Source organism: Rothia mucilaginosa (assembly GCF_001061665.1).
In the GTDB taxonomy this organism is placed as follows: Bacteria; Actinomycetota; Actinomycetes; order Actinomycetales; family Micrococcaceae; genus Rothia; species Rothia mucilaginosa_A.
The window spans coordinates 57,672-115,342 of record NZ_JVSP01000007.1 but is presented as its reverse complement, the minus strand read 5'-3'; the positions used below and the strand labels follow the sequence as shown (position 1 = coordinate 115,342).

The 57,671-nt window shown below is 62.1% G+C and carries 42 protein-coding genes and 3 tRNA genes (1 of these 45 only partly in view); 24 read left to right on the top strand and 21 right to left on the bottom strand.

Translation table 11 applies throughout. The annotated features are described in order from the left end of the window. The first annotated feature begins 69 nt into the window (after positions 1-69). From ADJ95_RS05280 to ADJ95_RS05270, 3 genes are read left to right on the top strand one after another with little or no spacing between them, the layout of a single operon-like run. Positions 70-1,071, top strand: a complete 1,002-nt coding sequence (locus ADJ95_RS05280; protein ID WP_049333279.1) for a metal ABC transporter solute-binding protein, Zn/Mn family — start codon at positions 70-72, stop codon at positions 1,069-1,071. Continuing rightward, positions 1,072-1,977, top strand: coding sequence for a metal ABC transporter ATP-binding protein (locus tag ADJ95_RS05275; protein ID WP_049333278.1), 906 nt, complete (start codon positions 1,072-1,074; stop codon positions 1,975-1,977). Further along, positions 1,974-2,897, top strand: coding sequence for a metal ABC transporter permease (locus ADJ95_RS05270; RefSeq protein WP_049333275.1), 924 nt, complete (start codon positions 1,974-1,976; stop codon positions 2,895-2,897). Before ADJ95_RS05275 ends, ADJ95_RS05270 begins: the two co-directional genes overlap by 4 nt. Positions 2,898-3,088: 191 nt before the next feature. On the opposite strand, the gene ADJ95_RS05265 is transcribed toward ADJ95_RS05270, so the two are convergent. Continuing rightward, positions 3,089-3,553, bottom strand: a complete 465-nt coding sequence (locus ADJ95_RS05265; protein ID WP_049333273.1) for a Fur family transcriptional regulator — start codon at positions 3,551-3,553, stop codon at positions 3,089-3,091. A 162-nt stretch (positions 3,554-3,715) separates the two neighbouring features. Between ADJ95_RS05265 and ADJ95_RS05260 the strand changes: the two genes are divergently transcribed. Next, on the top strand, positions 3,716-4,393 hold the full coding sequence (locus tag ADJ95_RS05260) for an MBL fold metallo-hydrolase (protein ID WP_049333272.1): 678 nt from the start codon (positions 3,716-3,718) through the stop codon (positions 4,391-4,393). 86 nt (positions 4,394-4,479) lie between these two features. Continuing rightward, positions 4,480-4,908: an HIT family protein gene (locus ADJ95_RS05255; RefSeq protein ID WP_049333270.1), complete on the top strand. Its 429-nt coding sequence runs from the start codon at positions 4,480-4,482 to the stop codon at positions 4,906-4,908. Between the two features lie 108 nt (positions 4,909-5,016). Here ADJ95_RS05255 and budA read toward each other — a convergent pair whose 3' ends face one another. From budA to lipB, 5 genes are all read right to left on the bottom strand, one after another. Beyond that, entirely contained in the window at positions 5,017-5,766 is a 750-nt protein-coding gene (gene budA / locus ADJ95_RS05250) for an acetolactate decarboxylase (protein ID WP_049333268.1), read from the bottom strand. 549 nt (positions 5,767-6,315) lie between these two features. Further along, on the bottom strand, positions 6,316-7,740 hold the full coding sequence (gene glnA, locus ADJ95_RS05245) for a type I glutamate--ammonia ligase (protein WP_049333266.1): 1,425 nt from the start codon (positions 7,738-7,740) through the stop codon (positions 6,316-6,318). A gap of 313 nt (positions 7,741-8,053) precedes the next feature. Next, entirely contained in the window at positions 8,054-8,770 is a 717-nt protein-coding gene (locus ADJ95_RS05240; protein ID WP_049333265.1) for a DUF4191 domain-containing protein, read from the bottom strand. Between the two features lie 202 nt (positions 8,771-8,972). Beyond that, positions 8,973-9,980, bottom strand: a complete 1,008-nt coding sequence (gene lipA, locus ADJ95_RS05235; RefSeq protein ID WP_049333262.1) for a lipoyl synthase — start codon at positions 9,978-9,980, stop codon at positions 8,973-8,975. A 120-nt stretch (positions 9,981-10,100) separates the two neighbouring features. Then, a complete protein-coding gene (lipB, locus tag ADJ95_RS05230) occupies positions 10,101-10,772 on the bottom strand; it encodes a lipoyl(octanoyl) transferase LipB (protein WP_049333260.1) in 672 nt (223 codons plus the stop codon). 392 nt (positions 10,773-11,164) lie between these two features. Here lipB and ADJ95_RS05225 point away from each other — a divergent pair, with 392 nt between their 5' ends. Then, positions 11,165-12,457 carry a peptidase gene (locus tag ADJ95_RS05225; RefSeq protein WP_152691707.1) on the top strand — a complete coding sequence of 431 codons (1,293 nt, stop codon included), beginning with the start codon at positions 11,165-11,167 and terminating at the stop codon, positions 12,455-12,457. Between the two features lie 154 nt (positions 12,458-12,611). Here the strand turns inward: ADJ95_RS05225 and sucB are convergent, their stop codons facing one another. The 3 genes from sucB to ADJ95_RS05210 form a co-directional block, all read right to left on the bottom strand. Next, the gene (sucB, locus tag ADJ95_RS05220) at positions 12,612-14,270 is read right to left on the bottom strand and encodes a 2-oxoglutarate dehydrogenase, E2 component, dihydrolipoamide succinyltransferase (RefSeq protein ID WP_049333257.1); all 1,659 of its coding nucleotides are present in this window, start codon (positions 14,268-14,270) and stop codon (positions 12,612-12,614) included. A 205-nt stretch (positions 14,271-14,475) separates the two neighbouring features. Continuing rightward, on the bottom strand, positions 14,476-15,861 hold the full coding sequence (lpdA, locus tag ADJ95_RS05215) for a dihydrolipoyl dehydrogenase (protein ID WP_049333255.1): 1,386 nt from the start codon (positions 15,859-15,861) through the stop codon (positions 14,476-14,478). A gap of 456 nt (positions 15,862-16,317) precedes the next feature. Beyond that, the gene (locus tag ADJ95_RS05210; RefSeq protein WP_049333253.1) at positions 16,318-17,814 is read right to left on the bottom strand and encodes a leucyl aminopeptidase; all 1,497 of its coding nucleotides are present in this window, start codon (positions 17,812-17,814) and stop codon (positions 16,318-16,320) included. 370 nt (positions 17,815-18,184) lie between these two features. On the opposite strand from ADJ95_RS05210, the gene ADJ95_RS05205 reads away from it, so the two are divergent. The 3 genes from ADJ95_RS05205 to ADJ95_RS05195 all read left to right on the top strand — a co-directional run bounded on the left by ADJ95_RS05205 (position 18,185) and on the right by ADJ95_RS05195 (position 22,890). Continuing rightward, a complete protein-coding gene (locus ADJ95_RS05205) occupies positions 18,185-19,090 on the top strand; it encodes a proteasome assembly chaperone family protein (protein WP_049333251.1) in 906 nt (301 codons plus the stop codon). Positions 19,091-19,347: 257 nt separating this feature from the next. Next, positions 19,348-21,276, top strand: coding sequence for a hypothetical protein (locus ADJ95_RS05200; protein WP_049333250.1), 1,929 nt, complete (start codon positions 19,348-19,350; stop codon positions 21,274-21,276). 252 nt (positions 21,277-21,528) lie between these two features. Next, complete coding sequence (locus ADJ95_RS05195) at positions 21,529-22,890, top strand: RNA polymerase sigma factor (RefSeq protein WP_049333249.1); 1,362 nt, start codon at positions 21,529-21,531, stop codon at positions 22,888-22,890. A 282-nt stretch (positions 22,891-23,172) separates the two neighbouring features. Here the strand turns inward: ADJ95_RS05195 and ADJ95_RS05190 are convergent, their stop codons facing one another. Further along, positions 23,173-24,315 carry an ADP-ribosylglycohydrolase family protein gene (locus ADJ95_RS05190; protein WP_049333247.1) on the bottom strand — a complete coding sequence of 381 codons (1,143 nt, stop codon included), beginning with the start codon at positions 24,313-24,315 and terminating at the stop codon, positions 23,173-23,175. Positions 24,316-24,500: 185 nt separating this feature from the next. Here ADJ95_RS05190 and ADJ95_RS05185 point away from each other — a divergent pair, with 185 nt between their 5' ends. From ADJ95_RS05185 to ADJ95_RS05175, 3 genes are all read left to right on the top strand, one after another. Continuing rightward, a complete protein-coding gene (locus tag ADJ95_RS05185; protein WP_239662794.1) occupies positions 24,501-25,706 on the top strand; it encodes an exonuclease SbcCD subunit D in 1,206 nt (401 codons plus the stop codon). After that, positions 25,703-28,990 (top strand): AAA family ATPase, encoded by a 3,288-nt coding sequence (locus ADJ95_RS05180; protein ID WP_049333243.1) that lies wholly within the window; start codon positions 25,703-25,705, stop codon positions 28,988-28,990. The genes ADJ95_RS05185 and ADJ95_RS05180 overlap by 4 nt, the downstream gene beginning before the upstream one ends. 173 nt (positions 28,991-29,163) lie before the next feature. Further along, the gene (locus ADJ95_RS05175) at positions 29,164-30,636 is read left to right on the top strand and encodes a hypothetical protein (protein WP_049333241.1); all 1,473 of its coding nucleotides are present in this window, start codon (positions 29,164-29,166) and stop codon (positions 30,634-30,636) included. 138 nt (positions 30,637-30,774) lie between these two features. Here the strand turns inward: ADJ95_RS05175 and ADJ95_RS05170 are convergent, their stop codons facing one another. The 8 genes from ADJ95_RS05170 to bcp form a co-directional block, all read right to left on the bottom strand. Next, entirely contained in the window at positions 30,775-31,422 is a 648-nt protein-coding gene (locus ADJ95_RS05170; RefSeq protein WP_049333239.1) for an MBL fold metallo-hydrolase, read from the bottom strand. Positions 31,423-31,433: 11 nt separating this feature from the next. Beyond that, positions 31,434-32,525 (bottom strand): S-(hydroxymethyl)mycothiol dehydrogenase, encoded by a 1,092-nt coding sequence (locus ADJ95_RS05165; protein ID WP_049333238.1) that lies wholly within the window; start codon positions 32,523-32,525, stop codon positions 31,434-31,436. 212 nt (positions 32,526-32,737) lie between these two features. Continuing rightward, entirely contained in the window at positions 32,738-33,790 is a 1,053-nt protein-coding gene (locus ADJ95_RS05160) for an alpha/beta hydrolase (RefSeq protein WP_049333236.1), read from the bottom strand. A 73-nt stretch (positions 33,791-33,863) separates the two neighbouring features. Continuing rightward, positions 33,864-35,327: a YihY/virulence factor BrkB family protein gene (locus ADJ95_RS05155; RefSeq protein WP_065423986.1), complete on the bottom strand. Its 1,464-nt coding sequence runs from the start codon at positions 35,325-35,327 to the stop codon at positions 33,864-33,866. A gap of 296 nt (positions 35,328-35,623) precedes the next feature. After that, the gene (locus ADJ95_RS05150) at positions 35,624-37,105 is read right to left on the bottom strand and encodes a malate:quinone oxidoreductase (protein WP_049333235.1); all 1,482 of its coding nucleotides are present in this window, start codon (positions 37,103-37,105) and stop codon (positions 35,624-35,626) included. Positions 37,106-37,377: 272 nt separating this feature from the next. Then, positions 37,378-39,492 carry an ABC transporter substrate-binding protein gene (locus tag ADJ95_RS05145; protein WP_080974953.1) on the bottom strand — a complete coding sequence of 705 codons (2,115 nt, stop codon included), beginning with the start codon at positions 39,490-39,492 and terminating at the stop codon, positions 37,378-37,380. A gap of 194 nt (positions 39,493-39,686) precedes the next feature. Further along, a tRNA-Leu gene (locus ADJ95_RS05140) sits at positions 39,687-39,768 on the bottom strand. Between the two features lie 136 nt (positions 39,769-39,904). Next, positions 39,905-40,381: a thioredoxin-dependent thiol peroxidase gene (gene bcp / locus ADJ95_RS05135; protein ID WP_049333233.1), complete on the bottom strand. Its 477-nt coding sequence runs from the start codon at positions 40,379-40,381 to the stop codon at positions 39,905-39,907. Between the two features lie 231 nt (positions 40,382-40,612). On the opposite strand from bcp, the gene ADJ95_RS05130 reads away from it, so the two are divergent. Further along, positions 40,613-40,685 (top strand) — tRNA-Lys (locus ADJ95_RS05130). 464 nt (positions 40,686-41,149) lie between these two features. Here the strand turns inward: ADJ95_RS05130 and ADJ95_RS05125 are convergent. Beyond that, the gene (locus ADJ95_RS05125) at positions 41,150-41,689 is read right to left on the bottom strand and encodes a hypothetical protein (RefSeq protein WP_049333230.1); all 540 of its coding nucleotides are present in this window, start codon (positions 41,687-41,689) and stop codon (positions 41,150-41,152) included. Positions 41,690-42,152: 463 nt separating this feature from the next. On the opposite strand from ADJ95_RS05125, the gene ADJ95_RS05120 reads away from it, so the two are divergent. The 9 genes from ADJ95_RS05120 to ADJ95_RS05080 all read left to right on the top strand — a co-directional run bounded on the left by ADJ95_RS05120 (position 42,153) and on the right by ADJ95_RS05080 (position 52,929). Continuing rightward, the gene (locus tag ADJ95_RS05120) at positions 42,153-43,958 is read left to right on the top strand and encodes an acetolactate synthase large subunit (protein WP_049333228.1); all 1,806 of its coding nucleotides are present in this window, start codon (positions 42,153-42,155) and stop codon (positions 43,956-43,958) included. Next, on the top strand, positions 43,958-44,458 hold the full coding sequence (ilvN, locus tag ADJ95_RS05115) for an acetolactate synthase small subunit (protein WP_049333225.1): 501 nt from the start codon (positions 43,958-43,960) through the stop codon (positions 44,456-44,458). The genes ADJ95_RS05120 and ilvN overlap by 1 nt, the downstream gene beginning before the upstream one ends. A gap of 241 nt (positions 44,459-44,699) precedes the next feature. Beyond that, positions 44,700-45,728 (top strand): ketol-acid reductoisomerase, encoded by a 1,029-nt coding sequence (gene ilvC / locus ADJ95_RS05110; protein WP_049333223.1) that lies wholly within the window; start codon positions 44,700-44,702, stop codon positions 45,726-45,728. Between the two features lie 212 nt (positions 45,729-45,940). Next, positions 45,941-46,013, top strand: a tRNA-Lys gene (locus tag ADJ95_RS05105). Positions 46,014-46,640: 627 nt separating this feature from the next. Then, a complete protein-coding gene (metG, locus tag ADJ95_RS05100) occupies positions 46,641-48,185 on the top strand; it encodes a methionine--tRNA ligase (protein WP_049333222.1) in 1,545 nt (514 codons plus the stop codon). 347 nt (positions 48,186-48,532) lie between these two features. Next, positions 48,533-49,300 (top strand): ABC transporter ATP-binding protein, encoded by a 768-nt coding sequence (locus ADJ95_RS05095; RefSeq protein WP_049333221.1) that lies wholly within the window; start codon positions 48,533-48,535, stop codon positions 49,298-49,300. A gap of 3 nt (positions 49,301-49,303) precedes the next feature. After that, positions 49,304-52,057 carry an ABC transporter permease gene (locus ADJ95_RS05090; RefSeq protein WP_049333219.1) on the top strand — a complete coding sequence of 918 codons (2,754 nt, stop codon included), beginning with the start codon at positions 49,304-49,306 and terminating at the stop codon, positions 52,055-52,057. A 198-nt stretch (positions 52,058-52,255) separates the two neighbouring features. Further along, positions 52,256-52,573, top strand: a complete 318-nt coding sequence (locus tag ADJ95_RS05085; RefSeq protein ID WP_049333217.1) for a nucleotidyltransferase family protein — start codon at positions 52,256-52,258, stop codon at positions 52,571-52,573. After that, positions 52,570-52,929 carry a DUF86 domain-containing protein gene (locus ADJ95_RS05080; RefSeq protein WP_049333215.1) on the top strand — a complete coding sequence of 120 codons (360 nt, stop codon included), beginning with the start codon at positions 52,570-52,572 and terminating at the stop codon, positions 52,927-52,929. The genes ADJ95_RS05085 and ADJ95_RS05080 overlap by 4 nt, the downstream gene beginning before the upstream one ends. Before the next feature lie 74 nt (positions 52,930-53,003). Here the strand turns inward: ADJ95_RS05080 and ADJ95_RS05075 are convergent, their stop codons facing one another. Both ADJ95_RS05075 and ADJ95_RS05070 read right to left on the bottom strand, forming a co-directional pair. Then, positions 53,004-53,870 carry a response regulator gene (locus ADJ95_RS05075; protein WP_049333213.1) on the bottom strand — a complete coding sequence of 289 codons (867 nt, stop codon included), beginning with the start codon at positions 53,868-53,870 and terminating at the stop codon, positions 53,004-53,006. Positions 53,871-53,911: 41 nt separating this feature from the next. After that, a complete protein-coding gene (locus ADJ95_RS05070; protein WP_152691706.1) occupies positions 53,912-55,345 on the bottom strand; it encodes a histidine kinase in 1,434 nt (477 codons plus the stop codon). Positions 55,346-55,930: 585 nt separating this feature from the next. Between ADJ95_RS05070 and ADJ95_RS05065 the strand changes: the two genes are divergently transcribed. After that, positions 55,931-57,295 carry a hypothetical protein gene (locus ADJ95_RS05065; protein ID WP_049333211.1) on the top strand — a complete coding sequence of 455 codons (1,365 nt, stop codon included), beginning with the start codon at positions 55,931-55,933 and terminating at the stop codon, positions 57,293-57,295. Between the two features lie 221 nt (positions 57,296-57,516). Further along, on the top strand, positions 57,517-57,671 hold the start of the coding sequence (locus ADJ95_RS05060; RefSeq protein ID WP_049333209.1) for a 3-isopropylmalate dehydrogenase. Its footprint extends 901 nt past the window's final position; the window shows 155 of its 1,056 coding nt (coding positions 1-155); the start codon lies at positions 57,517-57,519; its stop codon lies off the right edge, out of view.

Genomic DNA, 57,671 nt, shown 5'->3' with positions numbered 1-57,671 from the left:
ACGGGTATGCGCGTGGTGTAGTTAAGAAACGGAAGAAACACATCAGCAGACGAACAGAAAGAGAACGATATGTCGCATCGCCCCATCACCCGCAAGCACTTCCTCACCGCGCTGGGATCCCTCGCGGCGACCTCCCTCTTTCTGACCGGCTGCGCCACCGAGAACAGCTCCTCCGGTTCGAGCGCCTCCGCTAACTCGAACGGCAAGGTTAAGGTGCTCGCCTCCACCGACGTGTACGCCGACATCGTTAAGCAGGTCGGTGGCGACAACGTTGAGGTCAGCGCGCTGATTTCCTCCACCGGCACCGACCCCCACTCCTACGAAGCCACCAGCTCCGACCGACTCAAGGCCAAGGACGCATCCCTGATCGTCATCAACGGCGCGGGCTACGATCTGTTCCTTGAAGACCTGGCCGGCAAGGATAATGCCTCCCAGAAGGTCGTGAACGCGGTCAAGGTCAGCGGCAAGCTCACCGACGCAGAGTACAACCACCTGGTCGAGGACCACCGCGGCGGCGAACACCACGAGGACGGCGGCGATCACGCCCACGCTCACGAGTTCAACGAGCACCTCTGGTACGACTTCGAAACCGTCAAGAAGGTTGCCCAGCAGATTGCCGAGGACCTCGCCACCCTGGACTCCGCGCACGCTGAGGCCTACCGCTCGAACGCCGCCAACTTCGTCAAGGAGCTGGACGGCCTCGAAGCCTCCGCAAAGGCCATCTCCGGTGCGGGCAAGAAGTATCTCTCCACCGAGCCCGTACCCGATTACCTGATCTCCTCCACCGGCGCCGAGAACGCAACCCCCAGCGAGTTCGCCGAGGCTGTCGAAGCGGGTAACGACGTTCCCGCCCTCGTGCTGAAGGAAACCAAGGACCTTATCAGCGAGAAGAAGGTGCAGCTGCTGGCCTACAACGAGCAGACCGCCACCTCCCAGACGAACGAGGTGCTGCAGACCGCGAAGGACGCTTCTGTAAACTACGTATCCTTCACCGAAACCCTGCCCGAGAACACCGACTACCTGGCATGGATGAAGACCAACGTCAGCAACCTCGAAAAGGCGCTCTCCTAAGTGACTGATAACAATAACGGTGCCACCCCCGCGATTTCGATTCGCGGGGGTAGCCTCGCTTTCGGGGCCCGCACCCTCTGGAAAAATCTCACCCTCGATATTGGGGCCGGGGAGTACTTCGCGGTGCTCGGCCCGAACGGCTCCGGCAAATCAACCTTCCTCAAGGTCATCCTCGGGCTGACCGGTCTTAACTCCGGCGAAATTTCGGTGCTCGGCAAGCCCGCCCGCCTGGGCAACCCCGGTGTTGGGTACGTGCCCCAGCAGAAGGCAATCGACCCCTCCACCCCGATGCGCGCTCGCGACCTCGTGGGCCTGGGCGTGGACGGGCACCGCTGGGGTATCCGCCTGCACGGCCGCAAGTACCGTGCCAAGGTCGACGAGCTGCTGGAGGCGGTGGGCGCCACCGAGTACGCCAACGTTCCGGTGGGTCTGCTCTCCGGCGGTGAGCAGCAGCGCCTGCGCATTGCCCAGGCCCTCGCGAACGACCCAAAGATTCTGCTGGCCGATGAGGCGCTCCTCTCCCTAGACCTAAACCATCAGTACGCCGTGGCGGAGCTGATTCACCGGTTCAACCGCGAGCACGGAGTCTCGGTAATTTTCGTGACGCACGAGATCAACCCGATTATCGAGCACGTGGATCGCGTGCTCTACCTGGCCAACGGCCGCTTTACGGTTGGTTCGGTCGAAGAGGTTATGACGAGCGAGACCCTCACCTCCCTGTACGGAACTCCGGTGAGCGTGCTCAAGTCCAACGGCCGCTACGTGGTGGTGGGGGAGACCCACGCCAGCGATCACTGCCACATTGAAGGCGGCGACCAGAATATCCACGGTGCCCACCTGCGAGTCGAGGCACAGCCCGGCGGCGCGTCCGGCACCCTGCACCTACCGGGAGGAACCGCTCGATGACCATTCTCTCTTCCCTCCCCGCGTTGGCCGCCGCTGCATCCAGCACGCAGGGTGATTTGCTCTCGCGCATCTTCGTGTTTGACCGTTACGGCGAGCTGTTGCATATGCTGCAGAACTCCATTTTTGCGGGTGCTGTGCTGGGCCTCATCGGTGGCTTCGTCGGCATCTTCGTGATGATGCGCGATCACGCCTTCGCGGTGCACGGCATTTCTGAGATGTCCTTCGCGGGAGCGGCCCTGGCCCTGCTTCTGGGCTACGACGTGGTCACCGGCTCCATGGTTGGCTCGATTGCCTCGGCCCTGCTGATTGCGATGATTGGGTCCAAGGCGAGCGAGTCGAACTCGGTGATTGGCACGCTCATGCCCTTCGGCCTGGGGCTGGGTATTCTGTTCCTTTCGCTGTATCAGGGTCGTAGTGCGAATAAGTTTGGCCTGCTCACCGGTCAGATCGTGTCCGTGGATGCCGACCAGCTGAACGCCATGATTATTGGTGCGGTGGTCATTATTGCCCTGCTGATTATTGTGTGGAGGCCCCTGAGCTTCGCCTCCCTCGACCCGGATGTGGCTCGGGCGAAGGGCGTTCCGATGCGCTTCCTCTCGCTGGTTTTCATGGTTGTGCTGGGTATCGCGGTGGCGCTGTCGGTGCAGGTGGTCGGTTCGCTGCTGGTGCTGGCCCTGCTGATTACCCCGGCGGCGGCGGCGATGCAGGTGACGGCTTCTCCGCTGCGCACGCTGCTGCTTTCAGTGCTTTTCGCTGAGGCCTCCATCGTGGGCGGCATTATGCTGGCGCTGGCCGGCTCACTGCCGATTAGCCCGTACGTGACGAGCATTTCCTTCCTGATTTACCTGGTGTGCCGTGTGATTGGTTCCGTGAAGCGCCGCCACAGCGCCTCGGGCCGTCAGCTGGCGGCAAAGAACTAGCTTACGTCCGCAGACGTGAAAGAGCCCCCGCTCGAGTTGAGCGGGGGCTCTTTCACATCGTGCTACGGGGTTGGGTTCTCAACGCCCTGTGTGTTGTCGTGCTGCGTCGTGCTGATATGTTGTCGTGCTATTGGTGGGATTCGTCGGTATTTGGCCGGAATCCCAACCGCCTCTAGGACGGTGTGCCGACCCTAGCGGGCCGATTCGTTCTGCGTTTCTTCTTCTCGCAGGGCCAGGGTGCAATCGGGGCAGTAGCCGGTCACCTCGACCACGTGCTCGAGCTCCGAGAAGCCGTACTTCTTGCCCATGGTCAGTGCCCAATCCTCGAAATCGGGAGCTTCCAGCTCGATGGCGGTGCCGCATCGGCGGCAGAGCAGGTGGTGGTGGTGCTCCTTGGCCCGGCAGTGGCGGTACAGGGTTTCGCCATCAACGCCCTTGACCGAGTCGAGCTCCCCGGCGTTGGCCAGCGACTGCAGCACACGGTAAGTGGTTGCGAGAGAGACCTGTTCCTTGCGGTTTGCGAGAGTGAGGTGCAGATCCTGTGCCGAAATAAAATCGCCGAGCTCTTCCATCGTGGCCTTGATGATGCGGCGCTGACGTGTGTTGCGAGCTTCGGCGGGCTTCGTAATTCTCCGAACGGGAATATGAGTGTCCATTGATGAACCTTTCGGAGCGGATAACCGCCCCCAATAGTCACGGTCGATCTTGTGTAAAGAACTGTACACTAAAGCCACATAGAAAGCCTCTGATTTGCACTTTGTCTCAAAAAGTGAAGTTTTTTGGGATAAGGAGAGAAACACAAGAGTAAACTGAAACACATGAAGCTAACGAAGTATACCCACTCCAGCGTCCGCATCGAGCACGACGGACACGTCCTGGTGATTGACCCCGGTAACTTTTCCCCCGATGGCGAGCACGCCGAGGCCCTGCAGAGCGCGGAGTACCTGTTCATTACCCACGCCCACCCCGACCACTTTCACGCTCCCTCGGTACTGCCGATTATTGCCCAGCGCATCGCAGAGGGTAACCCTCTGAAGATTTGGACCGTTCCCGAGGTCGCCAAGGTCATTCTGGAGGCCTCGCCCGAGGCTGAGGTGACCGTCGTGGAGGCGGACACCGAGTTCGCCATCCCCGGCTTCGATGTGAAGACCTTCGGCGGTCAGCACGCCCTGATTCACCCGCTGATTCAGACCATCGCCAATGTCGGTTACTTGATTAACGGTGCCGTGTACCACCCGGGTGACTCGCTGGTGGTTCCGCACCGCGTGCGTGCGAATACCGTTCTGGTACCGATTCACGCCCCCTGGTCGAAGGTTCAGGAAGTCATTGATTTTGTGATCGCAACCGGCGCGCAGCGCGTGGTCCCGATTCACAACGGCATGATTAACGCTAACGGTACCGGCATTATCGAGGGTCTGGTGACGAACTTCGGTGGCAAGTACGGTACCGAGCTGAAGCACCTGAACCCCGGCGAGAGCATTGAGGTTGAGGACTAACCCTCATCCCCGTACTACCCGTACTACCCGTTCTGCCGCCCACACGTTCACCGCGTGGGCGGCGGAATATCATCAAAGGAGATAGCATGAGCACGATTTTTACCAAGATTATTGACGGCGAGATTCCCGGCCGATTCGTCTGGAAGGACGACCAGTGCGTGGCGTTCATGGACATCATGCCCCTGTCGGAAGGTCACCTGCTACTCGTCCCCCGCGCCGAGATTGACCGCTGGCCCGACCTGCCCGAAGACCTGGCCGCGCACCTGTTCTCCGTGGCGCACAAGATTTCTGGTGCCCTGGATCAGGCGTTTGATAAGGACCGTGTGGCTCTGATGATTGCGGGCTTCGACGTTCCGCACACCCACATCCACCTGTTCCCTGCTGACGGCATGGCTGATTACGATCCCGCCAACGCGAAGAAGGACGCCACCGCCGAAGAGCTGGATGCGGCCGCTGAGAAGGTGCGTGCCGCCCTGCGCGAGCGCGGCCACGGCGAGTTCGTGCCGGAGGCGTAAGCGCCGTTTACAGCACGTAGGAACACGAAGGAGCCGCCCTCTACAGAACAGTAGAGGGCGGCTCCTTCGTTAATATAGCCCGTTGCTATATCCCGGCGGGAAAGAAGGCTAGTGCTTTTCAGCCTTGGAGATCTGTTCAGCCAGGTCCTCGGGGGAGAGGTTAGCGGAGGAGAATTCGGGGGTTAGCGGCAGGTGCAGCTGCAGGCCGGTACCGGGGCAAATCTCGACCTTTGCGGAGCGCAGCTTGAAGTCGACCACGTGGCCGCCCTGAACGTGCTCATCATCGATAAAGTGGGCGTGGCAGCCGGGCACCGAGATACCCTGCTCGTAGATCGGGGTGCGGAAGCCAACAATCGTGCCGGTCACGTTATCGAACTGGACAATGTCCTCATTCTCGGTGGCCGCAACCATCTTCGGGTAGGGCTTCTCCTGCTTGATGACGGTGCGGGTGCGGACCCATTCGAACTCGCCGTAAATCTTGATGGCGTACATGTAGTTCTTGGAGACGGTGAAGTCATCCAGGATCTGGGAAGCAGACTTACGGAGCAGGTTCTGCGGCAGTTCGCGCTTAATCATGGGCACGAAGTTGGTGACCACGGCGTAGGGGGTCTGCTGGCGCAGGTCGGGCAGGGATACGGAGCCGTCGTGACGCACCTGGTAGCAGACGCCGTCGAGGACGACCATTTCGCCGTCGAGGCCGTTGAAGGTACCCACACCGAAGTTGCCGTGGCTCAGGAGCTCACCGATGGTCATCTCGCCATCGTAGATACCGTCCAGCAGCTGGGACATGAGGCCGGTCTGAAAAACTTCGTTACGGAAAACAGTTTCACCGTTTAGGATGGTCGGCTGATATGCCATGGTATTTCTCCTCGTTACAGTGGATGCGGCGTCAGACGGGTCGGTCGGTCATCGGCGATGCTCGCCCAGGGATGCGTGAGAGTGCTTCGGGAGGGCGGCGCTGAGAACACGGCGTATGGTGTCGTTTCTCGAGAAATTCGTAGGTGACGCAGGCCGGGCGCGCGCACCTTCTATTTTACTCCTCTTCGCTTTTTTCGTTCAGGAAGGGGGCTCTAACATACATCGTTCGTGCCCGAGTGGACAGAAGTGAGCATAGAAAATGCTGGCGCCCCTCCCGGTTGCACGACGTAAGTAGGAGGAGCGCCAGCACCTTTAGGTTAATCCTTAGAGTCGCTCTAAGCGCAAGTCACAGGCTTGAACCAGGGATAACGATTCAGCGCGCGGGGCCTCGCGAATTCCCAAAACCTTATAACCTGAACGGGTGACAGATGCCGCGGCGCACGCGAATCGCATCAGGGCCGGTAGGGGGTGGGTTAAACGGCTGTTCCCCGCGCACCTCACGGGTGTGCGGGGAACAGCTACAGGCTAGCTACTGAAATAGGGTAGCTCTTAGACGCCGTAGTACAGCTGGTACTCGAGCGGGTGCGGAATCAGCGAGAGGGGCTCCAGCTCGTTCTTACGCTTGTAATCAATCCAAGCCTGAATCAGATCCTCGGTGAACACGCCACCCTCGAGCAGGAAGTCGTGGTCAGCCTCGAGAGCTTCCAGAGCGGCCTCCAGGTTAGCGGGAGCCTTCTTGATGTCCTTGGCTTCCTCGGCGGGTAGCTCGTACAGGTCCTTGTCAATCGGGGCGGGCGGCTCGATGCGGTTGCGGATACCGTCCAGACCAGCCATCAGCTGAGCTGCAAACGCGAAGTAGGGGTTAGCCGAGGGGTCGGGTGCACGGAACTCGAGGCGCTTAGCCTTCGGGTTGGTACCGGTAATCGGGATACGGATACCTGCCGAACGGTTACCCTGCGAGTACACCATGTTCACGGGAGCCTCGTAGCCGGGAACCAGACGCTTGTAGGAGTTCACGGTCGGGTTGGTGAAGGCCAGAACAGCGGAGGAGTGCTCAATCAGACCGCCGATGTACCAGCGAGCGATGTCGGAGAGGTTGGCGTAGCCGCGCTCGTCGTAGAAGAGGGGCTCACCGTTCTGCCACAGCGACTGGTGGCAGTGCATACCCGAACCGTTATCGCCGAAGACGGGCTTGGGCATGAAGGTCACGGACTTGCCCCAGGCATCTGCGGTGCCCTTGATAACGTACTTGAACTTCAGCAGATCGTCAGCGGCCTTGGTCAGGGTGTCGAACTTGTAGTTAATCTCTGCCTGGCCGGCTGCGCCCACCTCGTGGTGGCTACGCTCGACCTCGAGGCCAACCTCGTCCAGAGCCACGCACATTGCGTCACGCAGGTCAGCCTGCTTGTCGACGGGGGAGACGGGGAAGTAACCGCCCTTGACGGGGGTCTTGTTGCCCAGGTTGCCGCCCTCTTCCTTACGGCCGGTGTTCCAGGGAGCCTCGTCAGAGTCAATCTTGTAGAACACGGAGTTCGGCTCGACCTGGTAGCGCACATCCTCGAAGACGAAGAACTCAGCCTCGGAGGCGAAGAACGCGGTGTCTGCAATGCCGGTGGACTGCAGGTATGCCTCGGCGCGCTCGGCAACGCCGCGGGGATCGCGGTGGTAGGGCTCGCCGGTACGGGGGTTCACGATGGAGCAGATGATGACCAGGGTCTTCTCAATGCGGAAGGGGTCAACGTATGCGGACTGAACGTCGGGAATCAGCTGCATATCGGACTCTGCAATGCCCTGGAAGCCGCGAATGGAGGAGCCATCAAAAAGCTGGCCGTTGACGAAGAAATCGTCATCAATCGCCTTGGCGGGCAGGTTGAAGTGCTGCTGCACGCCGGGCATGTCGGTAAATCGAATGTCGACGAAGACGACGTCTTCGTTCTTAATGAAATCGAGGACTTCCTGGGGGCTGGTAAACATGAGGACTGCTCCTTGTTTGATTGAGTGCGGAGGAGGAATAGTAACCCGCCGCGACACCTCAACCTGTTTGTCTAGTGTCGGTTTCGGGCGAATCACGAATCACCCGGACATATCCAGCATAGTAGGTATTTTTTTCGGGTGCATGACTAACGTGTTTCGTCAATGTTACAAATTTGGGAAACAGGTAACATCTCTGTTTTTTCTGTGTCTCATCTTTCGCGCCCGGTGGCAGCGGAACGCCACCGGCAATAACGACCCCGGGTACAACGAAGGCCCCGACCCTCCGCGGGGAGAGGTCGGGGCCTAGTATTGCCTAGCGGCCGCGCATCGCGCGACGATCGGGGCGCGCACGCATCGGGTCGACGCCCTTGGGCAGACCGTTCATCGGGTTGCGCATGTGGTTCAGGGTCTTCAAACGACCGCCCACCGCCTGCACCTCCTGCTGGGTCAGAGCCTTGGGCAGCTTGTTCATGGTCTTCACGACGTCCTTGAGCTCCACCTGGCCCTCATCGTGGCCGGTCTCAATCACGTGCACGGGCACGCCGGGAGCCACACGGTTCAGGTGCTTCTTCTCGGTGTTCACCAGGACATTCACGCGGCTGTGGGGACCTTCGGTCACCAGTACGATGCCGGGGCGGCCCAGCGCACGGAACACCATATCCTGGTTGCGGTTAGCGGCCACCGGCTGCTCCTCAACCTGCCAGCCGCGACGCACCGAGTTCATAGCTGCACCGCTTCGGCCGGGCTGACCCTCAATCTGCGAGAAGGCGGCGGCCTCCGCGCGACGGCTCAGAATCAGCATGGCCACAACGGCGGCGGCACCCAGACCCAGAATAAGGAAGGTAATCCAGTTACCCAGGGCAACGCCGATGAGGATAAAGACCAGGAGAGTGCCCAGGGCGGCCAGGCTCAGAATCCAACCGATATTCGGGTCGGACTTCTTGGTCATCTGGTAGACCTGCTTCATCTGGGCAAAGGTGCCCGGAGTGCGTTCCTTCTTCTTTTTCTTCTCTTCGCGCTTATCTGCCACGATTCTTCCTCGGTGGTTCTTCCGCGATCCCGAAGCGCCTCAAACGCTCACGGAACCATAGTGACGTAACGATGCAGTGTGCCTGCAATTTATCTAGTTTACCCTACCCGCACAATGGCCGGGGCATAAGGGAAGGCTCCCCGAATACCAGCTGAATACCGGTTTGGGGAGCCTCCACGCTTCAGACGGAATCTGAAACGGCTTAGTAGCCCGCAGCCACCAGAGAGGAGGCTTCCTGCAGGGCAGCGCCCTCACTCTCGATGTGAGCCAGGTTCTCGGGGATGGGGTAGCCGTTCTTGCGCATCGCGCGAGCCCACAGGCGACCCGCGCGGTAGGAAGAACGAACCATCGGGCCGGCCATAACGCCGGCGAAGCCAATCTCCTCAGCCATGTTTGCGAAGTCCACGAACTGCTGCGGCTTCACCCAACGCTCGATGGGGTGGAAGAGCGGGCCGGGGCGCAGGTATTGGGTGAGGGTAATGATGTCACAGCCGGCATCGTGCAGGTCGCACAGCGCCTCGTAAATCTCGTCGTCGGTCTCGCCCATGCCCAGAATCAGGTTGGACTTGGTGACCATGCCGCCTTCCTTAGCTTGGGTGATGACATCCAGGGAACGCTCGTAACGGAACGCCGGGCGAATCTGGCGGAAGATACGGGGAACGGTCTCCAGGTTGTGGGCGAACACCTCGGGCTTCGCGTCAATCACCTTCTGGACGTGCTCGGGAACACCCTTGAAGTCGGGGACGAGCATCTCGACGCCGGTGTTCGGGCACATCTTGTGAATCTGGCGGGTGGTCTCTGCGTACAGCCACGCACCGCCGTCTTCCAGATCGTCACGGGCCACGCCGGTCACGGTAGCGTAGCGCAGACCCATGACCTTCACGTTCTTTGCCACCTTGAAAGGCTCAGCGTAGTCCACAGCGACGGGCTTACCCGTCGCAATGTTGCAGAAGTCGCAACGACGGGTGCACTCGGAGCCGCCAATCAGGTAGGTTGCCTCACGGTCCTCCCAGCACTCGTAGATGTTGGGGCAACCGGCCTCTTCACACACGGTGTGCAGACCCTGGCCACGAGCCAGCTCGCGCATCTCGTTGTACTCGGGGCCGACAATGGCCTTGGTCTTAATCCAGTGAGGCTTCTTCTCGATGGGAGTCTCGGCGTTGCGAGCCTCCACGCGCAGCAGCTTGCGTCCGTCAGGCTTGGTGCTCAAAGGTCTTCTCCTTGGGTTCGACGTGCCCTCTGCTCAATCGGGCCACGTCCTATTCTACGCCCGGTGCGGCGTAAGTGTAAGTGAGTTTAATATATGACGTATAGGTGACGAACCGGCCGCTTAGGTGCTGACCGGCTCGAAGGATTCGGCCAGGCGGTCCTGGTACTTCACCAGCTCGGCCTCCAGCGGCTCCAGGATTTCGGCGGGGGTAACGGTGCGACCCAGCTGCTCAGAAATCGAGGTGACGCCCGCATCGCTAATGCCGCAGGGGATGAACTGAGCGAAGGGCTCAAGATCGTTGCAGCAGTTGATGGCGAAGCCGTGCATGGTGGTGTTACGCGAAACGCGCATGCCCAGGGCGGCGATCTTCTTATCCTGGGTCTTGCCATCGCCCAGAATCCATACACCGCTGCGGCCCTCGACGCGCTCACCCTTGATACCCAGGCCCGCCAGGACGTTGATGATAATCTCCTCGACAATGCGCACGTAGGCCACCACGTCGATGGGTTCGGGTAGGCGAAGGATGGGGTAGGCGGTCAGCTGGCCCGGACCGTGCCAGGTGAGCTTGCCGCCGCGGTCAATCTTGACGACCGGGGTGGATTTGTCTGCGGGGTACTCGTGGTCTTCGGTGCGCTTTCCGGCCGTGATGACGGGCTCGTGCTCCAGTAGAAGAATGGTGTTCTGGCGGGTGCGGTTGGCCACCTCATCATGGATGCGGTACTGGTCCTCGAGGCACTCGACATAGTTCACATAGTTCGGGGCGAAGCCCACTCGTTCAATAGTCACAGACATACCTCTACCTTAGACCCGCGGATGAGCTGATGAAAATTAGGTCGCCCTGAATTATATGATGAGCGAACACGGGGCGACACAATACCTTGTGTACTGGTAGGTGAGCGGTGCTGAAGACTAGGGCTTAGAGGTTTAATTTTATCTTTGGGTATTTAATGAAATTATTTAATGTAATTTGATAGTATTAAGCCATGAATAACGATGAAGTATTCCTGCTCGAAACCATCGGAAACCCCGCCGTGGGCACCCTGAACATTGTCGATTGCCCCTTAGAGATGCGCGTCGAACCGGCTCTGCGCCCGGGGCGCTACACCCGGCGCATCTTCAAGATCCCGGGGAAATCGATAACCCCGAGGCCCGCAAACGGTCCAGGACTCGCGCGGCTCTGCGGGATGAGCGGCCCCTCGGGCGAGAACAACACGGTGAGCCTCTACTACGAACCGCTTGATGCGGGAACCCTGGACCGGCTGCTGGCCCTGCGCCCGCTAGAAATCGAAGAGCTCGTGACCCTGGCCCGCTCTCTGCACGAGGCCATCGAGACCCTGCGCGAAGCGGGGGAGCGGTACGGAGTAATCTCTGCCGAGTACGTGGGACTCACGGCCGGAGGCAAGCCCCGACTGCTGCTCCCGGAGAGCTCCTATATTGCCGCGGAACCCGCTCCCCAAAAGAACGCAGAACCCACAAGCTACGCGTGGGCGGGCGAGTACGTGCGCTCCGCCGCAGCCCTGCTATGGCGCGCCGCCTGCGGGCACGACCCCGAACCGGCCGAGGCCCGCGTGCCCCTCAGCCTGCGCCTCGGCCCCGGAACAAAAACCGAAGCCGACCGGGGCGCCGATTGGAGCACCGACCGGGCTCGAAACCTCGGCCGTGCCCTCGAGTACCTGCTGGATGCCCCGGCCGCCCGGCTGGCCCGCATCGGTCTGAACCCCGTGCTTGATCTTGACCTCGACTCCAGGCCCATTAACGTGTACCTCAGCTGCTCCGAACGGGCCCGGATGCTGATTCCCGCCGCTCCGGAACGAGAGGATAGCGCGCGGGACACCCCGCTCGAGAAGACCCGAGAAAAGGTCCGCAAATTCTTAGAAACCCGCGGGATGGTGACACAACGCGGAAAGTCGGGGAGGCACACCCCCGGGAGAGCCCGCCCACCCGCTACCCACCTCGCCCGACGGCTCGTAAACGCCGACACAGGAGCTGACAAGAAAATCGCCAAAGGCTTGCGGCTTAACACCCCGATGCGGCTCGGGGCCACCGCGCTGACCCTGGCCGCGCTCGCGACCTCTGCCGGCATGCTGACTCTCAACGGGGGAGAGGTAGAAGCCTCGGCTCAGGTGCACGCCGCCTCCGGTGAATCCCCCACGGCACGCGATGCTCCCGACGTATCGGCGGCGGGGGAACGCGAAAACCCAGAGGCGGTGCTGAGGGCCCTTCTCGACCAGCGCAACCGTGAACGCCGCGCCCGAGGCGGCGCCGAGCTCATTCTCGAAAGCATCGAAGATTCCGCCGGAGGCGGGGAAGACCTGCGCATCGTCGCGGTGGTTTCGGCATCGGGATACCGGCCCAGCGCTGAGGAGAAGCAGGCCCGCAAACTCAGCGAAGAAAATGGGATCACCCGCCAAAAAGTTATTTTCGAGCTGCACCGTGGAGAGCAAGGCTGGGAAATCGTCCGCGCCGAACCCGTATAACCGCGGCTTTGCGGGAACACAAAAGCGGCGGTCCCACCCACCGAAGTGGATGGGACCGCCGCTTTTACACGCCCACCGGAAAAACCGGCGGAGCTACGCTCGGTTACCCGTCAGGGTACCGCCACAAGGAAACTTCCTTGAGTCTGTGCAGGTCTTAGAGACCCAGCTCGGACTCGAAGTTTGCCTCCTCCAGGCGGGTCTTGACGGTGCGCAGGAAGCGACCTGCGTCTGCACCGTCGACCACGCGGTGGTCGTAGGTGAGGGACAGGTAGCACATGGAGCGGATAGCGATAACGTCGTTACCGTCTGCATCCTGGATAACCATGGGGCGCTTCACAATCGAACCGGTACCGAGGATTGCAACGTTCGGCTGGTTGATGATCGGGGTGTCGAACAGTGCACCGAAGGAACCAATGTTGGTGATGGTGAAGGTCGAACCCGACAGCTCCTCGGGGGAGATGTCGCCGGTACGTGCGCGGCCACCCAGGTCGGCGATAGCCTTTGCCAGGCCAGCAATGCCCAGGTCGGAAGCGTTCTTGATGACGGGAACCAGCAGACCCTTGGGGGTGTCCACAGCAATAGCGATGTTCTCGGAGCCGTGGTAGGTAATCTGCTTGTAGTCCTCGGTCATGGAAGCGTTCAGAGCGGGGTGCTGCTGCAGAGCCTCAGCGGTTGCCTGGACGAAGAAGGGCAGGAAGGTCAGCTTTGCGCCCTCGCGAGCAACGAAGCCGTCCTTAGCCTTTGCACGCAGCTGGACAACGCGGGTCACGTCAACCTCGGTGACCTGGGTCAGCTGGGTGGAGATGTCCAGAGACTCGCGCATACGCTTTGCGATGACCTGGCGGATGCGTGCGGTCTTCTCGACGGTGCCACGCTTGGGGGAAACCTCGAAGGTGTGCGGTGCCTTTGCGGAACCAGCAGCCGGAGCAGCAGCTGCAGCGGGTGCAGCAGCGGCGGGAGCAGCGGAACCCTTAGCGGCGATAGCAGCCTGAACATCCTGCTTGCGGATGCGGCCACCAACACCGGTGCCCTTCACGGTGGACAGGTCGATGCCGTTGTCCTTAGCGAGCTTACGGACCAGCGGGGTCACGTATGCCTCACCCTCAGCAGCTGCCGGAGCGGCAGGTGCGGCGGGAGCAGCAGCCGGTGCGGCAGGTGCGGCGGGAGCTGCGGGAGCGGCCGGAGCAGCTGCGGGAGCCGGAGCGGCGGGAGCAGCAGCAGCGGAAGCGTCACCGATGATAGCCAGGACCTGGCCAACCTCTGCGTCCTCATCCTCGGGGATGCGGATCTCGAGCAGGGTACCTGCAACGGGGGAGGGAACCTCGGTGTCAACCTTGTCGGTGGAAACCTCAACCAGGGGCTCGTCAACCTCAACCTGCTCGCCAACTTCCTTCAGCCAGCGGGTCACGGTGCCCTCGGTCACGGACTCGCCCAGTGCGGGCAGCAGGACCTCGGTGCCGGAAGCGGAGCCAGCGGCGGGAGCAGCCGGAGCGGGTGCTGCGGGAGCCTCAGCAGCCGGAGCGGGAGCTGCGGGTGCAGCGGCAGCGGCGGGAGCAACCGGAGCAGCAGCGCCGGAACCGTCGCCAATGATAGCCAGAGCAGCGCCGACCTCGACGTCCTCGTCCTCGGGGACGAGAATCTGCTCGACAACGCCTGCTACGGGGGAGGGAACCTCGGTGTCAACCTTGTCGGTGGAAACCTCAACCAGGGGAGCGTCAACCTCAATGGTGTCGCCGACCTCTACGAGCCAGCGGGTGACGGTACCCTCGGTCACGGACTCGCCCAGTGCGGGCAGTACTACGGTGTGGGACATAATCTTTCCCGTTCTCCTTGGTGAATGCTTGAACTAGAAAAATGTGGGGCGGCAACCCGGACGCGCGCGCCCGGTTCAGAACCGGGGAGCACGCATCCGGGTGCGGGGCGTTGTTCAGCGGATACGCCCGTCACCGCCTTGACCTGAAAGGTCGTAACTAAGCCGACGCGAAAAACATCAGCCAGTAAAAATATGTGCGCCTGGATTATGCGCTGTGCAGCGGGGTGCCGTTCAGGAGCATTGCTGCCTCACCCAGAGACTCGTTCTGAGTCGGGTGTGCGTGGACGAACTTAGCGACGTCCTCGGGGAATGCTTCCCAAGCAACCCACATCTGAGCCTCACCAATCTGCTCACCCATGCGCTTACCAATAGCGTGAACACCAACGATGGGGCCGTCCTTCTGGCGGACAACCTTCACGATACCGGTAGCACCGAGGATAGAGGACTTACCGTTACCAGCCAGGTTGTACTCAGCGGTCTCAACGTTCTCAGCGCCGAACTTCTCCTTAGCCTTGGGCTCGGAGTAACCGACGGATGCAATCTCGGGATCGCAGAAGGTGACCTTGGGGATGTTGATGTCTTCAACGATGGTGGGGTTCAGGCCAGCGATTTCCTCAGCAACGAAGATACCCTGCTGGTAACCGCGGTGAGCCAGCTGAACGCCGGGGACGATGTCACCAATAGCGTAGATGTTGCCAACGCCGGTGTGCAGGCGCTCGTTAGCCAGGACGAAGCCGCGATCCATGGGGATGCCCTGCTCCTCGTAGCCCATGTTTGCGGTGTTCGGGCCACGACCAACAGCGACCAGAACGATCTCTGCCTCGAAGACCTTGCCGTCAGCCAGGGTGACCTTAGCACCGTTAGCGTCCTGCTCAACCTTCTCGAAGAGGGTGCCGGTGTTGAACTTGATGCCGCGCTTCTTGAACGCACGCTCCAGAACCTTGATGATTGCCGGGTCCTCGTTGGGAACCAGGTTCGGCAGGCCCTCGATGATGGTGACGTCAACGCCCATAGCGTTCCACATGGATGCGAACTCGCAACCAATCACGCCGCCACCGAGCACGATAGCGCTCTTGGGCAGGTAGTCCATCTCCAGTGCCTCAGTGGAGGTCAGAACGCGACCTTCAATGGGCAGACCGAAGGTCTTGGAGACCGAGCCGGATGCCAGGATAATGTTCTTACCCTTGTACTCAACACCACCGACGGTGATGGTGTCCTGAGCGGTCAGCTTACCCTCGCCGGGGATAACCTCTACGCCCTTCATCTTCAGCAGGCCTGCAAGACCCTTGAACTTACCGGAGACGATTCCGTCCTTGTAATCGCGAACCTTGCCCATCTCGATGGACTGCAGAACAGCGTTGACACCGACCTTGGATGCCTCGCGTGCGTCCTCGGCCAGCTCAGCAGCGTGCAGGTAGGCCTTGGTGGGGATGCAGCCGGTGTGCAGGCAGGTGCCGCCGACCTTTTCCTTCTCAATCAGACCGACGGTGAAGCCCAGCTGGCGTGCGCGAATAGCTGCAGAGTAACCAGCGGAACCGCCGCCGAGGATGAGGATATCGAATTCTTGAGCCACGATATTGCTCCCTTGCATAGTTGGTGGGGTACGACCCCGTGCAATGAGTTCTTACCTTATTGGTAGGTTCCCCGGCACACACAGCAGGCCCGCATCAAAAAGACGCGCGCCCATCCGCGTACGCAGAAAAACACTTAATACAAGAATACCCCCGATACCGCCCCTTTAAGTTCACTCAGGGTGGTTTTTAGCCAAATAATCCCGCAAAGAGGCCAAAAAATTCGAGGCATATAGCATGCTGGACACCCCGCCCGGGCCGTTCTCGCACGGGGATGCCGAAAGGCCCGGGCGGGAGAAGAAAAGCTCCCTCTCCGACGAACCGAGAAAAGGCGGAAATGACCTCAACGCAACGCGCGAGGCGCCCCGGCCTGTTCGGCCAAAGCGCCTCGCGCATCCCTATATAACCGTTCAGCAATCAGCGGAAACACTGCAGAGAGGAAGCCCTCTGCAAGAGTCCCGGCGCAGCCGAACCCTCTACTTGGCGTAGGACTGGATGAAGTTCACCAGGGTTGCGGTACCGAAGCCGGTACCCTCCTTCGGGGTGTAACCGTAGGGTGCCTCCTCGTTGAACGCGGGACCCGCGATGTCCAGGTGTGCCCACGGAATACCCTCGCCCACGAACTCCTTCAGGAACAGGCCCGCGGTCAGGGCACCGCCGAAACGCGAACCGATGTTCTTAATATCGGCAACCTGCGAGTCCAGGCTCTTGCGCAGGTAAGACTCCAGCGGCATGGGCCAGTAAGCTTCACCGGCGGATGCGCCGGCAGCCTGCACGCGCTCACGAATCTCCTCGTCACCCAGCAGAGCCGCGGTGCGCAGGCCCAGGGCGGCCATAGCGGCACCGGTCAGGGTGGCGATATCCAGAATGACGTCCGGCTTAGCCTCGGAAGCCAGCGCGATACCGTCCGCCATAACCAGGCGACCCTCGGCATCGGTGTTCAGCACCTCAACGGTGTGGCCGTCGCGCATGGTGATGACATCCTCGGGGCGCAGGGCGTGGCCGCCGGGCATGTTCTCGGCCAGGCACAGGTAACCGGTCACGGCCACCGGAACCTCCAGCTCAGCGGAGGCCACCACGGCGTTCAGCACGGCTGCGGCACCGGCCATATCGCACTTCATGGTCATCATCGAAGCGGCGGGCTTCAGCGAGTTACCGCCGGAGTCAAAGGTGATACCCTTACCCACCAGAGCCACGTGAGCCTTCGGGTTCTCGGGGACGTACTTCACCACGGCAAGAACAGGCTTGCGGGGAGAACCCTGGCCAACGCCGGCAATACCGCCGAAGCCCTCCTCGACCAGGCGGTCGTAGTGGAAGAGCTCAATCTCAACGTTTGCGTAATCCTCGGCCAGCTCAGCCGCAAACTCACCGAAGGTCTCGGGGTACAGGTGCGACGGGGGCAGGTTCACCAGACGGCGTGCGTCCTTGGTGGTCTCACCCAGGACCAAGGCCTGCACCAGTGCGGGCTCCGCCTCATCGGGATCAATCGAGGAAATAATCAGGACGGACTCAATCTCTTCCTTGATCGAATCCTGGGTCTTGCCGCGCATACCCTCCTCGATGAAGTTACCCAGCACGGCGCCGTGCGCGACGGCCTCAATCTCATCCACGGAGGACAGGCCGAAATCGAAGGCAATCTCCTCGGCGGAACCGGCCAGCTGGCGGCTTGCCGAACCGGCGGCGTAGCGCAGGGCATCCAGACGCTCCTGACCGGTAGCCTGATCGGAACCCAGACCAGCCAGGGCCACGATGCCGGCACCCGAATCCTCAAGGCCCGGCAGGCGTAGCAGCTGATCGGGGGCACCCGAGGCACCCAGCGCCTCCAGCAGCTCGTTGATACCCTCGGCGGAATCCTCAGACAGCGAGTTCGGGGCCAGGTACGGGCCCTCGGAACCCTTCAGAACACCCAGGATCAGAACGTCGGCCTCCAGCGCCTCAAGGTCGGTGCTGTGAATCGATAGGGAAAGAGACATCGTTACTCCTTTGCGTATGTCTTCTTGAAACCATCCCACCCGAAGCTGGCGAACCGTGCGAAACGGTGCCCGTAGAGGCGGGATGCGCCGCGCAAAAGTACGCGGACTACCCGTTTCTACTCTACCGGATGGGGCGGGGGTGTGCGGCGCGTACGCTCGCAAGCCGTCCGCGGGGGTCCCCAGCATTTTGGCTCATGCGGGGCAGACCGTTCACCCGCCGCGAGAAAACGCCGAGATAGAAGCCAACACAATCTTCTTGGCCTAGAATGAAAGACTACGGAAAGCGTCTGATGACAGAAAGGCGCGTCGGCCAGCCCCGCGACGAAACACGGTGTGGCGGGCCGAACGGATTCATAGTGAGGAGGCTGTCATGCTCAATCCCGAAGACCTCTACTTAGCTAACACCAAAATCCTCGACGATCCGCGGATGCACGGGCTGACCCTCGTCATCGCACTCTCCAGCCCGCAGGACGCCGGATCCACCGCCGGACAGCTCGGGCAGGTGCTCCTCAGCGAGCTGAAGAACATTGAAATCGTCGAGTTCGACAGCGACCAGCTGCACAACTACCGCGCCCGCCGCCCCTTCGTGCACTACGAGAAGGACCACTTCGAGAACCCGCAGTACCCGCAGCTCAAGCTCTACGCCGTCGAGGATAGCCTCGATCAGCCCTTCCTGCTGCTCACCGGCGCCGAACCGGACCTGCAGTGGCAGCGTTTTCAGAAGGCCCTGCTCAGCATTGTGCGACGCCTGCAGCCTTCGCTCATCGTGCTGGTTTCGGCCTACCCCATGCCCGTGCCGCACACCCGGCCCTTCCCCGTCACCGCGCATGGTTCCCGCAAGGACCTGATTCGCGGCATCTCGCCGTGGAAGCCTACCGCGGATATGCACGCGACCATCACCAACCTGCTCGAGGTGCTCTTTACCGACAACGGCTACGACACCGTGGGATTCGGCGTGAATATTCCGCAGTACATCTCCGAGGCCGACCTGCCGCAGGGCACCCTCACCGCCCTCGAGCACGTGGGCATGGCCGCGCATCTCTCGCTACCCACCGACGATTTGCGCGAGGCCGCCCGCCACGTGCACGGGCAGATTAACGACCAGGTCAAGCAGAACCCCGAAATTGGGCGCATGATCACGACCATGGAAGAGAACTACGACGAGAACTACCGCACCTCGGATATCGCCATTCCGCTTTCGCGACGGGACGCCAACAACATTCCGAGCCGCGACGAGATTGGTGCCCTCTTCGAACGCTTCCTGGACGAGCACTAGGGGAACGCTAGGCAGACGCTAACCGATTCGTCGAGGTGCATGGCCGAGCGGAGGGGAGAGGCGCCTTCATCTGCGGCTCTCCTGCCGACCGTACAGCGGGGCGTTCGTGACCGAATGTGACGGAACCGCCGCGGTGCGGTACCCGAAAAACCGAACAAAACGAATAAATCTGTGGATTTTCTTCTCTTCACAGGGGAGATATCCACAGATTTTTTCTTTACCGGATGCCAAGGCGGCGCACCTGACATTGTGGAACCATGAACAAGCACCGCAAGACCCAGAAGCCCAGCCCCCAGAACCCTAACACCCGAGATGGCCTCCAGAGCGCAGCCGTCCGGACGGATAGTCTTCCGAACGGCGCCCCGAGCCCCGCGCCTCCCTCAATCTCCACCGAGTACGACGTTCTCAGCCACGCCCTCCACCACAACGGCTACTGGCCCGAACGCTCCCTCATCATCCTCACCGCCCACAACTCCGTCCTCGGCCCCAGCCTGCGCGTCAACCTGCCTGAAGAACCGCTCCCCGAAAGCCACCGCGCCGTGTACCTCACCGGCCTCTTCACCATGATTCCCGCCGAATACGACGGGGCGCCCCTCAACCGCTTCTACGCCATCATCGTCGATGGCGATAACGCCGTACGCCAACGCCAACTCGACCCAGCCACCCGAACCGCCGCGACCCTGCACGAAGTCGGCGCAGACATCACCGCGCAGAGCCGCATCAGCTCCTGGGCACACATGCTCTTCGACCCGCGCATCGTCGGCGAACGACGCTGCGAAGACATCATCTACGCCGGCGCCGCCACCGTGTGGGCTCTCAACGACCGCATGGAAGCGCTCACCCTTCTCGGACCCATCGAAGACCTTCACGCCAGCCGCTACCAGGCATGGCGAACCAGTCTCGGCGACAGCATCGCGCCCGACGCAACCGGCAACTTCGCCCGGAGCCCCTGGGATACCGACACGACCAACAACCCCTCTGCCCGCGATGACTGGGAATCCGCCACCGAGCTCTGGAGCGCAACCCGCGCTCAACGCGTCCCGGTCACCACCACCGACCGAGCCTACCGCCAGGCCCAGCTCGACCTCTGCTACTGGGAGACCGCCATCAGCGCTGTCGAACCCTACCTGAACACCCCGCCCGAGCTCAGCAAACGCACCATCGGCGACACCCTCCGCGAGCTCATCCCCGCCGAGGTCGCTGGGCACCTGCGTGCATCCCTGCAGCCCAGCACCCTCACCAACGCCTTCGAGGAGCACAGCACCCTCGAAATTCTCAGCCCGGAGACCCTGGCGTACCTCGCCGGGTACGGCCTCGACCGAACCCAGCAGGTACTCGCCATCCAGCGGTACACCACCGATTACATTTACTATGCCCTCGGCGGCGCCGCACCCCTCGGTGAGCCTCGCGAAGAGCCCATCGAACCGCCCCATTACGGCACGCGCATCACCCGAAAGGCCCGGATGCCTCGCAGTTTCACCGCCGCCTTGGCAGGCGAGGGGCCCGCCGTGCGCACCGTCCCCGCCAAGTGCAATCAGTGGCAAGACTGGATTCGCCGAACCCATCGCACCATCCAAGCCGCCGATCTCGAGCGCTGGGCCTTCACCGAGCTCGACGGAATCGACCTCGCCGAAAGCTCCCTGCTTCACGAAGAAACCCTCCACGAGTACAGAGGCGGTCGGGTTTCTCCCTACGCCGCAGAAACGGACGGGGAAGCACCCGCAACCGATGAAGAAAACCGCGACCAACACATCATCCAACAGCTCAACAACAGCACCTATATGAGCGAACCCCGCCGCCTCGCGGCCCTCAACCACTACCGCGCCGCGCTCGCCGGGTCTGCCGACGTCGAGGCACCCGACTACCGCCGTCTCAACGCCCTCGAGCTTCTCTCCAGCCTTCTCGTTCCGGGCTCCAACACCGCGGAGTACAGCGCCCTACGCACCCTTCAATCCTGGAGCAACTGGCTCAAGGGACACAGCACCTACGCCAACCTGTTGCGCCACGAAGCACAGCTCCACGACCTCCGCCTCAGCCCCAACATCATCGATGCGCGACTCGCCACCGGAACCTGCCCCGCCTGGCTCACCGCTCGGCGTGCAAATACCGACGCGCTTACTGAAGGGACCACCATCAGCACCCTCAAGCCCCGCAAAAACACCCCGACCTACGGCCAGTCAAGTTGAAAGCCCCCGAAAATCTGCAATACTTATGTATTGACCCCGTACAGTCGATGCGCTATAGCGCGCCCTCAAACAGCTCAGTACAACGAGCCGCGGCACCACGTAAACGACCAACGCGAGCGGAATAAAAACCCGTCCCGCAGCGTTAATCGGTTCAGAGTCGCAAACACACCAAAGAGGACGCCAGCACAGACTTGACAGGGTCTTAGGTGTTTTGCAGACAAAGCACCCCAACACAAGCCAGAAAGGGTACTAGTGGCACCTGCACCCAGCAAGAAGACTGCAACCGGCGACGCAACCGAAGAAACCGCCGCCAAGACCACCCGCGCCACCAAGGCAACCAAGACTACTAAGGCTACTAAGGCAGCCAAGACCACCTCCGAGGCAGCCAAGGAAACCACCGCAGAAGATACTGCCACCGCAACCACCGCGGAAAAGCCCAAGCGCACCCGCAAGACCACCGCTAAGGCAACCACCAAGCGCAAAACCGGCGGACGACGCAAGAAGACCGGCGACGACTTCGACCTCGAACTCGACGACGATCTCGAAACCACCGACGCCGACGAAGAGCCTGAAGAAGACGAAGCCACCGTCGCCAAGAAGGAAGAAAAGAAGGCCGCCGAGGCTGTAGCAGCCAAGGGCTCCGGCTTTGTTCTCACTGCCAGCGACGACGACGATGCCCCCGCTCAGCGCGTCGTCACCCCCGGCGCAACCGCCGACCCCGTCAAGGACTACCTCAAGCAGATCGGTAAGGTCTCCCTGCTCAACGCACAGCAGGAAGTCGACCTCGCCATGCGCATCGAGGCCGGCCTCTACGCAGAACACAAGCTCGCCGAAAACCCCGACATGGACAAGGACCTCAAGAAGGCCATGCGCTGGGTCGTCCACGACGGCAAGCGAGCCAAGAACCACCTGCTCGAAGCCAACCTGCGACTCGTCGTCTCCCTCGCCAAGCGCTACACCGGCCGCGGCATGCTCTTCCTCGACCTCATCCAGGAAGGTAACCTCGGCCTCATCCGCGCCGTCGAGAAGTTCGACTACTCGAAGGGCTTCAAGTTCTCCACCTACGCAACCTGGTGGATCCGCCAGGCCATCACCCGCGCCATGGCAGACCAGGCCCGCACCATCCGCATCCCCGTGCACATGGTCGAGGTCATCAACAAGCTCGCCCGCGTGCAGCGCCAGATGCTTCAGGACCTCGGTCGCGAACCCACCCCCGAGGAGCTCGGTAAGGAACTCGACATGACCCCCGAAAAGGTCATCGAGGTTCAGAAGTACGGCCGCGAGCCCATCTCCCTGCACACCCCCCTCGGCGAAGACGGCGACTCCGAATTCGGTGACCTCATAGAGGACTCCGAGGCAGTCGTCCCTGCAGACGCGGTGTCCTTCACCCTTCTGCAGGAGCAGCTCCACTCCGTCCTCGACACCCTCTCCGAGCGTGAAGCCGGTGTCGTCGCAATGCGCTTCGGCATGACCGACGGTCAGCCCAAGACCCTAGACGAAATCGGCAAGGTTTACGGCGTGACCCGCGAACGAATCCGCCAGATCGAGTCGAAGACCATGTCTAAGCTCCGTCACCCGTCGCGTTCGCAGGTTCTGCGCGATTACCTGGACTAAAAGTTCATATCTAGCGGTTCTAACGTGCTGGCGGATGCTCGTGCAGCTGGTCTGCTGTCCGGCACGCAGAGGATGCTCGCGTAAGTTCTGCACAGCCGGCTTGCGGACAATGCTCGCGGTACAGTTCCGCACGACCGGCACGCGGACGATGCTCGCGGCACTGTTCCGCACGACCGGCACGCGGACGATGCTCGCGGGGGAGTGCCCCCTCTGCGGCGCTGAGCGCCTTGAGGACGGAGCCCCCGCTCCGCATCGCCGCTATGCCGTCTAGGTTCAGCGCTACTACAGGCCCAGCTGGCGCAGATAGCGTTCCGCAACCGCCTCCACCTGATCCAAGCCCCGCACACGACCCAGCGCCTGTGCCCAGGCATCACCCGCAGGTTCCGAACCCACCGGCAGACCGGCCGCCGCCCACAGCATACCGACCATCGCGCCCACCGAATCCGAATCAGAATCCACTGACACCGCGCGGCACAGCCCCTCAAACAGGGTGCCACGCACCGTCGCATCATCAGCATCGGCGGGCAGATTCCTCAGCGCATCCGCCGCGCACCACAGCGCCGTGCCCAGCAGCTCCGGGGCGGTCCACCCCGTACCAAAATGCTCAGCCACCGCCTGCGGCACCGGCACCACACCGCGCTCCAAAAGCTCGAAGGCACGGTTCAGCGTCTCCACGGTGCGGGCACCATCACCCGGAATCGCATCATCCCCGGCAACCGAACCGCACCACGACACCACACGACGCACCGCCTCCAGCAACGCGTCAAACGAGCCGGACGGGGATGCCAACAAATCGCGGATGAGCAGCGCGTACGCCGCCGCTGACACTAAAGCCTCCGGGTGGCCGTGCGTCAATGCCGCACCGCGCACCGCCAACATGACCACCGTGCGCTCCTGAGCCACCGGCAACAGCCCCAGAGCCGCCGAACGCACCAGCGCGCCGCTACCCAGAGCATCAGGGTTCACCGACTTCGACACCAGCTGCATCTCACCGGTACCCAACGCCCGCAACGTCGCAGCACCCGGACCGCGACGAGCCGTCAACTCGTTCGACCCATCAATTTCACGATCCAACGAAAACGGGGCGGTCTCCGGCGGAGCCTCGCCAATACCGCGGAACCACCGCAAATACGCCAGCCACAGGCACGCCAACTCATCTGCCGCCGCGCCCTCGTTATTCCACTCCAGAACCTCCGTCAGGCCGTCTAGGGTGTAGCAGGTCAGCTGCGTATCATCGCTGATTAGCAGCTCGCCGTACGCGGCCTCCCAGGGCTTCGGGTTGCGCTCCGCGATCTGCTCCGCCGACAGCAGCTCAAGGGGATAGCCCAGCGCGTCACCCAGCGCAGACGCATACAACAGGCCGCGCACCCGGCCCGCAAACTCAGCAGAAACCTCGGGTGCGCGCGTGAACTCAGAAAAACTCATAGGGCGATTATCCCACGGGTGGTTAGGATGCGCGGGGGAAGTACCAGGCGGCTTCGTGCTCATGCTCGCGGGGGAGTGCCCCCTCTGCGGCGCTGGGGCGCCTTGAGGACGGAGCCCCCGCGAGCGTGAGTGCCTGCGCCGCTGTGGGGTCCGAGCCGCAAATGACGAACTGTGAGGCGCAAAACATGACGCAGTGCCATACTGAAACCATGAAGATTCTGCACACCTCCGACTGGCACCTCGGCCGCACCTTTCACCGCAGCCCTCTCACCGACAAGCACCGGCAGTTCATCGACGAACTGCTCGACTACGTTCGGGCCGAGGGCGTTGACGCCCTCCTCATTAGCGGGGACGTTTACGATAGCAGCATCCCCAACGCCGAAAGCACCACCCTGCTCGACCGGGCTCTCACCCGCCTCGTCCAGGCCGGCGTGCAGGTTATCCTCAGCTCCGGCAACCATGATTCCTTCCGCCGCCTCAGCTACGGATCAGCACTCTTCGAAACCTCGGGCGTGCACATCCGAACCACTTTCGAGGACGCCACCCGCCCCGTCGAACTCGTCGAGGGGGCCCAACGCGTGCACGTCTACGCCATTCCCTACCTTGCGCCGCGCCTGCACGCCACCGCACTCGGGGTTGAGCCCACTCACCGCGCCGTCCTCGGCGCCGTCACCGATGCCATTCGCGCGGACATCGCCGACCGTCGAGCCCGCGGCGAAGGTGCCGACCGCGTCATCGTCATGAGCCACGCAACTGTCAGCAACACCGCAGGCAACGCCGACACCACGCCCCGCAGCGACTCCGAACGCGACATCAGCGTCGGCGGCATCGACTGGGTACCCGCCTCCCTCTTCGAGGGCTTCGACTACGTAGCCCTCGGGCACATTCATAAGCGGTACCCCGTCACCGCGACCATTCGCTACAGCGGCTCACCCCTCGGCTTCTCCTTTAGCGAAGAAACCAACCGCAACGGCGCCTACCTCATCGAGCTCACACCCGGCGAAGAGCCCGTCGTCACCGGGCATGAATGGGCGACCCGCGTTCCCATGAAAACCCTCCGCGGCACCATGGACGACCTGCTCAACAACCCCGAATACACCCCCTACGAGCGCGGCTACTACTGCCGCATCGAGCTCACCGACGAGACCCTTCCCGTCGGCGCGGTCGACACGCTCCGCAAGCGGTACGAAACCATCTCGCACTTCAGCTACCGCAGCACCCGCGAAGCCATCGAAAAACCCGCCGCTCCGCCGCTCAGCCAGAAGATTAACCCCGTGGACCTCTTCGACCAATTCCACCGTTACGTTCGCGAGCGTCCCCTCACCGACCCCGAACGCGCCGTCATCACCGATATCGCCGACCGAGTCACCGCTCAGAAAGACCACGCATGATTCTGCACCGCCTCGAATTTGAAGCCTTCATGGCATACCCCGACCGGCAGACCATCGACTTCGGCGACCTCAACGCTGCCGGAGTCTTCCTGCTCAACGGTCCCACCGGCGCCGGTAAGACCACCATCCTGGACGCTATCTGCTACGCCCTCTACGGCGGCACCACCGGCGACCGCGACCCCGCGCAGCTCTACTCCACCTACGCGGCACGCAGCAACACCCCGCCCCGCGTCTTCCTCGACCTCACCCTGCAGGGCCGCCGCCTGCGCATTAACCGCACCCCCGTGTACAGCCACCCCATCACCCGCGGCAAGCGCGCCGGACAGATGACCGTCAAGGCCGCCACCGCCACCGTGGAGGAGCTGCTTCCCGGAGGCAACCCGGAGGACGATAAGGCCTGGAAGCCCATCGCCTCCCAGGTCAAAGAGGTCAACGCCGTCATCGCGGAGCGTATTCACCTCAACCGCGAACAATTCCTCAAGGTCGTGCTCCTCGCACAGGGGCAGTTCGCGCAATTCCTCAAGTCCAAGCCGGTAGAGCGTAAAGAACTGCTCAAGAAGATGTTCCCCGTAGATCACATCGAGGCCATGTACGCCGAGCTTCTCGAGGAGGCAAAGCAGGCCCGGCAGGACGTTGCCAACGATGAACAGGCCCTCGACGGCTATCTCAATCGTGCCCGGAGTGGTATGGAGGCTCTTCGCGAAAGCCTCGCCCCGCTCACCCCCGAGGGGGAGGCGGCCGAAGCATCCCCCGCCGACGGTGGGCCGGAGACCGCAGAAGCTACGGATACGATCACCCCCGAAACCGTCGCCGCCGAAACCCTTGACGCGTGGCTCGCCTCCGGTGTCGAGGAGGCGCGCACCGCCTCCGCGCGGGACGACCTGGAACAGTCCCGCCTCGCCGGCGAAGCTGACCGTCACGCCCAGACCCTCAACGAGCGCCTTCAGCTTCGCAAGGACTGGGGCGAGTACGAACAGCTCATCGCGCGCCGTGAACGTCTCGTTGAGGAACGGGAACCGCACGAAGCACGCGTGAAGGAGCTTGCGGATGCCCGCGCCGCCGCCCCGCTCACCGCGCGTTACACCCAGCTGCGCGTTGAGGAACAGGACATCGAGGAACAGCGCGCCCGGCAGGCCGAGTACGCCGGCGCCCTGAAGACCGCCCGCGAGAGCCTGCTCCGTGCCCTGCGCGCGGGGGAGGACCCCGCGGAAGACGCCGTGCCCTACCCCGAGGAGGAGCTCTTCGCCACGCGTACGGCTGAAGAGCCCGCGGAGGCCCGCAGCCGGCATCTCGACGCGACCCTCGCCTCCCTGCGCGCCCTGCACAAGCGCGACGATCAGCTGGCCCAGGAGGAGCGCACTGTCCGACAGGCCCAAACCCGGAGCGAGCAGCTGGCCCAGAAGGTCGAAAGCGCCGCCCAGAACCTCGAAACCTTGGGTGCCAGGGCACGGGAAATTCAGGAGAACCTGAAGGCCTACGAGAAGGCCGAGGAAGAGCACGCTCTTGCCCTCCGCGGGGCCGAGGACACCGAGAAGGCGCACCGCGAAGCCCAGCAGGCCCAGCAGAATATTGACGCCGCGCGGCGGGCCGTCACCGAGGCCGAGAAGGAAGCGGAACGAGCCCTCGGCACCCGGCAGAAGGCTCAGGAACGCTGGGAGGAAGCCGCCCGAGCCGCTATCGAGGCGACCGACGCCTTCAGGAGCCTGCAGGCGCAGCGACTGGCCCAGGCGTCCTCCCTGCTCGCCCGCGAGCTGGCCGAGGGGGAACCCTGCCCGGTGTGCGGTTCCGCGGAGCATCCCAACCCCGCCCGTGCCCGCGAGGGCGAGAGCCTCGTCGAGCAGACCGATCTGGACGCAGCCAAGACCCGTGAAGACCGCGCCCACGAGGCCTCCCGCGCTCGCGAGGAGGAGAAGGAAAAGGCCACCCTCGCGTATCACCGGGCTTCTGAGGCGCTGGCCCGCGCCCGTAGCCAGAGCGAAACCCTCGCGGCCCAGGAACGCACGGATCCCGAGCAGAGCGCCCGGCAGCTGGCCCAGGCCCGCGAACGGGTTCAGCAGACGACGACCCGTCTCGCCGAGCGCGACGCCCTGCGCAAGCGCCAGGCTCAGGCGGAGGACGAACAGAAGGCCGCCGAAGAGACCCGGAGCACCCTGCACGATGCCCTCACCGAGGCCCAGGCCCTCCACCGCGAAAGCCTCGAAGGCCGTGACGCCCTGGCTCGAGAGCTGGCGCCTTCCAAGGCTCACATCCCGTTTGCCCAGCGTATTGAGGCACTTGAGAACTACCGCGCCCTCGCCCAGCGCGAGGAACAGGGCTCTCTGCTGCTGAACCGCGCGGCGGAGGAGCACTCTAAGCACCTCGTCGAGGTTCAGGGGTTGCTCCAGGAGTCGCCCTTTGCCGATTCCGCCGGGGTCATTGCGGCCGAGCGAACGGAGGCTCAGATTCTGGCCCTCGAGAAGGCCGTGAACGACTACGAGCTGGAGTCCGCCCGCGTGAACGAAAGCCTGGGCCGCAAAGCCCTGGTCGAGGTCGCGGCTCGCGTGGCCGCGGGCGAACAGGCCCCGGATGATCAGCAGGAACTCAGGGGACGCATCGAGGAACTGCGCCAGCGGGTGCAGCACCTCGTTCGCCGAGAGGGCGAGAGGGAAGGCATCGTGCGTTCCCTGCGGGCCCTGCGGAGTGAGTTTGTCGCCTTCCGCGAACGGACGGCCGAACGCTACGATCGGGCCGAGATGCTGGGGGCCCTCGCCGCCGCGGCCCGAGGCGACACCCTCGGCGGGTACACGCACCAGGTGGACCTGGTGAGCTACGTGCTCGGCGGTGAATTCGAGCGGATCCTGGACGTCGCGGATAAGCACCTGCAGCGCATGAGCGACGGTCGCTACGGTATGAAGCTCAGCGACCACCGCGCTAAGGGAAGCCGTAGCGGCGGGGGCCTGAACCTGAACATCACGGACACCTGGACGGGAGAACCGCGCGACGCCGCGTCCTTGTCCGGCGGTGAGTCCTTCTTGGCCTCCCTGGCCCTGGCCCTGGGACTGGCCGAGGTGGTGCAGTCGAACAACGGCGGAATCGAGCTGGACACCCTCTTCATCGATGAGGGCTTCGGTACGCTCGACTCCGAAACCCTGGATACGGTGATGAACACCATCGAGTCTCTGCGTGAGAACGGTCGCACCATCGGCCTTATTTCGCACGTTGAAGAGATGAAGAACCGTATTCCGACCCAGATTGTGGTGGAAAAGGGACAGCGTGGCTCCTCGGTGAGGGTAAACTCCTATTAGGCATACCCCCGCCCTCGAACGCTGACGCGTCGAGAACCGGCGGAATAATCACGAGAGAGACCATGACCCCAACACCTCAGCGTAGGAATCAGGATTCAGCGCGCCCCGCGGCTCACCCCGAGGACGCGTCACCCACCCCCGGTGCTCACGTACCGGGGGTTCCTCCGCACACTATGAAGGTGACTCCTCCTCCCGAGCTACACGTGCAGCCTACCTCCGGCACGGGGGTTCCCTCCGCTCCGGGCGGTCCCCTCACCGATGTGGTGCGTAACAACGACCACGTGCTGCAGGAGATGAGGCCCCTCCCCCTGCCCTCGGATGATGAGGTCAATAAGGACGACTCGGTATCGAACATCGTGCGTCAGCATTGGGCGCTGTTTTGGCGAAACGGCCGTGAGCAGCGCAAGTACCTGCGTGATATCTTGCGCGATGAGGGATTTGCGCGTAGCGTCCTGACCATTCTGTTCCACATTCCCGCGGCATCTTCGGCGTTTGCCCTGTATATTCTGCTGGCGAGCCACCTGGGTAGCGTGCACGACGCCGGTTACGCGGTGGCGGCTTTTGCCGGTGCGTACTCGGTTCAGGTGATGATGGGGCCCATGCTGGTGCGGGCCCTGGGCCTGCAGTTTCTTCTGGGTATCACGTCGGTGTTGAACATCGCAGCGATAGCGAACATGCTGGTCATCGGCTGGCGTCTGACGGTGGATCCGAACAATGTGAGTACCCTTTACCATGCGCTCTCCTGCGTGGCGATGGGCTTTACGACCCCGCCGTGGACTCCGTTCGCTCTTGAATCGTTGTATCGCCGGAATTACCGGTATAGCGACGAGCGGTTGGCGACGGCCGTCTCGTGGGGTACCACCGCGAACCTGTCGATGCACCCGTTAGCGGCCCTGATGATTTGGATTGGCGACGCCTACATTGCGCCTAACCACGAGTATTCGGGCTTCTGGATTACTATCGGTCTGGATGTGCTCCTGCTCCTGGTGGTTCTCGTGGCGCCGAAGTTCCTACCGGATGTATCTCGCCTGAAGACGGCGAGCGCGCGGGTGCGCATGACGCGTCCGAGCCTGCAGACTGCGGTGCTGGTGATTGGCCTGGTGCTACTGGGCGGATGCGTGGGCTCCGTGGGCTCGGGTCTGCTGGGCTTCGCGCTGATGCAGGGGTCGATGAACATGTTCATGGCGATGGTGGCCGTCGGAACGGGATCGATGGTTCTGGTGGCTTTCCCCGTGATTTTGGGTGGGCAGTCCATTAACCCGTGGCACGGCTGGCTTTTGAGCGGAATTCTGCTGGTCCTGGCCGCCCTGTACCTGCCGACGAGCGTGGATACGTCAACGATTTTCTATGCATTAGTCCTGTGCGGTGCGACGCTGGGTGTGGCCTTCGCCGGCCATGAGCTGTCGCTGAGCCGCTCGCTGAAGTATATTCCCGACGCACAGGCAAGCTTCTTCACCCGTTCGATGCTGGGCATCGGCATGGCGATGGGATGCATGTGGGGCGGCTACATGGGCGACGCCCCGTACTACCGCAACGCGTTCATGGTGCCGGTGATTGTGGCGACCATGTACTTTGCGCTGGGGCACCTGTACGGTTACCTGTGGCGCGAGGAGCACGAGGAGAAGCTGGCTCCCCTGGACGCCTAATCCTTCGCGTTTCCAGAGACGGCGGAAGGCCCCGCCACCCTGAGTGGGTGGCGGGGCCTTCCGCTTTTTAGCGCCGTGCCGCGTAGCGCCGCGCTGGGCGGGTAGCCGCGAGGGCAGCCGTGCCGCGCGGGCAAACGCTTAGTGGCCGCGCTTGATCCATGCGGGCAGCTCGGGTGCTTCCAGGCCGATGCCGGTGCTGTCGCCGTGGCCGGTGAGGACCGCGGTGGACTCCGGCAGAGTCAGCAGGCGGGTCGAGATCGACTCGATGATGGTGTCGAAGTCGCTGTAGGAGCGTCCGGTTGCGCCGGGGCCGCCGTTGAAGAGGGTGTCGCCGGAGAAGACGACGCCTTCGCTGTTCTCCCAGCTGAGGGTGGGTGCGTAGAAGCACACGGAGCCGGGGGAGTGGCCGGGGGTGGCGAGGACCTTCAGCTCGGTATCGCCGATGCGCACTACATCGCCGTCAGCGAGTTCGTGGTCGAAGTCCCAGGAGGGGTACACCATTTCCCAGAGCACACGATCTGCGGGGTTCAGGTAGACGGGTGCGCCGAAGCGTTCTGCCGCCTCCTTTGCGCTGCGGATGTGGTCGTCGTGGGCGTGGGTCAGCAGAATCTTCTCCACGGTGCGGCCTGCGACGGTGCGGGAGATCTTGTCAACGTCGTGGGCGGGGTCAATGATGATCACGGAGGAGTCATTGCCGATAATCCAGACGTTGTTGTCAACATCCCAGCAGCCGCCGTCCAGCGAGAAGGTGCCGGAGGTGACGACTCGTTCAATACGTTCGCTCACGCTACGCGCTCCTAGAGTTCCACGACCGAGCGCAGCACGCGGCCGGTCTTCATGGTTTCGAAGGCCTCATTGACGTCTTCGAGGCGGATGCGCTCGGAGACGAAGCTGTCCAGATCGAGGCGGCCGAGCAGGTACTGATCTACGAACTCGGGGAAGTCGCGGGAGGGCAGGGTGTCGCCGTACCAGGCGCTCTTGATGGAGCCGCCGCGGCCGAAGACCTCGTCCAGCGGAATGTTCCAGGTGGTGCCGGGTGCGGGCACACCCACGAGCACGACACGGCCGGCCAGGTCGCGTGCCTCGAAGGCCAGCTTGAAGGTGGGGGCAATGCCGACGGCGTCGATGACGAGGTCTGCGCCGAAGCCGCCGGTGAGTTCCTTAATGGCCTCGACGGGGTCGACCTTGGAAGAGTTCACGGTGTGGGTTGCGCCGTGCTCGCGTGCGCGTGCCAGCTTCTCTTCGTCGATGTCCACGGCGATGATGGTGGTCGCACCACCCAGCTGTGCGCCCGCAATTGCTGCGGTGCCGACGCCGCCGCAACCGATGACTGCGACGGACTCGCCGCGCTTGAGTTCACCGGTGTTCAGTACAGCGCCCAGACCTGCGGTGACGCCGCAGCCGAGCAGACCGATTGCTGCGTACTGTTCGGGGCTGATGTCAGCGGTGATCTTGGTGCACTGACCTGCTGCGACGAGGGTCTTCTCCGCGAAGGAGCCGATACCCAGTGCGGGGGTGAGCTCGGTGCCATCCTCGAGGGTCATCTTCTGGGTTGCGTTGTGGGTTGCGAAGCAGTACTGCGGCTGGCCCTTGCGGCATGCGCGGCATTCGCCGCAGACGGCACGCCAGTTGAGGATGACCAGGTCGCCGGGGGCGATGTTGGTGACGTCCTCGCCGACAGCCTCGACGATACCTGCGGACTCGTGGCCGAGCAGGTAGGGGAAGTCCTGGCCGACGCCGCCGGTGACGTAGTGGTGATCGGTCTGGCAGACACCGCAGGTGAGGACCTTGACGAGTGCTTCGCCCTTGCCGGGGTCGGGTACGTTGATGGTGGTGACGGTGACGGGTGCGTCCTGGGAGAGGGCTACGACAGCCTTAACCTTGTGCATGGTGCTCCTTTGTTGAGGTGCGGTTGAGGTCCAACCGCAGATAAAGGTTTTTTGATACGTTCCCATTCTACGAGCATTGGCGCACCTGGTGCACGATAAAGCTGATAGTGAAGCCACCACGCGAATTTGACGTTTTATGACGTTGTCGCGTACTCCGCCCGGAACCCCGGAACCCGGAACCCCGGAACCCGGACACCGTAGCCTGCGGCTGCTTACTCTGCCGCCTCCACCTCTGCAGCGAAGGCGAGCGCGCCGCGTCGGAATGCACCCGAGGTCAGTGCGTTCACGTGGTCGCGGCCAGGCAGGGAGATGAAGCGGTTGAGCGGGTTGTTGCCGCGCACCATGTCGTAGAGTTCGGCACCGTTGGCGGCGATGGTGTCCGCGTCACCGAGCACGACCGCAATGGGTGCGTGCGGATGCGCGCCCGGGTGACCGGCAGGTAGGTCGGGGGATCCGGCACGCAGTGCGGGCACGTCGAAGAACGGGCCGAAGGGAATCCGCACGAACTTCAGTAGCGCGTCGGGCTGAGCGGGGGAGTTGTCAATAATCGAGGTGAAGGAGGCAATCGCCTCGTCGGTGGAGTCTGCCGCCGGGGTTTCTGCGCTCGCGGAGGCGCTGGTTCCCTCGTGCGCTTCGAGCATGGCGCGCAGGGTAATGAGGTGGTCGTGTAGGGGCAGGCCGCCCAGGGTGAGGGATGCGACCGCCTCCGGGTGGGTGAGGGCGAGTTCCCAGCCGACGCGGGCGCCGAAGGAGAAGCCAATAACGTGCGCGCGGGGCTCCAGTTCAACGCCGAGGTCGTTCTCGGTGGCGACGGTGCGCAGCAGCTGGGCGAGCAGGTTGGTGAACAGGTGCATGGGGGTCAGCGGCCGGCCCGACGCATCGACGGAGGGCACCGAATCGAACGGGATTGTGCCGCTATGCACTCCCGTGTTGTCGGGGAGCTTGCAGTCGATGGCGTGCATGGACTCGGGGTCCTTGAGGTACTCGTCCGAGTGGTAGGGCAGGGTAACAATCAGCACGGGGTATCCGGCGCGCAGGTATTGGCGGATCCAGCCGGTGCCGCCGTAGAGCTGTTCGCCGCGGGTGGCGAAGCCGTGAATCATGAGGGCCGGGATGCGGCTTTTGAGCTGCTTCGGCTGGTAGAGGGTGTACTCGAGGTTGGGTAGGGTAACGCCGGGCGCAGCATTATTGGTCGCGGCGGCGGCGTCAGGCGTAGCGGCGGTGGGTACGGCAAAGGGCGCGGGAGAGAATTCTGCACTGGTCATAGTTCTATCTTAGTGACCGGGGTTTCTGTCCCGCGCCCTTCACACGCATGGTGGGTGAGCGCTCGGCTGCCTCTTAGTTCTTCTTGGCCGCCTCGTTCGGGTTGTCGGTGCTCGGCTTATCGGCGCCTAGATTGTCGGCACCCAGGTCGAAAAATGTCTCCTGGGCCGGCTCGGCGGAAGATTTTGCCTCGGCAGATGAACTTGCTGCGGCGGAAGAGTCCGGCTTAGCGGTCGCGCGTGCATCCGCCTTTGCCGAGGCTGCCTCCGAAGCCTGAGCCTCGGCGGCGTCAGTCCTCGCCTGCTGTTTCTTGCCGTTTTCGAGTCGTTCCTTGCCATCGGCAATCATCGTGCGAATCATGGCGGTGTTGGTGTCCACCGCCTTCTGCACGCGAGCTACGACGGAGGGGCCCTTCGGTTTGGGGAACATACCCTGACCTGCCGCCTGCTGCTGCAGCTCGCGTCCGGCAGACATGAGGCGTTCCTGGCGTGCCTTCAGCGCGCGCGAGGCGGAGGTGCTGCGCGGCTGCACCTTCAGGTGGCCGTGGTCGTCGTCGCCGGCAATAATCTGGCGCATGAGCATAATTTCCGCGTCCAGGTGCGCGCCGAAGAGCAGCATGTTGTTCATAATCCAGATGAACAGCAGCATCACGATCACACCACCAATGAGGCCGTAGGTGGCGTTGTACTTGCTGAAGTTGTTGGCGTAGAGGGTGAAGCCGAACGCGCCCAGACCCATTCCGGCGAGCGCCAGCGCCGCACCGGGGGAGAGCTTCCACTGTTTGAAGCGGCGCACGTTCGGGGTGGTCGCGTAGAGCAGAGTAATCAGGGCGATTGCCATGAACAGGATGAGGACCCAGCGGCCGTTGAGCCAGATGAGTTTGATGAGCTCCATGTCGACGGTCGCGGGCACGTACTGACCGACCATGTCCAGGACGGTTACACCCAGCAGCATCATGAGCATCATGAGTACCACGAGGATGATAATCACGGTGGTGACGAAGACGTTCAGCGGCTTGAGAATCCAGCCGGGGCGGCCTTCACGCACGTTGTAGACCGTGTTGAGAGCTCGACCGAAGGATCCGGTGTACCCGGAGGCGGACCAGATCGCACTGAGGATACCGGTCAACAGCACCAGTCCTGCGCCATGGTCGCCGGTAATCTGCTTGATGGGGTCTTCCATAATGGCGTACATCTGGGCGGGCGCGTTGTCCTTGAGGAAGGCGAGGATGACGGCGGCGCTTTCCTCACCGTGACCAAATACGCCCAGCAGGGAGACGATCGCCAGCAGGGCGGGGAAGATGGACAGCACGGTGAAGTAGGTGAGTGCCGCCGCCATGTCGGTGCCGCCGTTTGCGCCGAATTTGTAGATGGCACGGCGCAGGATGTAGAGGATGCTGCCCTTGGGGAAGTCGCGCAGCTTCACGCTTGCGTACTTGGGGGCCGCGGGCTTCTTCTTACGGGAGAAGAGCCCGCGTCGAGCTCCGGCGGGTACCTGGGTTGAGGAGGCTTCCGTGGATGAGCCGGTGTGTGCAGCCAATGGGGCTCCTTGGGTGAATGATGAGGTGTACACATGCGGCGCCCCGCACGTCTCGCGCTGAGACCGTACGGGCGCACAGTTTGGGCGGGAAGAACAATGAGCTGTTCTTCCCGCCCCTGCGGTGACATTATAGGGTTTCTGCCGCACCGCACAATTTACCGACGGTGCAAATATATGGTGTGTTTGCCCTCTCGGGGCCATATATCTCGATACCTTGGGCACACAACAGGCCCCTCCACGCGGGGCGGAGGGGCCTGCCGAAAGTACGCGTCGAACGCTCGACGGGTTACGCGCGGCTAGTTGTGGATGCCCAGAACCTTAGCGGTGTGGCCCATCAGCTCGTCAGCCAGCTGCGGGTTGTCGTTGAGCTTCACACCGTAACCGGGGATGAGCTCCTTCAGGCGGGGCTCCCAACCGGCAATCTTGGAGGGGAAGCACTTGGACAGTAGGTTCAGCATGATAGGTGCCGCGGTGGAGGCGCCCGGGGATGCGCCCAGCAGTGCAGCAATCGAACCGTCGGCTGCGGAGACGACCTCGGTACCGAACTGCAGGATGCCGCCCTTCTTCGCGTCCTTCTTCATGATCTGAACGCGCTGACCGGCCTCGATGAGCTCCCATTCGCCGCCGTCAGCCTCGGGGTAGTACTGGTACAGCGACTCGAGGCGGGCTTCCTTGTTCTTGAGTAGCTCGGAGACGAGGTACTTGACCAGGTCCAGGTTGTCCAGGCCCGCGCGGCTCATCGGGTAGATGTTGTTCAGGCGCAGGGACAGGGGCAGGTCCAGCAGCGAACCCTGCTTGAGGAAGTTCGTCTTGAAACCCGCGTAGGGGCCGAACATGAGGGCACGCTTGCCGTCCACGTAGCGGGTATCCAGGTGAGGCACGGACATCGGGGGAGCACCCACGGATGCCTGGCCGTAGACCTTTGCGTTGTGCTTCTGTGCGGTAGCCTCGTGGGTGTTGCGCAGGAACAGGCCCGAGACGGGGAAGCCGCCGTAGCCCTTACCTTCCTTGATGCCGGACTTCTGCAGCAGGTGCAGGGCACCGCCACCGGCGCCGAGGAACACGAACTTAGCGTTAATGGTCAGCGGCTCTTCCTTGTTGATGCGGTTAATCGCGTCAACGGTCCAGGAGCCGTTGGACTCGCGGTTCAGGTTGGTGACCTGGTAGCCGTAGCGAACCTCAACGCCCCTGGGCTGCAGGTGGTCAATCATCTGCTGGGTGAGGGCGCCGAAGTCAACATCGGTACCTTCGGGAGCCCAGGTGGCGGCGATGGGTTCGTTGCCCTTGCGGCCGTTCACGGTCAGCGGTGCCCACTCGGCAATCTTCTCGCGCTTGGTGGAGAATTCCATGCGCTCGAAGAGCTTCTCCTTGCGGAAGGCGTCGAAACGTGCGGCCAGGTACTTGGAGTGATCCTCGCCGAAGACCAGGGACATGTGCGGAACCGGGTTGATGAAGTCGGTGTTGTCCAGAATCTTTTCTTCAACCAGGGAGGCCCAGAACTGGCGGGAAATCTGGAACTGCTCGTTGATGTTCAACGCCTTGGCGGTGGAGACGGTGCCGTCGGGGCCGGCGGGGGCGTAGTTGAGCTCGCACAGTGCCGAGTGGCCGGTACCGGCGTTGTTCCAGGGGTTGGTGGACTCCTGGGCGGCCTTGTCGAGGCGCTCAAGCAGGATGATGTTCCAGGTCGGCTCGAGTTCCTTGAGGAACACGCCGAGGGTGGCGCTCATGATGCCGCCGCCCACCAGGACGACGTCGGTTCGTTCAGTACGTGCTACCACTGAATTCTCCCTAGGGTGTGGGTGCCCGGCGTCGGGCACAACAAATAATTGTGGGGTATATCATCTAGCCTACTATCTTTTGAAGGGTGAGTTGTAGCTAGAATCCACAAAATATTGGAGAGTGGTACACCTCATAAGTAAGGTTTTCTTAGGGTAGAAAAAACCTTAGCTACCGTTGCCCGGTAGCCTCCGCCCCTCCGCGGAGGCACTGGCCGCTGCACGTGCCGAAGAACGTGCCGCCGCACGTTCTGCCGGCCTCGCGGGGCATCCGGCTACGATAGGCGCAGCTTGCTGAAGAACTCGATGGCGTTCTGCTCCGTCTGGTAGCCCTGCACGGAGCGGCTCACCGCAACCTTCGAGGTCACGTTCAGCAGGGGAACCGCCGGCATGAACTGGCCGAGCTGGGTAACCACCTGCGCGTACAGCTCACGCTGCGCATCCACAGACTCGGCCGAGTCCGCGGCGCGGATGCTCTCCATAATCTGCAGGAAGCTCGGGGATTCCTCCACGGGAACGGCCGTGGCCGAAGGCGTGGGGGTGGGGGAGGGCGAAGCGGAGGCGGATTCCTCCGGGCTCGCCGAATCCGGCGAGAAGCTTGGCTGCGGACTCGGCGTCGCCTGAATCCGAATATTTGAATCCGCACCGTTTGAAGAGGGTAGCTCGACGGTCTTCGCCGTCACCCCGGTTGTCATGCTCTCGGGTGCCGCGGCGACGATTGAGCGCACCTGCTGCTCGGCAATCATCGGGGCCAACGCCGGACCGAAGAACGCATACGGGTCGCGGTACATACCATAGAAGCCTGCCAGCGCAATGCCGCGCGTCGAGGACGGCTCGTTCACCTTCGCGTGGTACTCCTCCCAGGTGAGCGGCACCGGCACAATGTTGAGGCCCACCTCGATGAGGGAAGCCACCATCTCGGAATACACCTTCTGCGGGGTATCCATCCAGGGCAGGGAAACATCCGCGGGGTAGTAGCACTCAATCACCTGGTTGTTGTACCCGGCCGTGGCCAGTAGCGAACGGGAAAGGTCCTGATTGCGGTCGGTGTGCTCCTTCGCGTGGTCGGCCCGAATACGGAACGACGGGGAGACAAGAGTCTGCGCGTCAGAGGTGCCCTGCGGGTAGTACTGGTGGAGTGCCCCGCGGTCAACCGCGTGGGAGATGGCGCGGCGCACCGAAATATTCTTGAGCACGGGGTGCGCCGTATTCAGGTGCAGGTACACGAGCGAGAACGGGTCGCGGCCCGGGGTCTGGTAACCGTCACGAGCCAGCTGGCCCAGATCGGAGGAATTCACCTGATCGCACGCATCGATCATTCCCTCGACCAGCGCGAAGTAGCGCTTATCGGAGGAGGTCAGGGTCGAAATCTGAATCTCATCAAGCTGCGGGCGTGCACCGTCAAAGTGCTCGTTCGGAAGCAGGCGCACGGTGCCCTTCTCGGAGGACTCGATGCGGAAGGCTCCGGTGCCCACCGGAACACCGGTGAGCTTCTGGTCGCTACCAAAGAGCGCGGGGTCGATAATGCCGAAGGCCTGCTGAGTCAGGATGCATCCGAAGGCCAGCGAGGGGCGCGAGAGGGTCACCACGACCGCGCCGTCCTGCTCCTTGACGGAGGTCACCAGCGGGGTGAAGGAGACGGGCTTCGGCTCAGGCTTCGTTGCCTCCGTCTTCGCGGTCGCCCCCTTCTGAGAATCGGAGGAATTGGGATCCGCAGACGGGGATGCGCTGCTCTGGGCATCCGCGGTTGCGGAGGCGCTCGCTCCCGCGGTCGGGGAGGCCGTCGCGGACGGGGTGGCGGAGGCATCTGCCGAGGCATCCTTCTGCGCGGGCTGCTCCGGCACACCAAAACCCCACGCGTACAGGGGCTGTGCCGGAACCACCAGCGCGGCGGTAGACTCGCCCGTTGCCAGGGCCTGCCAACGCTGGAAATTCTGCACCACCGCTGCGGCCGTCAGAGCCGTACCGTTGCTGAAATGCACGTTGTCACGCAGAACAAACGTATGGGTCAGGCGGTCGTCCGAAACCTTCCACTCGCGGCAGAGCGAATCGGTCGTATCGGGGGAGCCCGTGTAGTGGTCTGCCGTGAGCAGGGTCTGCAGAACCTGCGCCGTCACCTGATAGGTGCTTGCCACCGGGGAGAGCGCGGGGTCCAGCTGAACGGGTGCGGCACCCTGCGCGAAACGAAAAATACGGCTCGCTGAAGCCGCCGAGGAACCCGATGCGGGGTTGGAGGAACCGGTCGAAGCGCACGCGGTTAGGGCCGTTCCCGCGCTCAACAGGGCACCAAAACGCAGAACGTCGCGGCGGCTCAGGCCACGTGAACCGGCGGTTGCCCGGAGCAGCTCAGCGTTTTTGCGGGCCGAAGAGGCACGATGATCATTCAGCACGGGAGGTCCTCTTTTCCATAGCGGATGCTTGTATTCAGAATACCGGTTCGAGTCGCGCTCGGGCACTCGTTCTGCCGCAATCTGCGAGAGCGGGGCCGCGGGCGGGTGCCCGGGCACGGGGCGGACAACGGAGCACGGATAGAACAAACCCGCCGCCACGGTAGCCGTGACGGCGGGTTCACTGTGAATGTATGTGCGCGAGGGGGGACTTGAACCCCCACGCCGTAAGGCACAGGAACCTAAATCCTGCGTGTCTGCCAATTTCACCACTCGCGCGCGCGGACCTCACCCCGAAGGGATGCGTCAGAGGTCCAAGACCCAAGTCTACACTAGAGGCTCCTCTAGACGCGAAATCGGCGGTGTATCGTTCCGCCACCGCTTCCCGACCATCGGCCTGAGTGGTGCCCCGGCCCTACTTCGGGTCGATGCCCAGGTCGCGACGCAGCTTTGCCACGTGGCCGGTCGCGCGCACATTGTACTGGGCCACAGAAATAACGCCCTGCTCGTCAATCACGAAGGTCGAACGAATCAAGCCCTCGTACACGCGGCCGTAATTCTTCTTCTCACCCCACGCACCGTAGGCCTCAGCTACCGTGTGATCGGCATCGGAAAGCAACGGGAACGACAGCGACTCCTTCTCCGCAAAACGGGCAATAGCCGACGGCGAATCGGGGGAGACGCCCAGAACCACGTAGCCCAGAGACTTCAGCGAGGCCAGGTTATCCCGAAAGTCGCAGGCCTCCTTCGTGCACCCGGGGGTCGAAGCCTTCGGGTAGAAGTACAGAATGACCTTGCTACCCGTGTAATCGCTCAGGCTGTGCTCCGCGCCCGATGCATCGGGGAGAGTGAAAGCGGGGGCCGGGGTGCCCGGCTCAAGACGGATGCTCATGATGCTCCTCAAAGTTCATTACGTGTGGCGGGTGTGCCCGCCCCAATACTTCACCCCAGTCTAAAGCGTCCCTGTCTCGGGATGCACCCCGCTCGGGGAAACGGTTCCGGAGAGTCTCATGCCCCCGCACCATATAATGTGTTGAGAGTCACCATGTATCGAGTTGCGCAAAAAATTGGAAGTGCGTATAGTATTTTCTTGTTGCAAGGGAAACCTGTAAAAACAGAATAGGCGCCTCTAGCTCAATTGGCAGAGCAATTGACTCTTAATCAATGGGTTCTGGGTTCGAGTCCCAGGGGGCGCACTTCAAAGAAAGATCCCGCTGATTCTTCGGAATCGGCGGGATTTTTGCGTTCCCCGAATAATGCGGATTTGTGGTGCGAGGTGCATATATCCTCTTTGCTCCTGATGTGAGCGCTTGGAAGACGGTATTCGCCCTCGTTCCTACAGGGGACCCGTCCTCGCTTCGCTTCGGACACCCTGATGTCACTACAGGCGATACCGTCTTTCCTCGCTTGGTTACCTGGTGCTGCGGCAGGGGATATATGCACCTCTGCGCGTATCGGTATTTGGGGTACGCTGCGGTCCCGCCGGGGTTGCGGTAGATACGCGGGGTTTCGTGTGCGCCCCGTGCCTAGCGAACTGGGGCGGGGTGGGCTGTCGCGGTTTAGCGTGTTGCGTGTTGGTTGGGTGTTTTGCGTGCAGGCACACGAAAGCCCGCCACCGTCACACAACAGCAGCGGGCAATCATTTCAAAAAGTCATAAAGCTACAGGACCGGCCAAATCCGCGTCACAAACTCGCGGAAGTCCTTCACATCCTTACCCTGCTCCAGTAGGCCCGTGCCGTAGCGGGTCACCACCTCCGCATTATCCTCGAAGGCCAGCTCGAACGCGCTACCGTTCACCGATTCAATCACCACGGAGTCCTCACCCACCGAATAGGCGTGCAGGGCGTTCGTGTTATCAATCGTCGTGGCCGTACCCGCGGGAGTCAGTCCCGGCATGTTAATCGGCGCGATTATCACCTCGTCCGGAGAATCCTGGTAGCCGATGATGAAGTGCGTCTGATCCGGTGACTGGTGCACCGCCAAATCGGGGTTGCGGTACACGGCGCGGCCCGTCGCGTACACCAGGTTGTACGCACCGTAGTTAATGATCTGCTCATCAAAGACGGGGTGCATCACGCGCACGAGCTCCTCGGCGGTAAGGAACTCGGGATTCTCGAGAGAGTTGAGGGGGTCGACAACCTCTGCGTACTTACTTGCTTCGGTCAGCTCGTCGGCGACCGGGATAATCGGTTCGGTCATAGCTTCAGTCTACCGGGGTAGGGGAGACAGGTCACGGGTTTACGGCGATATTACGCATCATTAACCGGGTAATATGCGTCTTTTGCGGATGCTGGAGTGAGGTTCATGCAAGATAGTGCACCAGCGTGCTGAGTGTCCACATCATGAAAGATGAGGCCTGACATGGGCTAATGTGCTCACAATCCGGCTGCCGCCCCTCTAGAGACTTGACTCACCTCTCAGAAAGGGGGCACTATAGAGGGGTGAAGACAGCAATGTTCCAGCGAATTCTACACCTTGTCGATGTTGCCTAGGGCGCGTGGCAGGGTCTATTCACTGCGACTAAGCGCCCCTATCGCTACCACCAACAGCGGGGGGCATTTTTTATAGCTTGGTACCACCGGGCATAGGATGCGTGAGGACCACACAAATCCCACGCAGAACATTGAGTACAACGAAGAACCAAAAGACACGAGGCATTTCCATGACCATGGGATTTTCCACTTCTGATGACGCGGCAAACGCTCCCGCAGAACGCATGACCGGTTCTCAGGCAATCGTCCGCACCCTCGAAGACCTGGGTGTGACTGACGTTTTCGGCCTGCCTGGTGGAGCTATTCTGCCGACCTATGATCCCCTGTACGATTCCAAGAAGGTTCGTCACATCCTGGTCCGTCACGAGCAGGCTGCAGGCCACGCAGCTCAGGGCTACGCTGTCTCCAGCGGCAAGACCGGCGTGTGCATCGCAACCTCCGGCCCCGGCGCCACCAACCTGCTGACCGCAATCGCTGACGCCAACATGGACTCCATCCCCCTGGTCGCCATCACCGGTCAGGTTTCCACCAAGCTGCTCGGTACCGACGCATTCCAGGAAGCTGACATTGTCGGCATGGCAATGCCCATCTCCAAGCACTCCTTTATGATTACCGACGCACAGGACATCCCCCGTGCGCTCGCCGCAGCCTTCCACATCGCCTCCACCGGTCGCCCCGGCCCCGTGCTCGTGGACGTCACCAAGGACGCACAGGTTGGCATGATGGAATACCGCGGCATCCCCGAGGACCTCGAGCTGCGCGGCTACACCCCCGCAACCCGCGGCCACTCCAAGCAGATTCGCGAAGCCGCCAAGCTCATCACCGAGTCCAAGCGCCCCGTCTTCTACGTCGGCGGTGGCGTGGTGCGCGCTGGCGCATCCGACGAGCTGCACAAGCTGGCTAAGCTCATCGGCGCCCCCGTCGTCACCACCCTGAACGCTATCGGTGCGTTCCCCGAGTCCGACCCCCAGAACCTCGGCATGCCCGGCATGCACGGCACCGTTCCCGCAGTGGCTGCCATGCAGAAGTCCGACCTGCTCATCACCCTGGGTGCCCGCTTCGACGACCGCGTGACCGGCCAGGTCGACACCTTCGCCCCCGAGGCCAAGGTCATTCACATCGACGTTGACCCCGCCGAGATTTCTAAGATTCGCTTCGCTGACGTCCCGATCGTTGGCGACCTGAAGTACGTGCTGCCCGAGCTGACCGAGCTGCTCTCCACCGAGTTCGCTCAGGAGCTGCCCAACCTGGGTGAGTGGTGGAACGAGCTGAACGAGATTCGCAAGGATTACCCGCTCGGCTACGAGAAGCCCTCCGACGGCCTGGGTTCGCCCGAGTACGTGCTGGAGCGCATTGGCGCCCTGACCGGCCCCGACGCCTACTACGTCACCGGCGTTGGCCAGCACCAGATGTGGGGTGCACACTACCTCAACCAGGAAAGCCCTCGCCACTTCATCAGCTCCGCAGGCCTCGGCACCATGGGTTACGGCGTTCCCGCCGGCATGGGTACCCAGGTGGCACACCCCAACTCCACCGTGTGGATCATCGACGGTGACGGCTGCTTCCAGATGACCAACCAGGAGCTGGCAACCTGCGCCCAGAACGGCATCCCCGTCAAGGTCGCCATCATCAACAACTCCTCCCTCGGCATGGTGCGCCAGTGGCAGACTCTCTTCTACGATGAGCGCTACTCCAACACCGACCTGAAGGACGGCCACGGCACCGCACGCATCCCCGACTTCGTGAAGCTCGGTGAGGCCTACGGTTGCGCCACCTTCCGCTGCGAGCGCGACGAAGACGTGGACGCCACCATTAAGGCTGCCCTGGAGATCAACGACCGCCCCGTGGTTATTGACTTCACCGTGAGCCCGCACGCACTGGTCTGGCCTATGGTTCCGGCCGGCGTGTCGAATGACAAGATTTGGATTGCGAAGAACACTTCGCCCGACTTTGACCGCGAGGGAGAGAACAAGTAATGTCTCAGCACACCATGTCCGTTCTGGTAGAGGATAAGCCCGGCGTTCTGACCCGCGTCTCCGGCCTCTTCTCCCGTCGACTGTTCAACATCCTCTCGCTGGCCGTCGGCCCGACCGAGAACCCCGGTGTCTCCCGCATCACCGTCGTGACCGAGGGTGACGCCCACACCATCGAGCAGATTACCAAGCAGCTGAACAAGCTCGTGCACGTGCTCAAGGTCGTCGAGCTGCCCGCCGACTCCTCGACCCAGCGCGGCCACATCCTCATCAAGGTGAAGGCTGACGCCGTTGCACGTCTGCAGATTGTTCAGGCAGCTGACCTGTTCCGTGCCTCCGTCATCGACGTCTCTCCCGAGTCCGTGGTCATCGAGGCCACCGGTTCGGCAGAGAAGATTCACGCTCTGCTGGATGTCCTGGAGCCCTACGGTATTCGCGAGATTGTTCGCGCCGGTACCATTGCCCTCTCCCGTGGCCCCCGCGCCATGAGCGAGCGCATCTAACACCCGCACCGCGAGTGTAGAACAACCCCGCACACGCGGGGAACAGATCGGGTATCGCATCGCTTCAGCCGGGAAACCGGCGGCGATGCGGTACCCGGCTCTATAGGGTTCGCGAACCTTCCGGATGCTTCAGATGCTGAGAAGTACTCTCGAGAACCCGAAACTAAACAGCTTTCAAGTAAAATAGTGAATGTTGAGCCCAGCCTGGGCCGCATATCATAAAGTACTTAGGAGAAGAAAAATGGCAGCAACCATTTTCTACAACGACGACGCAGACCTCTCTGTGATTCAGGGCCGCACCGTAGCAGTTATCGGTTACGGCTCTCAGGGTCACGCACACGCACTGAACCTGCGCGATTCCGGCGTGAAGGTCATTGTTGGCCTGCCCGAGGGCTCCAAGTCCCGCGCCAAGGCTGAGGCAGAGGGCCTCCGCGTTGCAACCGTCGCAGAGGCAGCAGCAGAAGCTGACGTCATCATGATCCTGACCCCGGACCAGGTCCAGGCAAAGGTCTACGCAGAGAGCATCGAGCCGAACCTGAAGCCCGGTGACGCACTGTTCTTCGCACACGGCTTCAACATCCGCTTCGGCTACATCACCGTTCCCGAGGGCGTCGACGTTGCCATGGTTGCCCCCAAGGGCCCCGGCCACATCGTGCGCCGCGAGTTCGAGGCTGGCCGCGGCGTTCCCGCCCTGGTTGCAGTCGAGAAGGACGCATCCGGCGAGGCACTCGCACTGGCTCTGTCCTACGCTAAGGCACTGGGTGCAACCCGTGCAGGCGTCATCAAGACCACCTTCACCGAAGAGACCGAGTCCGACCTGTTCGGCGAGCAGGCAGTTCTCTGCGGCTCCACCTCTCAGCTGGTTCAGTACGGCTTCGAGGTTCTGACCGAGGCTGGTTACCAGCCCGAGATTGCTTACTTCGAGGTTCTGCACGAGATGAAGCTCATCGTCGACCTGATGATTGAGGGCGGCATCGCCAAGCAGCGCTGGTCCATCTCCGACACCGCAGAGTACGGCGACTACGTCTCCGGCCCCCGCGTGATCTCCCCCCAGGTCAAGGAGAACATGAAGGCTGTCCTGGCAGACATCCAGAACGGCAGCTTCGCAAAGCGCTTCATGGACGACCAGGCAGCCGGCGCACCCGAGTTCAAGGAACTGCGCGCCAAGGGCGAGGCACACCCCATCGAGGCTACCGGCCGCAAGCTGCGTAAGCTCTTCGCATGGAACTCCGTTGACGACGACTACACCGAGGGTTCGGTCGCTCGCTAAGCGGTAGCCAAGCTATAGCTTTCTGAGAATCCGGCGTCGCGCCTCTCCTCCCGTGTGGGGGAGGGGCGGGGCGCCGGATTTCTGTCTAACGAGAGCCCCATGACCCCCCAGCATTATATGTGATGTAGTTCATACTTCATTGGGTTGCGGGTGGGACGGAAAGCGCGTATAGTATTTTCTTGTTGCAAGGGAAACCTGCAAAAACAGAATAAGCGCCTCTAGCTCAATTGGCAGAGCAATTGACTCTTAATCAATGGGTTCTGGGTTCGAGTCCCAGGGGGCGCACTTCAAAGAAAGATCCCGCTGATTCTTCGGAATCGGCGGGATTTTTGCGTTCCCGCGAAAAAGACTGGAGAAGCTTGGGGTATAGATATTTCCCCTTGCTCTGGGGTTCGATGCTTGGAAGACGGTATTCGCCCTCGTTCCTACAGGGGTGGGGCGGGTGGGTACCTCGCGTCTCCCAAGATTACGGGGTGCGCTACATGTTTCCTCCGCGCCTACGCAGGGGCACCCGTCACCCGGACGCTCCGCTCCTCCTTGCTTCGCTGCGGAGAGCGTCCGTGTGACACCCTGAGGGCGCTTCCGGAAAACGTAGCTGCACCCCAAAGGTTCCCGGCGGGTGCGTGGAGGTTTCGGTGGCCTCCGTAGCGACATCAGGGTGCCCGAAGCGGAGCGAGGGCGGGTGCCCCTGTAGGAGCGAGGAGGGTTCCGAACCTCGAGCTAATCCCGCCGGGGTTGCGGTAGATTCGCGGTGGTTTTGTGTGCGCCCCGTGCCTAGCGAACTGGGGCGGGGGAGGGCTGTCGCGGTTTAGCCTGTTGCGTGCTAGCCTCCACCCACACGCAATGAGCCGCCGCGTATCAGAGTGTAACCCCGGTGAGAGCCTAGCCTAAGACTGCGGTAAACTGAAAGTTATGACTGCAACTCCGTTCTACATCACCACCGCCATCTCCTACCCCAATGGCAACCCGCACATCGGCCACGCCTACGAAACCATCGCCGCCGACGTGCTGGCCCGCTTCAAGCGCCTCGACGGCTTCGACGTACGCTTCATGACCGGCACCGACGAGCACGGCCAGAAGATGCAGACCACCGCAGAGAAGCTCGGCAAAACCGCCAAGGAACTCGCCGACGAGAACTCCGCACGCTTCAAGGCCATGAACGACGCCCTGAACATCAGCTACGACCGCTTCATCCGCACCACCGACCCCGACCACTACGTCGCATCCCAGGCCATCTGGAAGCGCATGGAAGAGAACGGTGACATCTACCTCGGCAAGTACGCCGGCTGGTACTCCGTCCGCGACGAAGCCTACTACGCAGAAGACGAAACCGAGGTCCGCGACGGCCAGCGCTACGCCATCGCAACCGGCACCGAGGTCGAGTGGACCGAAGAAGAATCCTACTTCTTCCGCCTCTCCAAGTACGGCGACAAGCTCCTCGAACTCTACGCCAACGAAGGCTACGTCTACCCCGAATCCCGCCGCAACGAGCTGATCTCCTTCGTCAAGGGCGGCCTCAACGACCTGTCCATCTCCCGCACCACCTTCGACTGGGGCGTACCCGTACCCGGCAACGACAAGCACGTCATGTACGTGTGGGTCGACGCTCTCACCAACTACCTGACCGGCCTCGGCTACCCCGACACCGAGAACGAGCTGTTCACCAAGTACTGGCCCGCCGACCTGCACCTCATCGGTAAGGACATCACCCGATTCCACTCCATCTACTGGCCCGCATTCCTGTGGTCCGCCGGAATCGAACTGCCCAAGCGCGTCTTCGGCCACGGCTTCCTGCTCGTTAACGGCGAGAAGATGTCCAAGTCCGTCGGTAACGTTGTCGACCCCGCAAACCTTGTCAACGCGTTCGGCCTGGACGCCGTACGCTTCTTCCTCATGCGCGAGGTTTCCTTCGGTCAGGACGGCTCCTACTCCGAAGAGTCCATCATCAACCGCATTAACTCCGACCTGGCCAACAACCTCGGCAACCTCGCCCAGCGTTCGCTGTCCATGGTCGCCAAGAACTGCGGCGGCGCTGTGCCTGAGCACGGCGAATTCACCGAGGCCGACCGCAAGATCCTCGACGAGGCGGCTGCCCTCTACGAGCCGGTTCGCGCCGACTTCGACGAGCAGGCATTCCACCGCGCCCTCGAGCGCATCTGGACCGTGCTCGCAGACACCAACGCCTACTTCGCTGAGCAGGAACCCTGGACCCTGCGCAAGAACGGCGAGCTTGAGCGGATGAACACCGTGCTGTACGTGACCCTCGAGGTCGTGCGCCAGGTCGCCCTGCTGCTGCAGCCCGTCATGCCCGACTCGACCGCCAAGCTGCTGACCCTGCTCGGCGTGCCCGAGGGCGAGTCTCGCCAGTTCGCGGCCCTCGGCACCGCGCTCGTGCCCGGCACCGAGCTGCCCGCACCCGCACCGGTGTTCCCGCGCTACGAGGCACCCAAGGCGTAACGGTTGCTTGAGTAATAGCGGCTGGCGCGTGAGATAGCGCCGTAACGGATAGCGTGAGAAAGCCCTCGGCATCCTTACCCCAGTGGGGAAGAGCCGGGGGCTTTTCGTGTACGCGCGTATGGAGAGGTACGGGCGCAGGGTAGAGACGGAACGCTGGTTTGGTCGCCGCTCATACTTAAGGATGAGGTCGGTACCCCGTTCCGGCAGCCTCGCGTTCAGCTCATACCGCGGAGGCACCGGGAAACCCTGCGCCCGCAGGTCAAGGCCCGGTGAACACCCGCCAAAATCAGCCTCGAGGATGAGAAAAACCCAGTAGTCAGCGCCACATTGCGTGAAATAATTGAACCATGACTACGACAACTCCTCACGCACAGACGGCACAGCCCGCCGTCTCCGCACGAAACCTCTCCAAAACCTACGGCATGGGTGAAGCCACCGTCCACGCTCTCAACAACGTCTCCGTCGACTTTGAACAGGGCAAGTTCACCGCCATTATGGGTCCCTCCGGCTCGGGTAAGTCCACGCTGATGCAGACCATCGCAACCCTGGACACCCCCGACCCGAACCCGGCAACCTCGATTCGTATTGGCGGTACCGAGCTCTTCGGTCTGAAGGACAACGCCCTCACCGAATTCCGCCGCGAGCACATCGGCTTCATTTTCCAGGCGTTCAATCTGGTGCCCACCCTCACCGCGGGCCAGAACATTGACCTGCCTCTGGGTCTCGCCGGTAAGAAGCCGGACCAGCAGTGGCGCGACTACCTGGTCAAGACCCTCGGCCTGGAAACCCGCCTCGACCACCGCCCCGAACAGCTCTCCGGCGGTCAGCAGCAGCGCGTCGCCATCGTGCGCGCCCTGCTTGCACGCCCCGAAGTGGTCTTCGCCGACGAACCGACCGGTAACCTCGACTCCAACTCCGGCGCCGAGGTGCTGCGCCTGCTGCGTGCCGCCGCAACCGACCACGCACAGACCATCCTCATGGTCACCCACGACGCAAACGCCGCCTCCTACGCAGACCGCGTGGTCTTCATCAAGGACGGCATGGTCGCCGGCGAAATGATCGAACCCACCTACGACGCCGTCCTCGGCGCAATGGCACAGCTGGAAGGTCGATAAGCCGTGGCAACCACACTGAACACGGTGGCGCGCTCCAACCTGCGCGCCTCCAAAGGAAAATACGTCCTCACGGGTATAGGCATCGCGATTTCATCCTTCTTCATCGCGGCCATTATGATGCTCACCAACTCGCTGCAGGCGACCGTCAACTCCTCCGTCGGTGACGTGCTCTCCCGCGCCGAGGCGGTTGTCGCCTCCGCCGCTACAACCTCCGACGGTAGAGACAGCACCTCTATCTACCTGACTCGTGACCAGATTCAGAAAGTAGAAAAGAGCGACCTGCTCTCCGGCTACTGGGTACAGTACGCTGTCACGGGTAAGCTCGGCACCGGCGACCAGGCAACCCAGGTGCAGTACGACCAGCTGCCCGCCGACTCGAGTCTCTTCCCGTACAAAGTGCAGGGCAAAATCCCCAGTAGCGACCACGAAATCATGGTCTCTACCTACTTCGCGAAGAAGCACAACCTCTCGCTGAACGGCAAGGTCACCAGTACCGACGTTGTGGAATCCGTCAGCGCCCCCGGTACTGATAAGACCGCCGAATACACCGTCGTCGGCCTGTTCGACCCCGGTTTTGAAGGCTCCACCACCAATCAGGCTGTCTTCATTGGCGGCACCAGCCTCGGCGAAGCCACCCTGAAAGCAGCCGAGACAGAAAACAAGAGCTCCGCGGCAGGCTACCGGAACATGGCTGGCGCGAACCTCATCTACCTCAAGTTCAAGGACGGCGTAACCGACGCCAAGCTCAAGAGCCTGCAGGATACCCTCAGCAGCGGTGACACCAAGAACGACCCGCGCGTCATGACCGGTCAGAAGCTGCTGGAGGACTACCAGAAGACTATCTCCACGGTCTTCACCTCCATTAGCGTGGTTCTGGGCGCCTTCGCAGCGCTGGCACTACTGGTTTCCTCCTTCGTCATCTCCAACACCTTCGCGGTGCTGGTCGGCCAGCGCATCCGTGAGCTGGCTCTGCTGCGCACCCTCGGCGCCCGCGGCGGCTCCCTCGTACGGATGCTACTCATCGAATCCATTACCGTGGGCGTGGTGTTCTCCCTCATCGGTGCGCTGTTGACCTACCCGGTTGGCGCGCTGGTTGGTGCAAACCTCACCACCATCATGATTTCGTACTCAATCACCCCGGTGATTATCAGTACCCTGATCTGCACCATCGTGACGGTTCTGGCGTCGCTCTCCCCGGCACGAAGCGCTCTGCGCATCTCGCCCATTAGCGCGATGAGCGAGCACACCAACCTTGAGGTGCGCAAGCCCGGCAAGGTCGGCCCGATCCTGGGTCTGGTCTTCGGTGCCGCAGGTATCGGCTTGGTTATGCTGGCTCAGAACCAGGGTTCCGGTGAGGGTGCCGGCAATAAGGCCATTCTCCTCATGATGGGGGCCGCACTGCTACTCGGTATTGCAGTCTTCCTCATCACCCCGCTGGTGCTGCCGCCGCTGGTACGTGCCCTCGGCACGGTCACCCGCACCCAGACCGGCAAGCTGGCGCTCGCCAACGCGCTGCGTTCGCCCAAGCGCACCGTCTCCACCGGTCGTGCCGTGCTGGTGGGTACCCTGGTCGTGTCGACTGTGCTGACCGGTTACTCGGTGCTGAGCGCCTCGCTGACCAAGGCCCTGGATCAGCAGTACCCGATTTCTGCGCAGGCAAAGTACAGCTCGTATGACCAGTCCGAGGCTGCCTCCACCGTGACCAAGGCGGAGGAAATCGCCTCCAAGGTCAAGGGTATTAAGAACGTTCAGGCATCCGCCGTCGGTTACGCAGCCGGTGTGGTTGACTACACCGTCGAGTACGAGGGACAGACCGCCAACCAGAATTCCGACCTGGTGGCGCTGAGCTCCTCCGATTTGAAGGCAATCCTGCCGGGCGAAAACTCGAACCTTGCCGATGACACCGTGCTCGTGCCGCAGGGCCTCTGGAAGTCCGCAGGCTTGAATGAGTCCAGCCGTCTGAAGGCACACGGCCCGCTCGGCGAAGTGAAACTCAAGCCCGTCAAGTCCGCAACCAAGCAGAATCTGCTGATTGTCAACCCTGCCACCGCCGCCAAGCTGCAGGACGCCAAGAACCCGCAGAAGGTTGCCAACCCCGCCGCTGAGGAAGCTCAGAAGCGCATGGAAGAAGCAATCGCGAGCGGTGACAAGGAAGCTCAGACGAAGGCGGCACATCTGACCGTTACCAGCCAGGCAACCGGTAACGACACCGTCGTTCTGGTGCGCGCGGCATCCCCGCTGACCAGTAGCGAGAACGCGACCCTGCAGGCTGACCTGAACCGAGCCAGCCCGGACAGCTCCTTCACCGGTGGTCTGCAGGAACGTCAGACCTACGACCAGCTGCTGACCGTTATGCTGACCTTCACCCTGGTGATGCTCATGCTCGCAGTGGTTATCTCCATCATTGGTGTGGCGAACACGATGACCCTGTCGGTCAACGAACGCCGCCGTGAGAACGCGATGCTCCGCTCGCTGGGCCTGTCCCGCAAGCAGCTGCGCCGCATGATTTCCATTGAGGCGATTCTGATTACGCTCGCCGCAGTGGTGCTCGGTATGGTTTCCGGTGCGGTGATTGGTAGCCTCTCGGCACAGATTATTATGTCTTCCATGAGCGCTTCCGCCCCGCTCGTGCTTGACCTGCCGTACGTCTGGTACGTGGTCATCCTCGTTGTGGGTGTGCTCGCCGCGATGCTCGCTTCGGCTCTGCCGGCGGCTCGTTCGGCTCGCATGTCTCCGGTTGAGGGTATGCGCGGCTAACCCGGCATAGTCACAGTACCCGGCAAGCCCGGATACTCGGCGTGAGAAAGTAACGCCCCGGTGGGTGCCCCAATCATGGAGGCGCCCGCCGGGGCTTCACTGTGTCCTCTAGTTTGCCGTGCTCTTTATTCTGCTGTGCTTGTGCTCTCAGATTCTTGGAGCTGACCTGTAGCATGGCTTTGCGCGTATGATGGGTGTATGAGCACTAGCCACCCCAATCTGCGTCGCGGGTACACGCTACCCCATGAAGCGGAGGTCCTTCAGATTCTCCGTGACGCTGGTGTGCGCCGTGCCCGACTCTTTGGCAGTGCCGCCCGCGGTGAGCTGACCGAAACCAGCGACCTAGATTTTCTGGTGCAGATGCCGGGCGTAGCCCCTTTTGACGAGTTCATGCAGATGGTGGATGCTCAGCACCGCATTGAACAGCTGACCGGCCGCAGCGTTGATATGGTCACCCGGCTGCGCCCCCGCATCTATGCGGAAGCAGAACCGGACATGGTGGATCTGCCGCTATGAAAAGCTCGCTTGATGACTTCTCTCTGATTCTTGAGTCAGCTCAGCGTATCTACGCTTTTACGCCTGAGCGATATGAAGACCTGATAGACGATTCAAACGGGGTAGTCCAGGACGCGCTCTGCATGCGCTTTCAGATTATTGGCGAAACCCTCAATAGAATTCGTTCAAAATACCCAGAAGATTATGAACGGTATGAACGGGCTGAATGGCAGTACCTCATTGCTATTCGTAACATCATTTCTCATAGCTATGTGAGCGTTGATTTTGCTGTCCTATGGGACGTCGCCCGGAATAAGTTGCCTGAGCTGATGAGCGACTTTGAACGAATCATCGACGAGATAGAAGAAACTACTTAACTAAAGAGCCCCGGAGGGTGCCTCAAGCAGGAGGCGCCCGCCGGGGCTTCACTGTGTCCTTATATAAGGGAGCGCTAGTGGGCGATACCCGCCTCATACGCCATAATGACCGCCTGCACACGATCACGCGCACCCAACTTCGCCAACACATGCGACACATGCGTCTTCACCGTCGCCTCCGAAAGCACCAGCTCCCGCGTAATCTCCGCATTCGACAAGCCGCGCGCAATCAAACCCAGCACCTCAAACTCACGCGGCGACAACTGCTCAATCAACTCACGATGCGGATAATCCTGCACAGGCTCAAAGCTTGCATGCTCAGCCGGAATAAACGTCGCCTTAGGAAGCTTAGAACCAGCAGCCGAGGGAGTAACAGGAACAGACTCAGCGGCAGGAGCAGCAGGAGCGGCAGGAACAACAGGAGCGGGGGAGTCCAGCACCGGAATCATCTGCTCCAGCAGGCGGCGAGTCGCAGACGGCGCAATCACCGCATCGCCGCGGTGCACCGTACGAATCGCCTCCAGCAGCTGCTCCGGCGGGGTGTCCTTCAACAAGAAACCGCTCGCACCCGCACGCACCGCCGAATATACGTACTCATCAATATCGAAAGTCGTGAGCATGATAATGCGCACCCGCTCCTCCTCGGACACCTCACGCTCGCCGTCACGCTCCAGAATACGGCGCGCCGCCTCCAGGCCGTCGCAGTGCGGCATGCGCACATCCATGAGGATGACCTGCGGCGCCTGTCCCTCAGAGACCATGCGGTCAAAAACGTCAATAGCCGCCAGGCCGTCATCAGCTTCCATGACGACCTGCAGGTCCGGCTGGGAGTTGACGAGCATGCTCAAGCCGCCGCGCACTAGGCGCTGGTCGTCAACGAGCATCACGCGGATCGGCTGGGTGGTCTGTGGTGCAGAAATCTGTGGTGCAGAAGAGTACATAGTTTCAATCCTAGATTACGAGGTAGTAGAGGGCACGGGTATTAGAGGTCGCGGTAGGGCAGCGCCGCCTCAACGAGCCAGCCGCCGTCAGGCTGCAGACCGTAGGTGAGGGAGCCATGGTAGAGGGCGATGCGCTCGCTCATGCCGCGCAGACCGTTACCGCTACCGGGTACAGGTCGGGCGATGTGCTGAGCCGCGGCAGAGGAAACCGGACCGTTCTGAACCCGCAACTGCAGGCCGTCCTTACCCCAGTGAATGGTGACGGTGGTTGCCGCGCCGGGGGAGTGCTTGAGGGCGTTGGTGAGCGCTTCCTGCACGGTTCGGTACGCCGCAAGTTCGGCGCCCTGCGGTAGGGTGCGTGCCATGGTGCCAGTGATTCCGGTGAAGGTGACGGGCAGCCCGGCGCGGCGGCTCTGCTCCACGAGGGCGGGCACGTCGCTGAGGGTGGGCACGGGTGCGTAGGTGGTCGCCTCGTCGGTGCGGAGTAGCCCGAGGAGGGAACGCATCTGCGTGAGGGAGTCGCGTGCGGTGTCTGCGATGAGTTCGAGGGTTTGCTCCGCAATATCCGGCGTGCCCTGCTGAGCTTGACCCGGCTGCTCTGCCTGTTCGGTCTGTTGCTCTGCCTGCTGCGCCTGTTGTGTTTGCTGGGCGCGGGCGGTGCGGGCGCTCGCGGCGGCGTAGCGTGCCCCGTCTGCTTGAGAAATAATGCTGGAGAGCGAGTGCGCCACGATATCGTGCATTTCACGGGCGATGCGGGTGCGTTCATCCTGCGCGGCGAGGCGGCGTTCCTGTTCCTGCTCGTATTCGAGGCGGCGGGCGCGTTCTTTGAACTCTTCGCTGCGCAGTTCGCGCATGCGGCGGGAGTCGCCGAGGAACCAGAAGACGGTGAAGATGGATCCGCAGAGCACGCCGAGCATCAGGCAGATGAAGATGCGGGCGGGTATGTCGTCCCAGTGGTAGAGGAACGAGAGCGAGGCCTGCACGGTGACGGCGAGTGCGCCGACCCAGCCGAGAATGAGGGCGCGGAAGCGGGCGCGGCGGGTCCAGTGCCTGCCGGTGTGGTAGGCGGCGAGGCTGACCGGCGGGTAGCAGGTGATGACGAGTGAGTCAGGGAAGGGGGTCACGAGGGTGAGACAGAGCGCCGCGATGACCACGTAGATACTGCCGTAGGGGAAGCGGTAGCGGAAGTAGAGCGCGGTGGTGCTGCAGAGCGCGGAGATGACCGGGATCCAGCCGTAGCCGTTGATGAAGGCAACGGAGAGTACGCAGCAGAAGAACTGCATGTGCGCGACGACGATGAAGTTCATCCAGCCGCGTTTGTCTCTGAGGTAGGTTTGTACGCGGCTGGAGGCGGTGATGGCGTCAGCGGGCAGGTCGCCGCGCGGGGTGCGGTGACGAGTTACCGAGTTGCCGGGTTCGTCGGCCGCCGTGCTGTGCTGTGGGTTCTGCTGGGGTTTTGTGTGCTTGAGGGGCATATGTCCAGTGTAACGATGGGGTGAGGGGAGTACGGCGGGTATAGGAGGCCCACAAAATGCGCTGACGTGCACATAGTGTGTGTGGGTATATCTTTGTCTGTGTGTGATTCTGTGTGCGCGACACGCTGAAATACAGGATTATTTATGAGCTTCGCCACATTAAATCAGATTTTTCTCTCAATCACCGCTTGAGGGTTTGGGGTTATATGGGGTTTGAATTTAGGTGTATATCACTAAAAACTTTCTTAAGTAACCTATTTGGGTTGAAAAACCTTCAATCTTAACGGAGGGTTTTTGTTATAACCCCTCATCAGGGCTCTATTGAAAACCATTGCGGGGGTTGGATTTGGTGGGTATAGTTTTACCTGTATCGTCACCCGGCGTGTAGAAGGTTGAGCCCATCGGGCGCACCAAGGCCCCTTGTGGGACGCTCCCACGCGGAACGGTACAGCATTATGTTGTTATCATCCGGGGTCGGAATACTGTCCGGCTTCACTCGCTCAATCGCTTTGGTGAATTGTCACCGTGCACGACGATGGGTGATAACTCTTATTCCTCAAATGACATCACTCTCGAAGGACATATATGTCTACTAACATTTCTCGCCGCAAGGTTGTTGCGGGCGCAGCATGGGCTGCTCCGGTTGTCGCGGCTTCTGCCGTTGTTCCGGCTTTTGCTTCCTCCACCGAGTGCGAGTGGGCTTCCTCCGCTGCTTACAGCGTTGAGGGCACCTCCGCAGGTGCTAAGAGCACCACCTCCTTCACCGTTCCCGAGCGAGTCGACAAGATTAAGTTCGAGGTCGTCGGCGGTGCCGGTGGTACCAACTACGACGATATGGCAGCAGGTTCCGGTGCTAAGATCGCCGGTATCATCGAGGTCAAGCCCGGCCAGACCGTTCAGCTCATCGGTGCAGCCGGTGGTATCGGTAACGGCCCCCTGACTGCAGCTGAGGGTGGTGAGGGCTACGGTAACGGCGGTTCCTCCAGCCTGCCCAACCCCGTCCCCTCCAGCATCATGCAGCAGGTCAACACTATTTGGCCCGCTAGCTCCCCCCTGAAGCGTATTACCTACTCCGCTTCCGGTGGTGGCTCCTCCGCTCTGGTCATCGACGGCACCCCCGTTGCTGTTGCAGGTGGCGGCGGTGGCGCTGGCTTCATCAACAACGGTGGCGCTAACAACAACCCCGACTACATGGAGCCTGGCGCAGTGACCGCTTCTTGGCAGTGGCCTTCCGGCGCAAAGCGCAACGGCAACATCATCTTCGGTTCCACCGGTGGTTCCGCTGACGGTGCATCGGGTTCTGCAGGTCTTGAAGGCTTCGGTATCTACGACGCTGACAGCTCTATCCGCGAAACCGTTGAAGCCGGTGAAGGTGGCGCAAACGGTATCGGTGGTAACGGTGGTTCCAAGACCGCTCTGCACACCGGCAAGTCCCCGAACGGCGTTCTGGGCTTCTACTCCACCAACAACCAGGAGATTTACCAGTCCTCCAAGTCCGGTAACCAGGGTGGCTCTGGCTTCAAGGGTAACGGTGGCGACGGTGTAGCATCCTACTCCTACCTGATCGACAACAACGATCGCACCAAGAAGGAAGAGGGTACCCACAACGGTACCGGTTACGCTCTTGAGTACAAGTCCATCGGCTTCAACTTCAACGGCTACGAGTCGGTCATCTCCGCAGGTGGTGGCGCAGGCTACGGTGGCGGTGGCTCCGGTGCTTCCAGCTCCTCCTCCGCAATCGTTCTGACCCAGAAGTGGAACAACAACCCCAGCGGTATCCGCCAGAACGTCTCCTTCGGCCAGCTCGGCGGCGGCGGCGGCGCAGGTGGCTCCTACGTTGCTCCCGGTGTTTCCGGCGGTACCATTACCTCCGCAGGCAACGCTCCGACCGCTCGTAGCACCCGTGGTAACGGCTACGTGAAGGTTACCCTCTGCCAGCGCACCGCATAATTAGCGGTAACGTTTTAGGTACTCGACCCCACTCGGGGTAGAAATACCATCTCTTTTCCCCGGCTGATGATTCAGCCGGGGAAAAGTGTTTTAACCCTCCTGTTAGCCACACTGCGGGTCTTCCCACCCGCCCGGAACGACCCGGACTCCGACGGCCCAGACTCTGAGAACCCGCCCGCGCACCCTACCGCCCGCCCCCGAGCGCGTATTACGGTAGAGGCATGACTGAAGCACGTAGCATCGACCTCGCCGTCATCCCCGGCGACGGCATCGGCCCCGAAATCATTACCGAAGCCCAGCGCATCCTCACCCGCGCCTGCGAGCTCGAAAACATCACCGTCAACCCCGCCCAGTACAAGCTCGGCGCCGAGCACTG

What these genes read in the sequence shown, in the direction of transcription:
- ADJ95_RS05280 (WP_049333279.1), top strand. Translation starts at nt 70, where the DNA reads ATGTCGCATCGCCCCATCACCCGCAAGCACTTCCTCACCGCGCTGGGA.
- ADJ95_RS05270 (WP_049333275.1), top strand. Translation starts at nt 1,974, where the DNA reads ATGACCATTCTCTCTTCCCTCCCCGCGTTGGCCGCCGCTGCATCCAGC.
- ADJ95_RS05265 (WP_049333273.1), bottom strand. Translation starts at nt 3,553, where the DNA reads ATGGACACTCATATTCCCGTTCGGAGAATTACGAAGCCCGCCGAAGCT.
- ADJ95_RS05260 (WP_049333272.1), top strand. Translation starts at nt 3,716, where the DNA reads ATGAAGCTAACGAAGTATACCCACTCCAGCGTCCGCATCGAGCACGAC.
- ADJ95_RS05255 (WP_049333270.1), top strand. Translation starts at nt 4,480, where the DNA reads ATGAGCACGATTTTTACCAAGATTATTGACGGCGAGATTCCCGGCCGA.
- budA (WP_049333268.1), bottom strand. Translation starts at nt 5,766, where the DNA reads ATGGCATATCAGCCGACCATCCTAAACGGTGAAACTGTTTTCCGTAAC.
- glnA (WP_049333266.1), bottom strand. Translation starts at nt 7,740, where the DNA reads ATGTTTACCAGCCCCCAGGAAGTCCTCGATTTCATTAAGAACGAAGAC.
- lipB (WP_049333260.1), bottom strand. Translation starts at nt 10,772, where the DNA reads ATGTCTGTGACTATTGAACGAGTGGGCTTCGCCCCGAACTATGTGAAC.
- ADJ95_RS05225 (WP_152691707.1), top strand. Translation starts at nt 11,165, where the DNA reads ATGAGCGGCCCCTCGGGCGAGAACAACACGGTGAGCCTCTACTACGAA.
- sucB (WP_049333257.1), bottom strand. Translation starts at nt 14,270, where the DNA reads ATGTCCCACACCGTAGTACTGCCCGCACTGGGCGAGTCCGTGACCGAG.
- lpdA (WP_049333255.1), bottom strand. Translation starts at nt 15,861, where the DNA reads ATGCAAGGGAGCAATATCGTGGCTCAAGAATTCGATATCCTCATCCTC.
- ADJ95_RS05210 (WP_049333253.1), bottom strand. Translation starts at nt 17,814, where the DNA reads ATGTCTCTTTCCCTATCGATTCACAGCACCGACCTTGAGGCGCTGGAG.
- ADJ95_RS05205 (WP_049333251.1), top strand. Translation starts at nt 18,185, where the DNA reads ATGCTCAATCCCGAAGACCTCTACTTAGCTAACACCAAAATCCTCGAC.
- ADJ95_RS05200 (WP_049333250.1), top strand. Translation starts at nt 19,348, where the DNA reads ATGAACAAGCACCGCAAGACCCAGAAGCCCAGCCCCCAGAACCCTAAC.
- ADJ95_RS05190 (WP_049333247.1), bottom strand. Translation starts at nt 24,315, where the DNA reads ATGAGTTTTTCTGAGTTCACGCGCGCACCCGAGGTTTCTGCTGAGTTT.
- ADJ95_RS05185 (WP_239662794.1), top strand. Translation starts at nt 24,501, where the DNA reads ATGACGCAGTGCCATACTGAAACCATGAAGATTCTGCACACCTCCGAC.
- ADJ95_RS05180 (WP_049333243.1), top strand. Translation starts at nt 25,703, where the DNA reads ATGATTCTGCACCGCCTCGAATTTGAAGCCTTCATGGCATACCCCGAC.
- ADJ95_RS05175 (WP_049333241.1), top strand. Translation starts at nt 29,164, where the DNA reads ATGAAGGTGACTCCTCCTCCCGAGCTACACGTGCAGCCTACCTCCGGC.
- ADJ95_RS05165 (WP_049333238.1), bottom strand. Translation starts at nt 32,525, where the DNA reads ATGCACAAGGTTAAGGCTGTCGTAGCCCTCTCCCAGGACGCACCCGTC.
- ADJ95_RS05160 (WP_049333236.1), bottom strand. Translation starts at nt 33,790, where the DNA reads ATGACCAGTGCAGAATTCTCTCCCGCGCCCTTTGCCGTACCCACCGCC.
- bcp (WP_049333233.1), bottom strand. Translation starts at nt 40,381, where the DNA reads ATGAGCATCCGTCTTGAGCCGGGCACCCCGGCCCCCGCTTTCACTCTC.
- ADJ95_RS05125 (WP_049333230.1), bottom strand. Translation starts at nt 41,689, where the DNA reads ATGACCGAACCGATTATCCCGGTCGCCGACGAGCTGACCGAAGCAAGT.
- ADJ95_RS05120 (WP_049333228.1), top strand. Translation starts at nt 42,153, where the DNA reads ATGACCATGGGATTTTCCACTTCTGATGACGCGGCAAACGCTCCCGCA.
- ilvN (WP_049333225.1), top strand. Translation starts at nt 43,958, where the DNA reads ATGTCTCAGCACACCATGTCCGTTCTGGTAGAGGATAAGCCCGGCGTT.
- ilvC (WP_049333223.1), top strand. Translation starts at nt 44,700, where the DNA reads ATGGCAGCAACCATTTTCTACAACGACGACGCAGACCTCTCTGTGATT.
- metG (WP_049333222.1), top strand. Translation starts at nt 46,641, where the DNA reads ATGACTGCAACTCCGTTCTACATCACCACCGCCATCTCCTACCCCAAT.
- ADJ95_RS05095 (WP_049333221.1), top strand. Translation starts at nt 48,533, where the DNA reads ATGACTACGACAACTCCTCACGCACAGACGGCACAGCCCGCCGTCTCC.
- ADJ95_RS05085 (WP_049333217.1), top strand. Translation starts at nt 52,256, where the DNA reads ATGAGCACTAGCCACCCCAATCTGCGTCGCGGGTACACGCTACCCCAT.
- ADJ95_RS05080 (WP_049333215.1), top strand. Translation starts at nt 52,570, where the DNA reads ATGAAAAGCTCGCTTGATGACTTCTCTCTGATTCTTGAGTCAGCTCAG.
- ADJ95_RS05075 (WP_049333213.1), bottom strand. Translation starts at nt 53,870, where the DNA reads ATGTACTCTTCTGCACCACAGATTTCTGCACCACAGACCACCCAGCCG.
- ADJ95_RS05070 (WP_152691706.1), bottom strand. Translation starts at nt 55,345, where the DNA reads ATGCCCCTCAAGCACACAAAACCCCAGCAGAACCCACAGCACAGCACG.
- ADJ95_RS05065 (WP_049333211.1), top strand. Translation starts at nt 55,931, where the DNA reads ATGTCTACTAACATTTCTCGCCGCAAGGTTGTTGCGGGCGCAGCATGG.